At 38.9% G+C, this 57,671-nt stretch carries 51 protein-coding genes and 1 tRNA gene (2 of these 52 cut by a window edge); 30 read left to right on the top strand and 22 right to left on the bottom strand.

The window, feature by feature from the left end:
• Window positions 1–475, top strand: partial view of a DeoR/GlpR family DNA-binding transcription regulator gene (locus ACX0HA_RS01645; RefSeq protein WP_458843525.1) — the 3' portion only. The gene continues 275 nt to the left of window position 1, outside the view; only the last 475 of its 750 coding nucleotides appear in the window; its start codon lies off the left edge, out of view; it ends in the stop codon at window positions 473–475.
• A 62-nt stretch (window positions 476–537) separates the two neighbouring features.
• A complete protein-coding gene (locus ACX0HA_RS01640) occupies window positions 538–1,008 on the top strand; it encodes a hypothetical protein (protein WP_458843524.1) in 471 nt (156 codons plus the stop codon).
• A gap of 79 nt (window positions 1,009–1,087) precedes the next feature.
• Here the strand turns inward: ACX0HA_RS01640 and ACX0HA_RS01635 are convergent, their stop codons facing one another.
• Window positions 1,088–1,960, bottom strand: a complete 873-nt coding sequence (locus ACX0HA_RS01635; RefSeq protein ID WP_458843523.1) for an AraC family transcriptional regulator — start codon at window positions 1,958–1,960, stop codon at window positions 1,088–1,090.
• Between the two features lie 184 nt (window positions 1,961–2,144).
• Here ACX0HA_RS01635 and ACX0HA_RS01630 point away from each other — a divergent pair, with 184 nt between their 5' ends.
• Window positions 2,145–2,738, top strand: coding sequence for a hypothetical protein (locus ACX0HA_RS01630; RefSeq protein WP_458843522.1), 594 nt, complete (start codon window positions 2,145–2,147; stop codon window positions 2,736–2,738).
• A gap of 17 nt (window positions 2,739–2,755) precedes the next feature.
• Here ACX0HA_RS01630 and ACX0HA_RS01625 read toward each other — a convergent pair whose 3' ends face one another.
• On the bottom strand, window positions 2,756–3,745 hold the full coding sequence (locus tag ACX0HA_RS01625) for a helix-turn-helix domain-containing protein (RefSeq protein WP_458843521.1): 990 nt from the start codon (window positions 3,743–3,745) through the stop codon (window positions 2,756–2,758).
• Window positions 3,746–3,944: 199 nt separating this feature from the next.
• Here ACX0HA_RS01625 and ACX0HA_RS01620 point away from each other — a divergent pair, with 199 nt between their 5' ends.
• Window positions 3,945–6,533, top strand: a complete 2,589-nt coding sequence (locus ACX0HA_RS01620) for an Ig-like domain-containing protein (RefSeq protein WP_458843520.1) — start codon at window positions 3,945–3,947, stop codon at window positions 6,531–6,533.
• Window positions 6,534–6,585: 52 nt separating this feature from the next.
• On the opposite strand, the gene ACX0HA_RS01615 is transcribed toward ACX0HA_RS01620, so the two are convergent.
• The 3 genes from ACX0HA_RS01615 to ACX0HA_RS01605 form a co-directional block, all read right to left on the bottom strand.
• Window positions 6,586–7,566, bottom strand: coding sequence for a Gfo/Idh/MocA family protein (locus tag ACX0HA_RS01615; protein ID WP_458843519.1), 981 nt, complete (start codon window positions 7,564–7,566; stop codon window positions 6,586–6,588).
• 459 nt (window positions 7,567–8,025) lie between these two features.
• A complete protein-coding gene (locus ACX0HA_RS01610; protein WP_458843518.1) occupies window positions 8,026–9,723 on the bottom strand; it encodes a DUF6029 family protein in 1,698 nt (565 codons plus the stop codon).
• A gap of 3 nt (window positions 9,724–9,726) precedes the next feature.
• Window positions 9,727–10,203, bottom strand: a complete 477-nt coding sequence (locus tag ACX0HA_RS01605; protein WP_458843517.1) for a TlpA family protein disulfide reductase — start codon at window positions 10,201–10,203, stop codon at window positions 9,727–9,729.
• A gap of 335 nt (window positions 10,204–10,538) precedes the next feature.
• Between ACX0HA_RS01605 and ACX0HA_RS01600 the strand changes: the two genes are divergently transcribed.
• The 4 genes from ACX0HA_RS01600 to ACX0HA_RS01585 all read left to right on the top strand — a co-directional run bounded on the left by ACX0HA_RS01600 (window position 10,539) and on the right by ACX0HA_RS01585 (window position 15,147).
• Window positions 10,539–12,128 carry a T9SS type A sorting domain-containing protein gene (locus ACX0HA_RS01600; protein ID WP_458843516.1) on the top strand — a complete coding sequence of 530 codons (1,590 nt, stop codon included), beginning with the start codon at window positions 10,539–10,541 and terminating at the stop codon, window positions 12,126–12,128.
• Between the two features lie 108 nt (window positions 12,129–12,236).
• Window positions 12,237–12,971 carry a T9SS type A sorting domain-containing protein gene (locus tag ACX0HA_RS01595; protein WP_458843515.1) on the top strand — a complete coding sequence of 245 codons (735 nt, stop codon included), beginning with the start codon at window positions 12,237–12,239 and terminating at the stop codon, window positions 12,969–12,971.
• A gap of 41 nt (window positions 12,972–13,012) precedes the next feature.
• Window positions 13,013–14,068, top strand: coding sequence for an Omp28-related outer membrane protein (locus tag ACX0HA_RS01590; RefSeq protein WP_458843514.1), 1,056 nt, complete (start codon window positions 13,013–13,015; stop codon window positions 14,066–14,068).
• 116 nt (window positions 14,069–14,184) lie between these two features.
• Window positions 14,185–15,147: a sugar phosphate isomerase/epimerase family protein gene (locus tag ACX0HA_RS01585; protein WP_458843513.1), complete on the top strand. Its 963-nt coding sequence runs from the start codon at window positions 14,185–14,187 to the stop codon at window positions 15,145–15,147.
• Here the strand turns inward: ACX0HA_RS01585 and ACX0HA_RS01580 are convergent, their stop codons facing one another.
• The gene (locus ACX0HA_RS01580) at window positions 15,148–16,008 is read right to left on the bottom strand and encodes a 3-keto-disaccharide hydrolase (RefSeq protein WP_458843512.1); all 861 of its coding nucleotides are present in this window, start codon (window positions 16,006–16,008) and stop codon (window positions 15,148–15,150) included.
• A 171-nt stretch (window positions 16,009–16,179) separates the two neighbouring features.
• Here ACX0HA_RS01580 and ACX0HA_RS01575 point away from each other — a divergent pair, with 171 nt between their 5' ends.
• On the top strand, window positions 16,180–16,770 hold the full coding sequence (locus ACX0HA_RS01575; RefSeq protein WP_458843511.1) for a hypothetical protein: 591 nt from the start codon (window positions 16,180–16,182) through the stop codon (window positions 16,768–16,770).
• A 55-nt stretch (window positions 16,771–16,825) separates the two neighbouring features.
• Here ACX0HA_RS01575 and ACX0HA_RS01570 read toward each other — a convergent pair whose 3' ends face one another.
• The gene (locus ACX0HA_RS01570) at window positions 16,826–18,517 is read right to left on the bottom strand and encodes an arylsulfatase (protein WP_458843510.1); all 1,692 of its coding nucleotides are present in this window, start codon (window positions 18,515–18,517) and stop codon (window positions 16,826–16,828) included.
• Window positions 18,518–18,999: 482 nt separating this feature from the next.
• Between ACX0HA_RS01570 and ACX0HA_RS01565 the strand changes: the two genes are divergently transcribed.
• The 10 genes from ACX0HA_RS01565 to ACX0HA_RS01520 all read left to right on the top strand — a co-directional run bounded on the left by ACX0HA_RS01565 (window position 19,000) and on the right by ACX0HA_RS01520 (window position 27,333).
• Entirely contained in the window at window positions 19,000–19,614 is a 615-nt protein-coding gene (locus ACX0HA_RS01565) for a DUF4136 domain-containing protein (protein WP_458843509.1), read from the top strand.
• An 11-nt stretch (window positions 19,615–19,625) separates the two neighbouring features.
• The gene (locus tag ACX0HA_RS01560; protein ID WP_458843508.1) at window positions 19,626–20,258 is read left to right on the top strand and encodes a hypothetical protein; all 633 of its coding nucleotides are present in this window, start codon (window positions 19,626–19,628) and stop codon (window positions 20,256–20,258) included.
• 136 nt (window positions 20,259–20,394) lie between these two features.
• On the top strand, window positions 20,395–21,045 hold the full coding sequence (locus tag ACX0HA_RS01555) for a hypothetical protein (RefSeq protein WP_458843507.1): 651 nt from the start codon (window positions 20,395–20,397) through the stop codon (window positions 21,043–21,045).
• Between the two features lie 148 nt (window positions 21,046–21,193).
• The gene (locus tag ACX0HA_RS01550) at window positions 21,194–21,604 is read left to right on the top strand and encodes a YidH family protein (RefSeq protein ID WP_458843506.1); all 411 of its coding nucleotides are present in this window, start codon (window positions 21,194–21,196) and stop codon (window positions 21,602–21,604) included.
• A gap of 243 nt (window positions 21,605–21,847) precedes the next feature.
• Entirely contained in the window at window positions 21,848–23,017 is a 1,170-nt protein-coding gene (locus ACX0HA_RS01545) for a helix-turn-helix domain-containing protein (RefSeq protein WP_458843505.1), read from the top strand.
• A 97-nt stretch (window positions 23,018–23,114) separates the two neighbouring features.
• Window positions 23,115–24,068: a SphA family protein gene (locus ACX0HA_RS01540; RefSeq protein WP_458843504.1), complete on the top strand. Its 954-nt coding sequence runs from the start codon at window positions 23,115–23,117 to the stop codon at window positions 24,066–24,068.
• Window positions 24,069–24,194: 126 nt separating this feature from the next.
• A complete protein-coding gene (locus ACX0HA_RS01535) occupies window positions 24,195–24,638 on the top strand; it encodes a phosphate-starvation-inducible PsiE family protein (RefSeq protein ID WP_458843503.1) in 444 nt (147 codons plus the stop codon).
• A 36-nt stretch (window positions 24,639–24,674) separates the two neighbouring features.
• On the top strand, window positions 24,675–25,136 hold the full coding sequence (locus ACX0HA_RS01530; RefSeq protein WP_458843502.1) for a hypothetical protein: 462 nt from the start codon (window positions 24,675–24,677) through the stop codon (window positions 25,134–25,136).
• Window positions 25,137–25,160: 24 nt separating this feature from the next.
• Window positions 25,161–26,312: a BamA/TamA family outer membrane protein gene (locus tag ACX0HA_RS01525; RefSeq protein ID WP_458843501.1), complete on the top strand. Its 1,152-nt coding sequence runs from the start codon at window positions 25,161–25,163 to the stop codon at window positions 26,310–26,312.
• A 157-nt stretch (window positions 26,313–26,469) separates the two neighbouring features.
• Window positions 26,470–27,333 carry a tyrosine-protein phosphatase gene (locus tag ACX0HA_RS01520; protein WP_458843500.1) on the top strand — a complete coding sequence of 288 codons (864 nt, stop codon included), beginning with the start codon at window positions 26,470–26,472 and terminating at the stop codon, window positions 27,331–27,333.
• Window positions 27,334–27,396: 63 nt separating this feature from the next.
• Here the strand turns inward: ACX0HA_RS01520 and ACX0HA_RS01515 are convergent, their stop codons facing one another.
• Together ACX0HA_RS01515 and ACX0HA_RS01510 are read right to left on the bottom strand one after the other, a co-directional pair.
• Entirely contained in the window at window positions 27,397–27,891 is a 495-nt protein-coding gene (locus ACX0HA_RS01515) for a cupin domain-containing protein (RefSeq protein WP_458843499.1), read from the bottom strand.
• Window positions 27,892–27,904: 13 nt separating this feature from the next.
• Window positions 27,905–28,777, bottom strand: a complete 873-nt coding sequence (locus ACX0HA_RS01510; protein WP_458843498.1) for a DUF808 family protein — start codon at window positions 28,775–28,777, stop codon at window positions 27,905–27,907.
• 299 nt (window positions 28,778–29,076) lie between these two features.
• Here ACX0HA_RS01510 and ACX0HA_RS01505 point away from each other — a divergent pair, with 299 nt between their 5' ends.
• The 7 genes from ACX0HA_RS01505 to ACX0HA_RS01475 all read left to right on the top strand — a co-directional run bounded on the left by ACX0HA_RS01505 (window position 29,077) and on the right by ACX0HA_RS01475 (window position 35,633).
• Window positions 29,077–29,658: a hypothetical protein gene (locus tag ACX0HA_RS01505; protein WP_458843497.1), complete on the top strand. Its 582-nt coding sequence runs from the start codon at window positions 29,077–29,079 to the stop codon at window positions 29,656–29,658.
• 1 nt (window position 29,659) lies between these two features.
• Window positions 29,660–30,703: a hypothetical protein gene (locus ACX0HA_RS01500; RefSeq protein WP_458843496.1), complete on the top strand. Its 1,044-nt coding sequence runs from the start codon at window positions 29,660–29,662 to the stop codon at window positions 30,701–30,703.
• Window positions 30,704–30,708: 5 nt separating this feature from the next.
• Entirely contained in the window at window positions 30,709–31,086 is a 378-nt protein-coding gene (locus ACX0HA_RS01495; RefSeq protein WP_458843495.1) for a hypothetical protein, read from the top strand.
• A 419-nt stretch (window positions 31,087–31,505) separates the two neighbouring features.
• Window positions 31,506–32,789: a phage integrase SAM-like domain-containing protein gene (locus ACX0HA_RS01490; RefSeq protein WP_458843494.1), complete on the top strand. Its 1,284-nt coding sequence runs from the start codon at window positions 31,506–31,508 to the stop codon at window positions 32,787–32,789.
• Window position 32,790: 1 nt separating this feature from the next.
• Complete coding sequence (locus tag ACX0HA_RS01485; RefSeq protein WP_458843493.1) at window positions 32,791–33,810, top strand: hypothetical protein; 1,020 nt, start codon at window positions 32,791–32,793, stop codon at window positions 33,808–33,810.
• Between the two features lie 163 nt (window positions 33,811–33,973).
• The gene (locus ACX0HA_RS01480) at window positions 33,974–34,282 is read left to right on the top strand and encodes a helix-turn-helix domain-containing protein (protein WP_458843492.1); all 309 of its coding nucleotides are present in this window, start codon (window positions 33,974–33,976) and stop codon (window positions 34,280–34,282) included.
• Window positions 34,283–34,406: 124 nt separating this feature from the next.
• Window positions 34,407–35,633, top strand: coding sequence for a BT4734/BF3469 family protein (locus ACX0HA_RS01475; RefSeq protein ID WP_458843491.1), 1,227 nt, complete (start codon window positions 34,407–34,409; stop codon window positions 35,631–35,633).
• Between the two features lie 76 nt (window positions 35,634–35,709).
• Here ACX0HA_RS01475 and ACX0HA_RS01470 read toward each other — a convergent pair whose 3' ends face one another.
• The 4 genes from ACX0HA_RS01470 to ACX0HA_RS01455 form a co-directional block, all read right to left on the bottom strand.
• Window positions 35,710–37,332, bottom strand: coding sequence for a hypothetical protein (locus ACX0HA_RS01470; protein WP_458843490.1), 1,623 nt, complete (start codon window positions 37,330–37,332; stop codon window positions 35,710–35,712).
• An 11-nt stretch (window positions 37,333–37,343) separates the two neighbouring features.
• Entirely contained in the window at window positions 37,344–38,195 is an 852-nt protein-coding gene (locus ACX0HA_RS01465; RefSeq protein ID WP_458843489.1) for a DUF4238 domain-containing protein, read from the bottom strand.
• A gap of 89 nt (window positions 38,196–38,284) precedes the next feature.
• Window positions 38,285–39,211: a hypothetical protein gene (locus tag ACX0HA_RS01460; protein ID WP_458843488.1), complete on the bottom strand. Its 927-nt coding sequence runs from the start codon at window positions 39,209–39,211 to the stop codon at window positions 38,285–38,287.
• A gap of 11 nt (window positions 39,212–39,222) precedes the next feature.
• On the bottom strand, window positions 39,223–39,771 hold the full coding sequence (locus ACX0HA_RS01455; protein WP_458843487.1) for a hypothetical protein: 549 nt from the start codon (window positions 39,769–39,771) through the stop codon (window positions 39,223–39,225).
• 99 nt (window positions 39,772–39,870) lie between these two features.
• Between ACX0HA_RS01455 and ACX0HA_RS01450 the strand changes: the two genes are divergently transcribed.
• Entirely contained in the window at window positions 39,871–40,083 is a 213-nt protein-coding gene (locus ACX0HA_RS01450; RefSeq protein WP_458843486.1) for a helix-turn-helix domain-containing protein, read from the top strand.
• Between the two features lie 53 nt (window positions 40,084–40,136).
• Here ACX0HA_RS01450 and ACX0HA_RS01445 read toward each other — a convergent pair whose 3' ends face one another.
• The 4 genes from ACX0HA_RS01445 to dinB all read right to left on the bottom strand — a co-directional run bounded on the left by ACX0HA_RS01445 (window position 40,137) and on the right by dinB (window position 48,116).
• The gene (locus ACX0HA_RS01445; protein ID WP_458843485.1) at window positions 40,137–42,131 is read right to left on the bottom strand and encodes a DUF262 domain-containing protein; all 1,995 of its coding nucleotides are present in this window, start codon (window positions 42,129–42,131) and stop codon (window positions 40,137–40,139) included.
• A 6-nt stretch (window positions 42,132–42,137) separates the two neighbouring features.
• Window positions 42,138–43,811, bottom strand: a complete 1,674-nt coding sequence (locus ACX0HA_RS01440; protein ID WP_458843484.1) for a DUF262 domain-containing protein — start codon at window positions 43,809–43,811, stop codon at window positions 42,138–42,140.
• Between the two features lie 93 nt (window positions 43,812–43,904).
• Complete coding sequence (locus tag ACX0HA_RS01435; protein ID WP_458843483.1) at window positions 43,905–46,958, bottom strand: DNA polymerase III subunit alpha; 3,054 nt, start codon at window positions 46,956–46,958, stop codon at window positions 43,905–43,907.
• Window positions 46,959–48,116, bottom strand: coding sequence for a DNA polymerase IV (gene dinB / locus ACX0HA_RS01430; RefSeq protein WP_458843482.1), 1,158 nt, complete (start codon window positions 48,114–48,116; stop codon window positions 46,959–46,961). It abuts the gene before it with no gap.
• Between the two features lie 87 nt (window positions 48,117–48,203).
• Here dinB and ACX0HA_RS01425 point away from each other — a divergent pair, with 87 nt between their 5' ends.
• A complete protein-coding gene (locus ACX0HA_RS01425; RefSeq protein WP_458843650.1) occupies window positions 48,204–48,974 on the top strand; it encodes an XRE family transcriptional regulator in 771 nt (256 codons plus the stop codon).
• Between the two features lie 7 nt (window positions 48,975–48,981).
• Here the strand turns inward: ACX0HA_RS01425 and ACX0HA_RS01420 are convergent, their stop codons facing one another.
• From ACX0HA_RS01420 to ACX0HA_RS01400, 5 genes are all read right to left on the bottom strand, one after another.
• A complete protein-coding gene (locus tag ACX0HA_RS01420; protein ID WP_458843481.1) occupies window positions 48,982–49,407 on the bottom strand; it encodes a response regulator in 426 nt (141 codons plus the stop codon).
• A 450-nt stretch (window positions 49,408–49,857) separates the two neighbouring features.
• Window positions 49,858–49,945: transfer RNA gene (locus ACX0HA_RS01415), tRNA-Ser, on the bottom strand.
• A 51-nt stretch (window positions 49,946–49,996) separates the two neighbouring features.
• On the bottom strand, window positions 49,997–51,025 hold the full coding sequence (locus ACX0HA_RS01410; protein WP_458843480.1) for an asparaginase: 1,029 nt from the start codon (window positions 51,023–51,025) through the stop codon (window positions 49,997–49,999).
• Window positions 51,015–52,151: a 1-acyl-sn-glycerol-3-phosphate acyltransferase gene (locus ACX0HA_RS01405; RefSeq protein ID WP_458843479.1), complete on the bottom strand. Its 1,137-nt coding sequence runs from the start codon at window positions 52,149–52,151 to the stop codon at window positions 51,015–51,017. Before ACX0HA_RS01405 ends, ACX0HA_RS01410 begins: the two co-directional genes overlap by 11 nt.
• Window positions 52,152–52,219: 68 nt before the next feature.
• Window positions 52,220–52,987, bottom strand: a complete 768-nt coding sequence (locus ACX0HA_RS01400) for a TatD family hydrolase (protein WP_458843478.1) — start codon at window positions 52,985–52,987, stop codon at window positions 52,220–52,222.
• A 99-nt stretch (window positions 52,988–53,086) separates the two neighbouring features.
• Between ACX0HA_RS01400 and ACX0HA_RS01395 the strand changes: the two genes are divergently transcribed.
• Window positions 53,087–53,524: a retropepsin-like aspartic protease gene (locus ACX0HA_RS01395; protein WP_458843477.1), complete on the top strand. Its 438-nt coding sequence runs from the start codon at window positions 53,087–53,089 to the stop codon at window positions 53,522–53,524.
• A gap of 67 nt (window positions 53,525–53,591) precedes the next feature.
• Window positions 53,592–57,671, top strand: partial view of a T9SS type A sorting domain-containing protein gene (locus tag ACX0HA_RS01390; protein WP_458843476.1) — the 5' portion only. The gene runs 1,584 nt beyond the window's last position; 4,080 of the gene's 5,664 nt are visible here — the first part of the coding sequence; it begins with the start codon at window positions 53,592–53,594; its stop codon lies beyond the right edge, outside the window.

The following is a 57,671-nucleotide window of genomic DNA, read 5'->3' as shown; positions in this document are numbered from 1 at the left end:
GGTAGTGTTTTTTGACGGAGGAACATCGGTAGTGGCGCTGGCGGCAAGCCTTCCTAAAAACCTGAAGATAACAGTGGTTACCAATAGCTTTCCTGTAGTAAACGTACTGGAAGACCATCCCAATGCAGAGGTTATCTTTGCAGGCGGCAGATTGTACAAAACCTCTTTTACCACCATGGGGTTGGAAACGCTGGACACCTTCAGCCGCGTGCGTGCCGACATCTGTTTTTTGGGGATATGCAGTATCCATGAGAGCATGGGCGTAACCGCAATGGACTATGAGGATGCACAGGTAAAAAAAATGATGGTAGAAAAAGCAGCCAAAACCATTGCCATGTCATCATTGGAAAAAACCAACACGGTAGAGTCCTTTTACATCTGCCCGGTAACCGACCTGGATGTCATTATCACCGAAGCTGAACCTGAGAACAAAATGCTGAAAGCCTTTGTGGATATGGGGATTAGTGTGGTCTAAAACTTGGGCACGAGCGAGACGTGTGTACCAACAGGGGTATTTATCTAACAAATATCATAATTATGATAATAGAATATTTAAGAGAATTGGAAAATTTAAATTCTCAGAATTTACAAGATATTTTTCCTAACAAACCTTTACCAGTAACTGACATATTTCAGTTAGAACAATTATATAATAATGGGAAACCTTTTCCAAAAGTTTTAAGAGAATTGCTACATATAGCGGGTAATAAATGCTCTGTAATTTCATTAAGTAGAAAGGGACCTTTCCTGTACCAACTTGCAATACGAGAAGCGATAAGTAATAGTGATCATACTATTTCACGTCCTTTTTTTGCTTTTGACCAATTTGATATAGATTTATTTTCGTTGGTTTTTCTGGATGAAGAAACGGAAGATCCGGAGATAGTTCATTTTAATTTAAATGAAGAGGAATCAAGCTATGAGTATATGATGAGATCGGGTGTAACATTATCCAATTTGATTAAAGGGAGGATAGTCGATGTTAAAAAAGGATATAATTATTATTAATATTTTGGATATAATTTAAATTGATCAACTAGTGCCAACACCAACCCGATAGCGCGGATTTGTAATTCGTGCTTTACTACTACTGCACTACCGCCCTCAGCTCATTCCGATACCCCGAAGCGCTCTTACCCGTAAAATCTTTAAACGACTTATTAAAGTGGCTAAAATTATTGAAGCCGCTTTCGTAACACACATCAGCGATGCTCATTTGCTTTTCCGCCAATAGCTTGCAGGCGTGTACTATGCGGTATTCGTTTACAAAACGTGTAAAGGTCTTATTGGTCACCTTTTTAAAGTAACGGCAAAACGAAGGCACTGTCATGCTCGCCATATCAGCCATAGCATCAAGGGGAATCTCATCCCTGAAATTATCCTTCACATAATTGAATACCATATTAATGCGGTCGTTGTCCTGAAGTTGGGTTTCGAGCGAAAAGCCTTCTGCATTGAGTATCTTATAATCTTTAGCGTGTTCCAGTTCGGCGAGTATGCTTATCATTGTAAGCAGCTTTTCAAGCGGAGGCTGGGCTTCCATGGCTTCTATCTTTTCGCCTAATGCTATTTTGGTTTCTTCACCAAAAGCAATACCTCCCTTAGCCCTTTCAAACAGTTGGTGAATGTTCTTTGTTTCGGGCAAGGCCATAAACGCATCACCCAAAAAATCAGGCTTCATCTGGATAACGGTCTCATTCTTATTACCTGTATGATCATCGGTAAAACCGCAATGCGGCAGGTTGCTGCCTATAAGTATCAGGTCGCCATCAGTATAATAGGAGATGTGACTGCCTATCTGGCGCTTGCCGGTACCGCCATTTACAAACACCAGCTCCACCTCAGGATGGTAGTGCCACAGGTGTGCTTTTATATTCGCATTCTGCACATATTTCGAATAGTAGAACGAACTACCGAAAGCAGGTTCGATAACCTCGTATGTAGCCTTGATATTTTTCATTTAGGATGTCTTTTGGAATACCAAATTTATTAAAATTTTGCCAATATTTACATTAAAATAACCTATAACGTTTTCGCAAAGGTAATATAGCATATAAATTAGAAAATATAGACAATCATAGTAGTATAGAACAGGAGTACTTTAGCACCATAGAATTTTTGTTAAACCAATAAAAAATAATAGTATGAAAAATGTAGTGAAATTCGGTTTAGCCCTTGCAGTATTTTTAACTGCGTTTGGAGTAAGAGCAAATGATGCAGATTTTTCTGTAAGCGTAAGAAGTGGTCTTGGAAAATTAATCAATTTTTCAATCAACAATACTAAAGCACACGTATCTATCACGGGTAAAGACGGTGAAGTTCTTTTTGAAGAGAACATTAAAGGAAAAGACGGAAAGATCAACAGGACATACGACCTGAATGCATTTCCGGCAGGAAGCTATTTCCTTGAAGCTGAAAACGGTGCGAAAATTGCCCGTTATGAGATCAAAATCGATGCAAAGACAGCTTTGGTTTCAGAAAAAGCCATTGCAGAGGTGATTAAGCCTGTAGTAACGACTAAAAACGGTATCGTTACCGTAACCATCAAAGAAGTTAACAATACCCCGGTAGAAATTATACTTTATGATGAGAACAACACAGAGTTATTCAATGAGACGTTTAAAGGCGAAGCTGCCTACGCTAAACGCTTTGACACCAATAAGATAAATGCTGCGAAATTTACCGTAGTAACAAAATATAACGATAAAATGTTTGTTGAAACTGTTGCTGTAAAGTAACAGTTTGTTAGGTTTGGTTATAGAAACAGGCTTCCGCTATGCGGAGGCCTTTCTTTTTTCCTGAACTTCTCGGGCGTAGTCCCGTATCGCTGCTTAAAAGCCGTAGAAAATGACTGCCCATAAACATACCCACAGCACTCTGCAATTTCAGCAATAGGCATTGCTTCTTCTGCCAGCAACTGTGCCGCTTTTACCATTCTTAGCTCGTGCAGGTAACCAAAAACAGTCGTGCCATACAATGCCTTAAACCCTTTCTTAAGCTTAAAGTCGTTCAGTCCGCTCAGGCGCGAGAGCTCTGCCAGCGAATGACTGTAGGCTATATTTTTTTCAAGCAGCTTTTTTACCATTTCAAACTTTTCGACATCATGCTGTTTAACGTGATTACCTTCTTTTTTTACAGCCGAACCACATTGTTCGATCTGAAGCGACAAGAGCTTCAGCATATTTGTTTCGGTATACAGCTGCCTCATAACCCCTTCTTTTTCACAATGCAATATCTCGTTAAGAAGAGTATACATTTCTGCCGTAATGCGTAAATGGACTGAACTTAATACCGAAAGCTTATCCTCATTCATGTTTTTTATGAATGCATACAGTAAAGGATGGCTTTCAGGCAGGAAACGTTTAAAATATTCTTTGGTAAATTGTATCTGAATATAGATACTCTCGTTTACTTCGGCCGTTGGTTCGATATAAAATTCACTATCAGGTATGTAATACAGATTGTGGTATCCCGCATCTATCGAATCCCTTACATTACTTTGCGAAAAATGGCTGTCCCTGCACCCGGAAAGCAAAAAGAACATTTCCACATACGGACTGTCATTCATTACCTGGACCGGCACTGGTTTTATAAACTTCAGCCTGCCATATAGCAACCGTATACCGCTAAAATCGACTTTTTTTATAACTACTTCTCCAAAGCCGTCAGAAGCATTTTCCACAGGCTTCTTTTTCCCGTGGCTTACAATTCTGCAGCTATCGTCCAGATGTTCATAATTTTCCATCCTTGATAAAATATCCGTTTGGCTTAGTTTAAAATCCGTTTGGCAAACAACACTGTCTGAGGGGTTCCTGAAATTTGCCGCAAATCTAGTTATTAATATTTAGTCTAAATAGTGATAGTGTATGTTCAAAAACAAATATCACAATATGACCACGTATTGTTAATTAATCGCAGATATGTAATATAAACTACCTAAAATAATGTCGAATTTTTCAACTTTTAAAAAAACAATAGCAGCATTATTTCTGCTCATTGTATCAAACCTCACTGCCCAGGAGTGTGCAGCACCCTATGGCCTTGCGGCCGTAAATACAGGTATGGCCCACGCTAAAATATACTGGGCAGCACCACAATCTGTACCTTCACCGGGCTATGAGTGGCAACTTACACTAAACGGCAACACAGTTGTATTACAATCAGGTGCCGCAACACAGCCGGCAGGCCTGCTTGTTACCAGCCTTCAGACGGCTACAGCCTATACACTTAAGCTACGCAGTCATTGCTCAGAAACATCTAACAGCAGCTGGACTGAATTAAATTTTAGCACTAAAACAGCTTTTTCGATCAGTGAAGGTCAAATTGGTGAAGGTGAAAATGCCAATCCTTTTTTTGGAGCTATTTATGCCCCTATGATGTATGCAGGAATTGCCCAGCGTAATGGTTCTGTATCTAATATGCTCTTTACGCAGGCCGAGATGCAGTCGATTAATATTCCTATAGGAGCCAATATCACGGGAGTTGCCTTCAACAAAATCAATGCGGCTTATGGCGGCGATGCTTATCCTGACCTTAGGTTCAGGATGTTTGCCAAAAACTCGGTTGCTCAGGCACCGCTTGACATTACCACTACCTATGCCAGTATCATGACATCGCACACCGAAGTAATTGATAATCCGGCCTATGACCTTCCGGCAACCGTTGGATGGATCGATTTTAACTTCGAAACCCCGATTGCTTATACCGGTAACGGTTTAGAACTGGCAACGGCAATGTACCAAAACGGACAGACGGCACAGTTCAGCGCTTTCATATCATGGCAATTTACTTCCGGATTTAGTGATTATGTTATTGGCGCATGGCCGATCAATACCGTGCCTATGAGCGGCAACCTTACCCTAAACCATAACAATGGCACCGGATCATATAAAGAACGCCCTAACATTAAGATCTTTTACGAGATAAGCAACACTGTTACCGGAATAGATGTTCTTCCCTATAACAGCCCGGCAACAATAACGCAAAACCACGGAACACTACAGCTGGTTGCCCCAATAACGCCGCAGCATGTAAGCCAGGAAAAAACATGGCAAATAATTTCCGGTTCACAATATGCAACCCTTAATGCTAACGGAATAGTAACTGCTGTTGCTAACGGCACAATAGTAGTTCAGGCCACAGCTGCCGATAACGCAACAATTACAGATACTTTAGAGATAACGATCAGTGGGCAGCTTCCTCAGGCTACAGGCCTGGAAATAACCGTTGCCGGTAATGCTCCTGCAACGATCACTACAGATGACGGAACGCTACAACTGATAGCCACTGTGCTGCCTTCAGGCGCTAATCAAAATGTGGTATGGAGCACCATATCAGGCAATGCTTTTGCTTACACGACACAGGATGGTGTGGTACACGCCATCAATAACGGAACAGCTACAATTCAAGCCGTTAGCACTGAAGACAATATGATCCTTGACACCATAGAAGTGACCATTTTAGGGCAGGTAGTACCTGCTGTAAGCCTTGAAATAACTGTTGCCGGCAATGCTGCTGCAACGATCACCACAGATGACGGAACGCTACAGTTGGTAGCCACCATACTGCCTTCTAACGCTAATCAAAATGTGGTATGGAGCACGATATCAGGCAATGCTTTTGCTTACATGACGCAGGATGGTGTAGTACACGCCATCAATAACGGAACAGCTACAATTCAGGCTGTAAGTACCGAAAACAATACAATCCTTGACACCATAGAAGTGACCATTTCCGGGCAGGTAGTACCTGCTGCAAGCCTTGAAATAACTGTTGCCGGCAATGCTGCTGCAACGATTACCACAGATGACGGAACGCTACAGCTGGTAGCCACTATACTGCCTTCTAACGCTAACCAAAATGTGGTATGGAGCACCATATCAGGCAATGCTTTTGCTTACATGACGCAGGATGGTGTGGTACATGCTATCAACAACGGAACAGCTACAATACAAGCAATTAGCACTGAAAACAATACGATCCTTGACACCATAGAAGTAACCATTTCCGGGCAGGTAGTAGCGGTATCGGGCATTGTCATTACGGTTGAGAATAATGCAGACCCGATTATCACAACCAATGGAGGAACACTACAGTTAATTGCTACGGCAACTCCTTCTAACGCTAACCAAAATGTAGTATGGAGCACCATATCAGGCAATGCTTTTGCTTACATAACACAGGATGGTGTGGTACACGCCATCAATAACGGAACGGCTACAATTCAGGCTGTAAGTACCGAAAACGCAACCATTTTAGATACTATCGAAGTTACTGTAACAGGTCAGGTATTAGGACTGGATGAATTCAATAAAGATGAAGTTATCATTTATCCTAACCCGGCTCAAACGGTTATTACAATACAGTCGCAATATGATATCAGCGATGTTGAAATTTACACCCTTGAAGGTAAAAAGGTACTGGAAAGCACAGGCAATAGCATTGATATAGCAATGTTACCGCAAAGCAATTATATACTGATCGCCAAATCAACAGATGGTAAGATCACATCAAAAAAGATCGTGAAAAATTAATCAGTCTGATTTTTTACGTCAAAAGGCCTCCGCAATGCGGAGGCCTTTCTTTTTATAGTCCGGTCATGCGGTCCATCACCTGGCTTGCCCGGGCAGCGGTTCGCCCGGTAGACGGATGCTGTGTATTGCCACGCAAGTGTTCCCTCATGTTCATCACGTGATATAGTTGTATATTTTCAGGATGTGCTATCTCAAGTTCTACCCGGCCTTCGGCAGTAGTGAGTACGATTGGGGCATCGTCAAAAACAACAAACCCGATCTTGCCTTTACTGCCAATGATCGTAACGCTGTCATCCTTTTCAAAGCTACCGAAATTCCAGGTACCGGTACCGGTAACACCGGTCTCATGCAGCCAGGAACCCACAACAGCATCATTCGCACTGTATAAGTCCTGCTGGTTTACACTCACCCCCGATACTTCTTTAATATCGCCCAAGAGGTAGGCAAAAAGATCAAGCCCATGACTGGCAAGATCCTCATAATAACCCGATTTAGCTATGGCAGCATCTGTCCTCCAGTTAAAATCACCCGAGACATCGACCGGAGAAGGTGTCCTGCTAAGGTGCCAGTTCACGTGGCGCACCTCGCCTATTTTACCTTCATCAATCCATGATTTCACCTGTAAGAACCTTGGCAGCGAACGGCGGTAGTAAGCTACAAATAGTGGCAGGCCCTTTGCCTCAAAAGCTTCACAGATAGCAACACAGTCATCATAAGAAGGTGCCATGGGCTTTTCTATACAGCACGGCTTACCTGCTTCGGCTACTTTGAGGGCATAGTGTTTATGGGTATCGGGAGGTGTCGCTATATAGACCGCATCAACTTCAGGGTCGTTTATAAGCAGGTCAGCATCAGCGTAATACTTAGGCACACCATGCCTTTTAGCATAGTCAGCGGCTTTAGCAGCGTCACGGCGCATTACGGCGTGTAGTTCGAAGCCATCCGTCTTTTGGTAGGCCGGCCCACTTTTGCGTTCGGTAACATCGCCGCATCCAATGATACCCCAGCGAATAATCTCAGGATAATTTCCCATTTTTTACTTGTTTTTTGGAAAGCTAAAAATAGTATTTTTTACCAAAACACTTATAGTCGAATAGACATTATTGAAAGATAAATATTGCAGAATATTGCAGGTTTAGGGGGCTTTTAATTCTTCCCATGCCATATACTGCAACATATCTTTATAACTAAATGACATTCTGAATATTAGCTTTAAAAAACAGTGCTTACTATTACACTTTGCGTATTTCAGACGTCACTAAAGGGCAAAAAACACATTTATCAACTTACTGACTATCAATGTATAATTTTTAATGTTGCGCTTTGGGTTATTGGAGTGAAAAATGCTATTTTTGGAGTATAAAAAATGAAAAAAAGAAGTTCATTTTTTTATATTTTTCAAATTTTGGTTTATCCTCAAAAAAAAATCTCCGAAACAATGCTCCGGAGATCTTCACGTATATAAAACTTTGGTAATTAATGTAATTCTTTCTTAGAATGCAGTACTGATGTTTAAGGTAAAACCTGTACTCTCAGGAACGAAACGGCATACACCGCCTACACATACAAGACCGCCACGCTGCCTTCCGTAGTTGGCTGCGATACGGGTTGCCCCAATACGGTAAGCACCTCCCATGTTATAGTAATGCGTTTGTTTGCTTGAGTCATCATTCCCGTAATTATAAATATCCCAGAAATAGAACGAATAGGTATCGTTAAGATTAAGCTCAACAGTACCTCCGGCCCAGTTCTTCTTATCGGCATCAGCCCACATGTGCTCACCCTCAACGCGAATTGAATTTTTCTCGGTAAAGTTATAAGTAGCTTCTCCAGTCACGATATTGGTCTTAACCTTATCGCCTCCTTCGAGCCAGTCTTTATTATAGAATTGATTGATATAATAAAAACCTGTCAGCCATGTATCAGAAAGCCTCTTTTTGATCTCGATGTTGTAATCTGAGAAATACTTTTCGCCAACCCCAAAGAAGTTAGTGTTATAGTCCGGTGGTACAGCCCTGTAGCTACCCGGCAGGTTATACCAGCTCGAAGCATTCAGTGCCACTTTAGTACCATATTTACCGCCTATAGCCGTTTCTTTCTCAAAGTCATAGTAGATATCAATTTGCCCACCGGTCTCACCGGCTTTCATTTTTGTGGGATCTATAAAATCTACCTTGCTTTGCGCCTGGAACACATAGATATTAGCCAGGTTCGAGTGATGCTGCTTAGTAAGCGCCGGCGTAAAGTTAAGCACCTTATCATTAAAGTTAAGGCTGGTTGTCTGAAGGTCGCCTGTAGCAGTCGGAACCCTTTCAGATAGTATCTTCATGTTTTCCATCCTGCGCAGGGTAGCATCGATACCAAGCCCTGATTTAGAGTAACCAAAGTTTAGCAAAACCGTATTACCGGGTTTAACAAAATCGTTAGACAACTTGTTTTGGGCATCAAGCACTCCGTCTTCAGCTTTGTAATCATATTCACCCGACACATAAAATGCATCGTGGATGAAATTGAACCTGAAAGCCGACATGCTTGTAAGGCTGTTGAAAGTAGGGTCCGGCAGATCGATCTTCTCATAACGGCCTACGTAGGTAACACCAAATGAAAGGTCGCTTTCCTTGAAGTTCAACAACTTGCTGATGTTAAAATCAGAGTCAAATCCGTAGACATCTCCATCTGCAACACCAAAACCACTACGCTGCCTTCCATACAATGCAGTTAGCCTCACATTATCGCTTGGCCTGTAGATCACCCTGCCACCTCTGATGGCAGTATTGATACCCAGCGCGCGGTCTTCCCATGCACGAAGCAGCATTCCGCTGCCAAACTGCTCATAGAAATATCCCGCAGTAAATTCAAATTTTTCGGTTTTATAGCTCGCGAAATAAATACCAAGGTCGGTACCTTTAAAACCCGGATTATAGTTTAGCAGAGCATTAGGCTCATAAGCCTCCACCTGAACTCCGGCAGTAAAGCCTTTCAGCTGGTAGTTTACAAGCAGGTAATTGTTAGAACGCACAGGGTCTTCAGGATGCGCAAGCCCCCTGCCTTTATCGTTAAGGTACCATTGGGCATTCGACTCGAAACTACCGTAAATTTTTCCGTAATCCTTCTTTTGGATCGTATCATTCTCCTGCGCATACAATGACCCCGCAGCAAAAGGCAGCAATAATAAAAATAGTTTTTTCATCAATTACAGCTGCTTCAGTTTATTGTAAAGTTCTTTTTCTCCACCCTGGCTGTAACCATTATGAATATAAACTATCTTTTTATTTTTTACCACTACAGTATAAGGCGGGTTTGCCACGCCAAGGGCACGTTTCAGATCCTGGTTAGTGTCAAGCAGAACTGTATAAGGCCATTTTTTTCCGTTAAGCAATGGCTTAACACGTTTTTGTGTACGTGTATCGTCAATAGAAACAGCAACAACTTCCATATTAAGCTCTTTAGACCATTTTGCATAATTTTCATTTATGGCATCAAGCTCATTAATACATGGCACGCACCACGTTGCCCAAAAGCAAATTACATAAAGCTTGTCTTTCTCAGCAAAATCAGTCTTAACATTATAAGCTTTGTTATCTACAGATTTAAGGGTTACTGAAGGTACTTCTTTTTGTGCATAAGCAGAAACGGTAAGAAATAAGAACAGCAGGGCTAATTTTTTCATAATCTTAAAATTTTATTAAAAACTGCATTGGCAGTTAGCGGTGGCAATATTAAAAAAAAATTAAAAGCCAAAGATATGCCATGCCGTTAAAAATTAAAAAGAATAACATAAAAGCCTAAAAAAGTTGCGTTTTTAGTGGTTAAAAGTCTATAGGTTTGATAGAATATCACTTTTTTTTACTATTTAACACACTTTTTTCGCATGATTTATCAAAAAAATTTTGAGGTGTCATTTTTTTCTATAATTTCGTCAAAATTTACATTAGGTTTATATATGCTTAACCCATAACATCCTAATTTAGATTGAGATAAAATAACAACTATACTTATTTAACTATGAAAAAAAGATTACTATTAGGTATGATGCTTATGGGAGCCGTTGCTGCAAATGCGCAGATAACGGATGGCACTACTGCTCCAGACATCACGGGACAAAGAATACTATCTATGACCTATAGCCCGGATGTGGTAAATTATGGTGAAACCATTTCACTTCAGGAATACCTGAATCAGGGGAAAACTGTTATTGTTGATATGTCAGCGGCATGGTGTGCACCTTGCTGGTCATTCCACAACTCTAAGACCCTTGAAACTCTTTATGAGACTTATGGTCCTGAAGGAAGCGATGAGCTTAGGGTAATATTTATTGAAGCTGACGACAACACAAATATATTTGAATTAGGAGCACAGGGAAAAAATTACCCTCCTACAGCCGGCACACAAGAGCGTGGTCCATCACAAGGTGACTGGATTACCGGCGTACCTTACCCGATCATTAATAATGATACGGCTGCTCAGGCGTATGGCCTTGAGGGCTTCCCTTCAGTTTATACAATTGTACCAAATGCTGAACAAGATGTACAGGGTAAAGTTTACAATTTAGAAAGAGACTCTATGGGGGCAATGGTTGCTTCTATTAACGCAGCAAGAGCTGAAGAGGGTTTAGCACCATTGACAGGTATTGACTACTACGGCAGAATAAATGCAGAAGACATAAGATACTGCGATGCTGACGGTGCTATCAGAGGTTACCTTTCAAGTACTTACGGCCATGCAATTACAAGTGCACAGGTACAGCTTAAAAAAGACGGTGAAATAGTAGCCACTCAGGATTTCACATTAAACATTGGCGGTTATGATACAGGAGAAGTTGACTTTACAGGTTTAACTATTGACCCTACAGCAGATTACCAAATGGTACTTCTTAAAGTAAACGGCCAGGATCCTTTAACACAGGAGACTGCTGCAGACTTTACTTCAGAAGAATTCTCAATTGCTCTTAATGCTTCGATAGAAGCATCAGCTAACATTAAGGTTGTTCTGAATACAGATGAATACCCTTCAGAAATGGCACTATTCCTTACTAAATATGACGATAACGGACAGCTTGTAGGCGTGTGGAGCAAATCATTCCCGAATAATAGTGCTACTTATAAAGAAAAGACCTTTACTTATGATGTAAACCTTAATACTATCGCAGGTGTAACTACAGATACTTGTATCGGTGTATATCTAAGAGACGCTGTTGGCGACGGATGGGACTACAACACTGCAGGTACTGCTGTTGTACCGCATGGTGTAACTATTACATCTCACGATGGTACTGTATTGTACACTCACAATGGTACTTTCGGAAGCTTTGTAAAACAGGATGCTACATTAACAAACAGTGGCGTACTTGCAAACGGATCATTTGAAACTTCTTCTTTTGCAGTATATCCAAACCCGTCAAATGGTATCTTCAACTTCACTACTGAAGAAGCAGTTGACGTAACAGTTGTAGACCTTACAGGTAAAACAGTTCACACGGCTAAAGGTATTGAGAACGGTGGTTCTATCAACCTGAGCGGACTTCAGAAAGGTATGTACATTGCTAAAATCAATGGTGCATCTGGCGAGAGGAACGAAAAACTGATCATTAAATAGTAAACCTATTTAAAGCAGTTATTTAATATAACGCTATCGGGAACGGGCTTACCGTTTCCGATAGCTTTTTTAATAAAAACGCATACATTAAATTAAATTCGAAGAAAAATGAAAAAGATTATTTTAGCAGCTGTACTTTTTGTTTCAGGACTTGCTCAGGCACAAATCGCAGTTTTTGACGGCGACACACAGCTTGTAAACGGCGAAACCTATCCCTATAGCGTTTTGGGTGAACCGGCAAAAATGCACTTTTTAGTACAAAACGACACCGATGCTACTATTTATGTAAAGCTTAAAATGCTTGAGTCGAATAATCCGGACGGTGAAAGCGTACAGTTTTGTTACGGGGGCGTTTGTTTCGACTCAGCTCCTGTCGGAAGGATGGCACCTAACGGTGGCCACACATCAGCAACTACAATAGTTGCAGGAGGAAATAATCTTGGCTTTGACGGCTATTTTTACAACCAGTATGCAGGTACCGGACAAGCTGTAAACTACACCATGGGACTTGTTCATATTGATACAGCAGGTAATCAGGTAGGCGACCCAATCATTACTTTTACCTATAAGTATGATCCTACGGCTGCAACTACAGATTTTAATGCGCTTGAGCGTATGGGTATCGTGGTTAACAACACTATCGTAAAAAGCACGCTTGACCTTACTGCAAACCAAAATGCAAAACTACAGATCGTGAACATCAACGGACAGATAATAAAAACTATCGCTGTTGCTAATGGTTCTCAGTCAATAGACCTTTCATCTGCTGCTACAGGCGTTTACTTTGCAAGGTTCACTACAGAGGATAACAAAACGGCTCAGGTAAAGATCGTTAAAAACTAACACGCATACACTCTAAAAAGTTAATGCAAGCTTACACTACAATGAAAAAGAATTTAATCCTGATAGTTGCAACCCTGTTGGTTATTATTGGCTGCTCTACTGACTATGAGATACTCCAATCCCAGGACAAGATCAGCCTTACCGCCGATGCCTCTGTTAAGAAAATAGGCGAAACTGTTACTTTTACGGTTAAGAACAGTAAAGGCGAGATCCTGACCGAGAATGCTGAATTTTTTGTAGATGGTACCAAAATAGAAGGCAACACATTTACATCTGACGTTGTTGGAAATTTTGAAGTAACAGCCATATACAACACTGTAACTTCTGCACCGCTTATGGTAAATTATCACGACGGTACAGGTATCAACTTCAGGAAAAGAATGCTGATAGAAGACTACACCGGCACATGGTGCGGATGGTGTCCGAGGGTAGCCCATGCTATAGACCTGGTACATAACCAGACCGAAGATGCTATTGCCGTAGCCATCCATGGCCCCGGCGCAACACCAAGCGAAACCGGTTATGACCCTTACACATACAACACCAAAGCTTTTGAAAAAGAAGCCGGGCTGGCACCGGGTTATCCTAAAGGTTACCTGAACAGGAACATTCAGTGGGAATTCCCTGAGCCTGATAATGTAAACCAGGCCATTGCACTTACGCAGGGAGAAAACCCTAAACTGGGTGTTGCCATGACATCGGCTATTGCCAATGGTACCATTACCATGGATGTAAACGTGATGTTTGGTAAAGATTTCGGGAACAAGCTAAAGCTTGTGGTATATGTGCTTGAAAATGGACTTATCTATGAGCAGCATAACTACACATCTTATTATGATGGAGTTGATTTGCTTGAAGATTATGAGCACAACCACGTATTACGTGAAGTGTTAACCCCAATGACAGGTGAAGCCATAAGTGCAGACCAGACAAAAATAGGAAACACCTTCACCAGGACATTCAGCGTAGCTGTACCGGCAAACATTGCCAATGCTGCCAATGTTGAATTTGTCGCTTTTGTTCTTGACGAAACCGGCAGGGTGATCAATGTAAGGAAAACTGCTCCGGGCGAAACCCAGGAGATAGAGCTTCTGTAACACATTCTTATCTAAGATATCTCTAAAACCACCCGCCAAAACGGGTGGTTTTTTTTATGGCCGCTGTTACGACTATGGAATTAATTTATATTTTTAGTCCTCCAAAAAACCAAAAAATGAACCGACGCTCCTTTATAAAAAACAGCGGCCTTGCCGGATTGGGGTTAAGCCTCACTGCACCGTCACTAACCGGGTGGCTTGCAGAAGGCACATCCAAGCCATTCTTTAAGCTATCACTGGCACAGTGGTCGCTCCATAAGGCCATACTCGAAAGCAAGACCCTATCTCCTTTTGATTTTAGCCAAAAGGCACGCACACTGGGCTTTGACGCGGTAGAATATGTAACCCAGCTTTATACCGCCGAACTTGAAAAGCAGGGCCTCGACAAACTTATAACCGAACTGAAAAAGAGAAGCAAAGACCAGGGCGTAAAAAACGTACTTATTATGGTCGATAACGAAGGTGAACTGGCAGCACTCGATAAAGCTTCCCGCGACGAAGCCATCAGCAAGCACGCGAAATGGGTAGATGCAGCTCACGAAATGGGATGCCATGCCATAAGGGTGAACCTTTTTGGCACCGGTGCCGAACATGATTTTGACATTTGGAAAGAAACCTCAACTGATGGTTTGGGCCGACTGGCACAATATGCCGCAAAGAGCAATATCAATGTGATCGTAGAGAATCACGGAGGACTGTCATCTGATGCTGCTAAACTGACGGAAGTTATAAAAGCCATAAACCTCAAGAACTGCGGTACCCTCCCCGATTTTGGCAACTTTTGTGTAAAGCGCGAAGGCGGCGAACGCTGGGGCGCACCCTGTATTGATGAATATGACAAATACAAAGGCGTTCTGGAGCTTATGCCCTTTGCCCACGGGGTAAGTGCAAAGACTTTTGATTTTGATACTGATGGCAACGAAACCACTATAGATTACGCCCGAATGCTTACAATTGTAAAAGAAACAGGTTACAGCGGTTACATAGGCGTAGAATATGAAGGCAGCCGCCTTAGCGAAGAAGCAGGCATCAAAGCTACCCGCGACCTGCTCCTGAAAATTGCCCTGAAGTTAGGCTAGCTATTTAAAATAGGCCGCATAATGGGACGGTAATGCTTTAAGCTCTTTGATCTGTACACCTTTATAAAATGTTTCGGCGGCTTCACTCTGCAGTTGTATTTTGCCTCTTGTCAGCGGAATGGACTTACCGTTCTCTACATAGCGGGAGTTTTGCAGCACCATTACCACGTGGCCATTTACAATATGCAGGCTTTTGCCTTCAAAGCAAATAAGCTCAACCGTTGTCCACTCGCCCTTTGGGCTTTCGTGATTCTCGCTCCTAAGGCAAAAACCGTCTATACCCGTTCCCGCAGCTATAGGCAGAAAAGGCTGCTCGCTGTTAGCAACAGGATTCATTATACCCTCGGGAATAAAAGCGCGTACATCTATGGCTGCATTGGCAATATTCCAGTAATCGCCCATGTGGCCTTCCATCAGCTGAAATTCCTGAGACAGCATCCATGCCCTCCAGTAATCTTTGCCGCATTCGCCTACCGAATGATATAATATCCCCGAGTCGCGCAGCTTATCAGTGCGCGGATCCCATTTCTTTTCGCCCCATTTTACTTTTGCCTTCAGGTGATAGTTCTCATACTCGGCCTTTGTATAGATGCATCCGTATATCTCTCCGCTAACCCTTAGTATGGGTTCGCCGTTCTCCTGCGCTACAGTAAACACATTAGCTTCATTTTTATTATAGCCAATTGGTTTTTCTGCAGGCAACTGGCCGCTATAGCCAGGCTTATGGCGGTAACTGAGATACATTTCCCATTGCGAGAGGTTATTGTCAAGCAGCGGTTTCCATTCAGGCTCACTTGTGAACCCCATGAGTGTAAGCCCAATTGTTAGCAGTGCCGCAAAGGCCGGAAATATTTTTTTCATTGTCAGTTGTTTTTTGGATGCTATAAATGTATAGGTTTTCAGCAATGGATACTTATGGCAGCAATGACTTTTTTCTTCCTACCCGTTTTTCCATCCGAAAACAGGTATTTATACGCTGTTTCGGTAATAAGCAGCTACATATATTTGGTGTAAACCAAATATCACCCACCTATGGACAGGCACGTAAAGATCTACTCTAAAAAAGGATACATAGTAGCAGAAATATCCTTTTATTACGAAAAAGCAAATCAGGTTACCTATAAGATAACGGAATACAGCATGTATGAATCTGAAGATTATGAGACCAAAGAGACAATTTACAACACCTATGTAATTAGTGGCTACAGGGACGATTTTGCCAGACATGTAAATTTCAGGCAGTTCAAAACCATGGACGAAATGATGGCCCATGACAGGGATTTTGCCAAAAAAGAACTAAGCTATAACAGGATAACCAATATTGACGACTACAACCTTGTTTACGGACCCGAAAATCAGCAGAGGCGGTATTTTGCAGGCAGGCAGCACCGCAACGAACAGCTTGGCGTATTTGACTTCACCTACAACTTTGACACCAATACCAAAGAAATGAGGTTTCTCTCGGCAAAAGAATTCCGCCTGGACCATTCCATCACTTCAGACTGCCTGGTTACCAACATGGCAATGATTGCCCAGTTGATGTACCTCGGCGAAAACTGGGAAGAAGACTGGATGCGTTACTATGCCGGTTATGATGTTACAACAATGGACACCGTGTACTAATAAAAAAAGTTCCACGCCATGGCGTGGAACTTTATCAACTATTCAAAACTAAAAATTAAGATTTTTTAGGCGGTGCTATTTTCTTAGCCGAAGTTTCCTGAGCAGCTGCCCTGGCCCTGGCAGCTTTTATCTGGCTCAACTCTTCTTCAAGAATGTTTGTAGGCACAAAACTTGGAGGGAAAGATCGTGGCGGATATTCTTTGAATGTTTCAGCAAATTTGAACACTTCATCCATTGAACCATACACTGCCCCTACGCCGTTTAGGACCCAGTCCCAGTACGTATTGGATGTAATATCAGCCTTTTCATAAGGATCCATGAAAAGATTGTATTGTTTCTGAAGCCTTAGTCTGGTAAATGGCTCTGCCCATAAGGCAAGTGTGCCCTGGCTACGCTGCTCAGCATATACATATTTCATTTGGTCAAAGCGGAAAGCTACCAGGAGACCGTCATCATCAGCATAAAAGAACTTATTACGGGCGCTTTTAACTGTAGTCTTATTGCTTACGCCGCCACTTACTGTTTTAAGGAACGTAGACTGGTCGTAACCGTCAAGGTGTACTTTATAGTTTTTTCCATTGGCAGTATAGCCTTTAAGCAGTTTATTTACAACATCAGGCTCACCGGCAATAGCGCAAAGTGTAGGCATCCAGTCATTATGGCTCATCATCTCATTAGTTACTGTACCTGGCTTTATATTACCCGGCCAGCGTACAAGGCACGGCACCCTGAAAGCACCTTCCCAGTTGGTATTTTTCTCAGAACGAAATGCAGTTGTTCCTCCATCAGGCCATGAGTTGGAGTGAGGGCCGTTATCTGATGTATATACTACAATTGTATTATCAGCTATACCCATATCTTCAAGTGCTTTAAGCAATGTTCCTACGGTTATATCGTGTTCGATCATACCATCAATGTACTCACTATCGCCATGTTCAAAATTACCTCTGTGTTCTGCCCTTACGTGGGTACGGAGGTGCATACGGGTAGAATTAAAATAACAGAAGAAAGGTTTCCCTGCATTATGCTGCCTTTTCATAAAATCAATTGCAGCGCCGGATGTTTCATCATCCACCGTTTCCATACGTTTTTTGGTAAGGGCTCCGGTATCAACAATTTTTTGTTTTCCAATCTTGCCAAATCTTTTATCAGGCTCACTGGTATCATCAGTATTGGTAGCGGTACACTTTAAAACACCGCGTGGTCCAAATTTAGCCAGATATGCAGGGTCTTTAGGATAATCAGGCAATTCAGGCTCTTCCTCAGCATTAAGGTGATAAAGGTTACCATAAAATTCGTCAAAACCATTTACAGTCGGCAACGATTCATTCCTGTCCCCCAGGTGATTCTTACCAAACTGCCCTGTGGCATAACCCAAATTTTTAAGCAGTCCGCCTATTGATGGGTCAAGCTGGCTCATTCCCATTGGTGCACCCGGAAAACCCACTTTGGTAAGCCCGGTACGTATGCCATGCTGCCCTGTAATGAAAGCGGCACGCCCCGCAGTACACGACTGCTCTGAATAATAGTGAAGAAAACGGATACCCTCGTTACCGATACGATCAATGTTAGGGGTTACATATCCCATAAGCCCATCGGTATAAGCACTTACATTGCTGACACCTATATCATCTCCCATAATAAAAAGAATGTTAGGTTTGGACTTGGATTGGGCGTTCATTTGTAGTGCAGTCAGCGCCACGAGGACGAAAAACAACACCTTGGCTTTAGTAATCAGCTGTTTCATAATAATAAAGATTTAATTAGATCGGGATTTATTGTATAGAATTAGTTCTTATGTCAAAAACCTGTATACTTCTGCGATGCGTCGAATGCGTTTGGGGGCATGGCAACACACTCTTAACAAAGTAACTTATAATCAGCTACATATATACCTTTTCAAGGTCGTTATTAGGTTGCAGATTATAATCTGCAACCTATTTATCGATAACCTGCACTTTAGTAAAACTACCAAAACACCAGTGTTTACAAGGAAAATCACTGAATTTTCACGATCCGGGCTTTTTTTGAAGAAAAAAATAAAACTCCTATATAGTATGCCATTTTTAAAATGAGCCATAAAAACAAAAGGGTTTCATTTTGTAAAATGCAACATCTTAAGGCTTTAAAAAATATGCAGCAGGCTTATAATGAGGTTACTTTGTGTAAGCAATTTAAAGAATAGTACTAACCCACCTGTCTAAAACAATTCAATTAAACTATATCACTATGAAAAAAATTATTCTCCTGCTATTGTGCATGCCCTTGTATGTTGCATGCATAACCCCACCAGATTATGATGATCTTTCATCTGAGTTTATCGTCTCGACAAATCTGGATAAAACTGCCGATTTTACAACCTATGGCACATTCTATGTTTCTGACACTATTGTAAACATTGGCGGAGAAGGCCAGGACACGCTTTGGCATGATGATGATGCCGAACAGATTGTGGCAAGAATTAAAACCAATATGCAGGCAAGAGGCTATACGTATGTTCAAAGGCATCAAAGCCCTGATCTTGCAATGGCGGTAGGTGCCGTAAAAATATTAAATGTAGAATACTACCCTGGATGGTGGTGGGGCTATCCGGGATGGTTTCCATTCTATGGCGACTGGTATCCTTATTATTACCCATGGTCTACCGTATATGCCTATAATACCGGGACACTTATTGTGGACACCTATGATGCAAAAAATGCACCAGCCGTGGGACAATACAGGGCGATATGGAATTCTACTTCATTTGGTGCCCTGGGCAATTCGACAAGCGGAAATGTAACCCGTGCCGAAAATGCCATCAACCAAAGCTTTGAACAGTCACCTTATTTTAAAGCCAACTAAATCTACTCATCATGAAAAAAGCAATCTATATATTTATTTTTTCGGTAGGTCTTTCAGGCCTCATGAAAGCACAGGACATGGAGTCCTCCTCTACATCAGGTTCACTTCCTACAGATATGATATTCCTGGGCTACGAAGTGGCATTCCCTACAACAACTGATTACCTGAGCGAAATGAGCTGGTCTGGCTTCAGGATAGATTACCGCCACATGGTAACGCCTAATGTTTCTATAGGGCTTGCCATGAGCTTTAACACCTTTGAAGAATATTTTGACAAAAGAACCTATCAGAGGCCTGACGGCAGCGGTGCTGTGAGCAGCGATATGATTCGCCAGGTATATACTACCCCTATTACGGCAACCGTGCATTATTATTTTAACGGAGACAAGATAAGGCCGTATGTAGGTCTGGGGATGGGTACGCAATACAGCGAACAAAATGCTTACTTTAATATTTATGCCGTAGGCGTAAACAACTGGGGATTTACGGCGAGACCGGAGGCCGGCATTTTAGGACGCTTCAATTCGAATCTCAGCGGCTATCTGAGCGTAGCCTATAACTACGGCACCAATCAGAACGATGCATTTAACGTAGACAACATAAGCTATGTACCTATTACCATAGGACTTGTTTTTAACCCATAATATACAAACTTAATATATTCATTTGTGTTAGTTAGTCCCCTGACAGGACAGTATTTCAAAAAAGTGTGGAATCATACGCATAGGTTCCGCACTTTAAGAAATACACAGCACATACAAATACCTAAAACACACTATCATGAAAAAAATAAGACCCATTCTTTTACTATCCCTACTGATTTTAACCGCCTGCGGAACGAGTACTTCTATAACGGGCTCCTATAAAGATTCGGCCGCTCCAAAGGAAGGCTACAAGAAAATTTTTATTGTCGCGATAACGGATCGTGCTTCTGTGAGGCAAACGGTAGAAAATAATATCGCTACCCTTGTTGCGTCAAGAGGTGCCGCATCTGTAAAAAGTTCAGATGCCCTACCTCCTAACTTCAGGTCGGGCGATGCCACAAAAGATAAAGAGCTTTTAATGAGCAAGATCAAAGAAACAAACTGCGACGGTATTATTACCATTGCCCTTATCAATCAGGAACATGAAACACGCTATGTACCCGGAACAGCCAGCTATTACCCTATGGGTGTAGGCTATTATGGCGGTTTTGGTGCCTATTATGCCTATGGGTATAACAATTTCTATTCGCCGGGATATTATACCGATGACAAGATCTATTACCTGGAGGCCAACCTGTATGATACAAAATCAGAAAAAATGGTATGGTCGGCACAATCTAAAACCTATAACCCTACATCCATAGATGATTTTCTTCAGGGCTATTCGAAAGCGCTTTCAGACCAGATGACTAAAGACGGCATCATGCCAATCCCTCCAAAAAAATAATACAATGATTTTTTTCAGATACACTTTTGGTTATTTATGCAAGCGGGAAGGTAGTACCTTCCCACTTGTATAATAAATGTCTATTAAAAAAGAAGCTGTTTTCATACAGATTTTATAAACATCGCCTTACGTTTGAAAAATCATGACCATGAAGAAAATCCACTCAAATTTTCATCAGATACTCCCGGTTAGGAAATTCAGGGATTATTTAGCCGCAGAGCGCACTGACCTCGCACTGGAAACGACACAGCTAGCCTGGATACGCACCACTCTTGCCATGATAGCCATAGGCACTGTTATAAACAAAGGGTCGGATGCACTGTACAAAGCAAAAGTAATAGAGGAAGAAATTACCGTACAAAGCGATATTCTGGGTATTATCCTCGCTATGGCCGGAACGGTGCTTCTCACAGTGATCACTTTCTACTTCCTTATTCGAAGACGGCAGCTGTCGCAATTAAGAGAAGGTAATCCGTATGCTATCATCCCGGTGCTGCTTATTTCGGTATTTACCATACTCGCAGGAGTAGGCTTAAGTTATTTACTTATAATATCCTAAATATCAAAAAGATAAGAATCCCATAATATAGATCGACTTTTTTACAGTAAAAATCGACAAACAACATTTAAAATAATATTAAGAATAATTCTACAAGTGCTAATAAAAAGTTAATGATTCTGCTTAAACACTTATAAATCAGACGAAAAGTGTTAAATTTTTACTTAATTTTATGATTATTTAACCATTGTTAACAAAAATAAAGGTTAAATTAGTAAGACCAACAACCAACCGCGTCTTATCATGATAAACAATCTACTCTTCTCTGTATTTTTTTTGGCAGGAATGATTGGCTTAATTGTCTCAGTGATTATTGTCTGCAAAAAAGAAAACTTTAATCAAAATGTTTTCCTGAGCCTCTGCCTTTTTGTACTCTCTTCATCGTGCATTTATGCATTGTTTACAAATTCAGGTAACCTGTTTTACTATCCTAAAACAGTACTTGCCTTAAAATCCTCGGCTTTTTTGGTCGCTCCCTGTGCTTACCTGTATTGCAAAAAAATGATTGACCCCGGTTTAAAGTTCAGATGGTATCATTACCTCAACTTTGTACCCGCTGCAATAAGCCTTGGGTATAGCTTTACTAACATAACAAAGTTTATAGACTCTAATTTTTGGGTATCGAACAATCTCTTTTTCAATACCGATTTTTACACCTTTAACATGACGGTAAACCTGATCTGGCTATTCTATGCCTATACACAAATACTGATGATCTTTACCAATCCGTCAAAAATAGCTTTTCTGTCAGAAGAAAAGATCAAATGGCTTAAAGCCTTCAGCTTTTTCTCCATGCTGCTGTTTGTCTCTTTGTTTTTACAAAAAATTACCGGTTTCACATTCAGGATAAACCTTAATGCTGTAAACAGCACTATCATATCATTTGTATTGTTAAGTGCAGGTTACATCATCTTTTTTAAGCCTGCGATCTTTTTTGAGGTTAATGAGCCTGAGAAAAGTCAGTTCATCCCTGTAGATGAACCAGCAATCGAAGAAGAAGACAGCTGCTGCAAGATACCTGCCGGCTACCTTACCAAAGAAAAAATAGGAGAATATTCTTTATGCATCGAACTGGCATTAGCAGATAAACCTTTTCTGCAAAAAGGTTTTGTAATAAGAGACCTTTCCGACCTCACTAAAATTCCGGTGCACCATTTATCTCATTTTATCAATTCGCAATACAATTTGCATTTCCAGGATTTCATAAACAAAAAACGCATTGAATACCTGATGCAGCAAATGGAGGATAAAGAATGGAAAAGCCTTTCGCTTGAAGGGCAGGCATGGGCAGCCGGCTTTAAATCAAGGACCACTTTTTTCAGGGCCTTTACAAAGCTTATGGGTAAATCTCCGTCAGAGTATGTCAATTCAATGAATAAACCGGGTACAAAAGGCTATTCTGCAACAGCATAAATTTGTTTCAGTTTATAAACTGCTACCATTCAATCGTTTTGTTATAGTCCCAAACTCAAAATAGCTATCTAATTTTGAGTCACTAAAACATAATCGGATGAAAAAATCATTTCCTTTCCTAACCGGTTTCAGGTTCATTATGATGTGTTGCCTGATGCCAATAGCAGCTACTGCCCAGCTTAAAGGAGGACATCTTTTAGGCGCATTAGGCCTTAAATCGGGAAGCCAGGCTCCCGAAAATACACTTACAGTATTGACCCCTGTATATTTTTATAATGCAAAGTCATTGCGTAACAGCGACGGAGACGAGATCGCTAAACCGGATATAAGTATGTTCATTGCCGCCCCGGGGGTAAACTGGGTAAGCGACATAAAAATACTTGGGGCTAACTATGGGGCTGCCATACTACTCCCATTTGCATCAAACCGACTTGACTCAAACATCATTGAATCCCATAGCGACTTTGCTTATTCTGATACTTACATCCAGCCCATACAATTAGGATGGCACAAAAAGAGAGCCGACTTCTTTGCCGGATATCAGTTATATATCCCCACCGGAAAATACGAAGTTGGAGGCAGTAACAACAGTGGACTCGGAATGTGGATAAATGAGTTTTCGGGAGGCACAACAGTATACCTTACGCCCGATAAGAAATGGCATTTTGCAACATTACTGTCTTATGAGATACACGGCAAGAAAAAAGATACCGATATAAAAACAGGAGACATCCTTAACATCGAAGGTGGCCTGGGCAAAACTTTTTATGTAATGGGAAGCGATACTGCTGCTCCAAAATCAATCATCAATGCAGGATTAATCTACTATATGCAACTTAAAACTACCGGTGACGAAATACCCGTAGGGCCAATAATCATTAATCCGGAAAAAGACAGGGTATATGCATTAGGTGCCGAAGCTAATTTGCTGCATGTCTCTTCGTCCACCACTTTTGGCTTCCGTTGGTTTGGAGAACTATCGGCAATAAACAGGTTTAAGGGCAATACATTTTTTATCTCCCTTGCATACACCTTTGCTACTAACAAATGATAGAGGCCGAAAAAACATTAACCCTGCAAAAAAAATTGTTTCAAGTTCTAAAATGAAACATCATAGAGCCCTAAAAATCTAAATAGCAGGTTTTCATTAACGTACTTTGTTTAAAATCACGAACTCATGGAAAAACTAAGTGCAAAATTCGAAAAGTACATTTCAATCACTTTACTCTTATTATCGGGCTTTTTTGTAATCTTTCAAACCGTAGAGCTGCTTTGGATAACAGGCGAGCACATGCACATGAGGTTTAGTTCAGGATTGAATTTTACCCCCGCCCCCGAATACAGCAGAGGTATCATGATCGTATTCTTTAACATTATGCTGATGCTGGAGATCATGCAAACCATCAAGGTCTTCTATAAATCATATACGCTCAAACTCAGGATCATACTCCTTGTATGCCTTATCGCAGTGAGTAGGAAGGTGTTCCTGCTTGACATAGAACATAATGCCATGCTTGAATTCTCTACAGCGGCACTAATACTTGCCATATCTGCAGGATATTACCTGATAAGCAGGACAGAGACCTTCAACAAGCTGGATCATGAGGAAGAGGAAGCCTAAACATAAAATTTTAACCAATTAAATCAATATCATATCATGAAAGCATTTTTAATTACACTCGCACTACTTAGCTTTTCATTTGGTTTTTCTCAAACCGATAAAGAAGACCTTGCCATTGTAAGGGCAGTATTTAACAAAGAGAAAAAAATACTGGTTCAGGAATACATGAACTTTGATGCACCTAACGATGCATTCTGGTCGCTATATGATGAATACGAGACAAAACGCGGCAACCTGAGCATGACAAGGGTACAGATCATTTCTGATTATGCCGACCAATACAATAACCTTACCGATGTACAAGCAGAAGCTATCGTAAAAAGAATATTCAGTAATGATGAAGGATACCATAGCCTTCAGAAGAGCTACTATAAAAAGATGTCAAAAGTGATAGGTGCTAAAAACGCAGCCAAATTTTTCCAGCTTGAGGCCTATCTGCAAAACATCGTGCGTAATAAAACAATGCAAAGCATTCCATTCATAGACGAGTTAGATTAACCATAACCATTAAGGGGGCTTCACATGAAATACATAAAGAAGATATATCTGGCAATAGCCTATTGCTTATGCTATGTAACAGTTGCCTCTGCACAGGACAAACCCCATGTTTCACTCAAAGACTCCCTCGACGGAGCCTTTGATGTGAGCGATTATCTTATTTATGCCAATGGCTTTATAGTAGTACCCGTACCCATCACCGAGCCTGCCGTCGGAGGTATAGGAGGCGCTTTGGTACCGGTATTCATTAAAAAAAGAGCACCCGTAAAAGACGAAAAGACAGGTAAAACACGTCGTATAAATCCGGATATGACCGGGGCTATCGGCATGTATACTGCTAATAACAGCTGGATGGCTGCAGGATTCAGGTCAGGAACGTGGGCCGAAAAACGCATTCTCTACAGGGCCTTTGCCGGCTATGCCAGCATGAACATATCCTTATATGAAACCCTCCCGGCCGTTGGCGAAAAGGAATATGAATTCCATTTTAACCTGATCCCTGTCTATCTACAGGCACTCAAACAATTCCGAAATGACAAATGGAGCCTTGGGCCGCAATATCTTTTCCTGAAAAACGAAGTATCGTTGCCTAACGCCACCCTACCCGACTTTGTAAAGAAAGACGAGGTGCAAAGCATTACCAGCCAGTTGGGGCTTGCGCTGCAGTATGACAACCGGGACAACATCTTTACACCCGATAAAGGTATCCGGATACAGGCCGATTTCTTTTGCTCCGACAATATTTTCGGGAGTGATTATGATGCCTGGCGGGTAAACTATTCGGCCATAGGTTTCATCCCAATTACCAAAAAATTAACCGGCGGGTTACGTATAGAAGGCTCCAACACCTTTGGGGACACTCCTTTTTTCCTCAAACCGTCTGTTAACCTTAGGGGTATTGCCGGAGGAAGGTACCAGGCCAATAGTACCTGGGAAGGAGAAACCGAATTCCGGTGGGATGCCTTTCGCAGGTGGAGTGCCGTTTTCTTTGGGGGTGTGGGGGTTGCCTACGATAATCTTGATGACATCCCTGACCTGTCCTTCAAGCCAACATACGGTACCGGTTTTCGTTACCTGATCGCACGAAAATTCAAGTTAAGGATGGGAGTCGACGTTGCCAAAGGGCCGGAAGACTGGAATTACTACATTGTTTTTGGCAGCAACTGGATGCGATAACACTTTTTTAAAGATTACGTAATCTTATGCCCTTTATAGGGCATTTTTCATGCCTGTATGTCTCTTAATTTAATGTTTTAGTGATTTTGACATAAAATGTTCATGTAGAACAAAACCTACATTTGCCAAACATTTTAAACATTAAACCTGCAAAACGATGAAAAAACACCTAACAAACCTAATGTATGTTGCCTTTTTAGGCCTTGCTACACTAACTACCTCATGTAGCGATGACGATTCTAAAAATGCTGCTCCTTATGAAATCGACGAAAACCATGTTGTACTTACAGGCGAAGACAATATGCGTGACTTAGGCGGTTATGTTGGCCAGGATGGCAAACGCGTGCTTTACCACAAATTATTCCGTTCAGGAGAGCTGTCAGCGCTTACCGCTACCGATCTTGAGCATATCGCTACCAAAGAGATCACCCAGGTAATAGACCTTCGTACTACCGAAGAGCGCACTGAAAAAACAGACAAGGCAATTGCCGGTACAACGCGTTACGAGCTTTCGCTTATTGACGAACTTACAGGAGCTAATGGTGGTGTAAACCAAAACGATATTTTCGGGATGATACTTTCAGGACAAATGAGCGCTGAAGAGATCATGATTCCTGCATACGCATTAGATGAGACCAAAATAACACAGTGGACAAAGATATTTGACCTTTTAGAATCAGGACAGACAACGCTTTGGCATTGTACGGCGGGTAAAGACAGGGCGGGTATGACTACGGCACTTGTACTTTCTTCTTTAGGTGTAGACAGGCAGGTTATCGTTAACGACTTCATGCTTTCTAATACCTATCTTTCTGCTTATAACCTACAGACAGTATCATACATCAATTCACAATATGGTGCGGGTGTTGGCGAGCAGCTTATGCCACTATTAGGTGTAGAAGAAGAATATATCACTACTTTTTTTAAAAATATTGAGACTACGTATGGCAGCGTTGACAGCTTCCTTAAAGTACTTAAGGTAGATACTGCCAAAATGAAGAAAAACTTCCTTGAGAAATAAGAGGTAATTCTTTAAACATAAAATCCGCAGGAATAGGGCCCTGCGGATTTTTTTTATGTATAGCTATTCTTGTTTTTCGAAGTAATCCGGCGGATACAGCTTTTGCCCGTATCGCCCTGCCGTTTCGAGCAGTTTTGCCTTCTCCGCATCAGTTGGGGACTGTGGTTTGCCCTCCTTACCCAGGGTGTTGCTTACTTCCTTAAAGAAAGCATCAAGTCCCGCAGGTGCAACAATGCATAACAGGCGTGCCATCTCTCCTGACACATTCCTGAAATTATGTACCGGCCCACCTTCAGGTATGGTGACCATAGCGCCTTTTCGGCCTGTGTAAGTTCCCGATTGGGTCCTGAACTCCACCTCGCCTTCCAGCACATAAAAACTCTCCTGAAATGAGGGGTGCTCATGTGGCACGGGGCCACTACCCGGCGGAATATTCATTTCTATTACTGCCAGCTTATCGCCGGTTTGCTCTCCTGTAAGCACAATACGATAATCGGACCCTGCAATGGCAAGCTTTTCGCCCTCTTCGGGACCGGTTGTTATGAGTGATTTTTCCATGAGTTAAGTAAAATTATTTACCTTTTACCACCGATACAATTTTTTTACCAACTGTCATTAAGGCAACCGCAGCAAGCCCTGCCGCTACACCTATTGCCACTTCCTTGACAATTGAAGGCACCTCCGGCATCACGTGGTGCAGGTATTCGATATTATGTACAAAGATACCCCCCGACACCATGATAAGCGCAAGCGTACCCACTACAGCCAGGAATTTGATCACTATCGGAAGCCCTTTAACCAATACATTACCAAGGGCTGCCAAAAATCCTTTATTATTCGATTTTTTGATAAGCTTAAATCCGGCGTCGTCCATCCTTACGATAAGCGCAACAATACCATAAACACCAACGGTGGCTAACAGACCAACGATAAAAACAGTAATGATCTGTATTGTGAGAGACTTATCTAAAGCAGACCCAAGTGCTATGATCACGATCTCAACAGAAAGAATAAAGTCTGTCGTGACCGCCGACTTCACTTTGGCTTTTTCGGCAACAGAAGCATCCTCTTCCTTGTATTCTTCTATAACCTCATGCCCGGTTTTATTACGGTGGAATAAGTACTCTATGATCTTTTCGACTCCTTCATAAGCCAGATAGATACCTCCCAGAACCAGCGCAACTTTAATGGCTACCGGAAGAAAGTAATTCAGCAGGAGCGCAATAGGGATAATAATAAGCTTATTGATAAACGAGCCTTTGGTAATTGCCCACAGCACCGGCAATTCCCGTGAAGACAGGAAACCTGTAGCCTTCTCGGCATTAACCGCAAGGTCATCACCAAGTATGCCCGCTGTTTTTTGGGTTGCTATTTTACTCGTTACTGCCACATCATCCATCAAAGCTGCGATATCATCAAGAACCGCAAAAATTCCTCCTGCCATAATATTGTTTGGTTAGGCTGTAAAAATAGGGAATTTAAAAGGAGTTTGGGAGTGGGTTAGATAAGTTTTAACGGGTGGTTTTTTTATTATAAGTCGCGTTTGTAAATGCTTTCGATGAGGGGTTTTTACAATCCGTGCGACTCAAAATCAAAAAGACAACTATTTAAGGTTTTTAATCCAATTATAGGCATTACACTAAATAATAAATAGGGTTAAAAACCATCAACAAACAGGTGTTTTTACGTATAACAAACTGGAAATCAAATATTAAATTTGAACAACCAATTAATATTCCGATGATGAAAAATCATACTCTTTTTAAATTACTTATCGTCATGGGGCTTCTAAGCTCGTGTTCAACAATTCACGAAGTCCATTATTTTAAGGATAAGATTACATCGACTAAGGTATCCACTAAAGTTATCCCAAATTATTATAAAGTCGAGATCAATGGCTGCTCATTTTTTTCTAGTTCACGTTATATATCAGGATATTTTGACCAAAGCGCAATTAACCTGTATTTTAATGAATTTACACAACCTGAAAACGGTAAGCTTTTTGGAACCGAAGCTTCGTCATCGGCTTTTACAGATGAGCAGGGTAATGAATTAGTCCTTATCTTTTCTACCAACGCTAAAGCAGTCACCGATCAGATAGGGGCAGTTGCAAAAAACCAGGTAGTATTAAATTCTGCTGCTTCAATACTACAAAAAGATAAAGTTGAAGAAGCCGAAAAAATAAAGCTTAATCTCGATGCAATAATATCTGACAAAGATATTTTTATCCTCGAAAATGATTTATATCTGAAAGATATTGCAGAAAAATCAGAGAGTGAAAAAAAACTCGCTATTAAACAGCTACTAGAAATAATAAATAAGTAACATGAAAAAAGCAATTATACTATTAATAGGAATGTTTATTTTATCAGGGTGTTACAGCAAATTAAAAGTAGTCGTAAAAGTTGCTGACCGGCCTATAGTAATGGCTAATGCATCTGAAATAATAAAACATGACCTCGTTACATCGCAAGTCGCTCTTGAAAACTTTATAGTTAAAGCCGATGAACAGAAAAAAACAGTAATTGGAAGCATTAAAACTTATCTCGGCAAAAATAATGAAGGCTATGAAATTCCTGAAGAAACCATGAAAACATATTCAGAAAAATATGATTTACATGTGAATGCGATAAAGACCGATATGGACAGAGCAAAAAATTATGCTAATCTTAGTAAAAATGAAGAGGCCTCTATCTGCGTTAACCAGGCAAATCTAAAAGTTCTTCAATTCATAAATGATCTGAAGACCTGGGAGACCAGCATTAGTTCCGGCACGGGTAATATATATGACATCACAACGTTAATTGACGCCGGAAATGTAATTGTAGATCGCCAGAGATTCCCTATACTCGGTGACCCCATGACTTCATTCATAGCAAAACACGACAATAAAGAGATATGGAAAAGTGTATTTAATGAAACAGTATCGTCGAGTCTTTTCGGAAATTCAGACATAGCAATGATACTAAGGTCAAATCCTCCTGAAAACGAAGTAAAGAGTGGTGACTATAACAATAATTTTACAATTAAAGGTGTACGAATGGATGCAGCAGATGCTACAAATGCTTTTTTTACAGGTATTACACAAACTATGAATTTCATTGCCAGTACACAAGGTATAAGCCTACCTTCATCAAGAACAGGAACAGTTGAAAACCCTCTCCCTTCTGAAAATCCAATTATTACGGGAATGCAAACGGACAAAAAAAATTATGAAGCAAAAAAGAAAAAGCTTGAAGATATTCGCAAAATGTTAATTACTAAGATTGTCATTGAAGATATTCAGAATAAAAACGGGGATGATTTGAACGCAGCAATTTTAAGGATTGAGGCCTATTGGAATACTCTAAAAACAGAACTTAATAAATAATCATTATGGAAACATTTTATAAACTAAATAAAAATTTTGACCTTCCTGAAGAAAATTTTATCATTAAAAAAGGAACTTTTGTAAGTATTACAGATATATATAATGAAAATGATGCTTCTATCCCAACTGTCTTAAGTGTAAACTTTAAAGGCATTAATGGAAGCTATAACATAAAACAGGAATATTTCAACCAATTAAAGCTAGACGGGCACCTGAAAGCATTAGTCCCTAAGTTTAATAAAGGGGACTGCGTAACATATAGTACTGAGAAGGGGATCGTAATGACCCGAAAACCTGACCAGTGGAATAATTTTATGTATGGAGTTAAGTTTAGCTCGACATCTTTATTATTACCTGAAGACCTTCTTAAGTCTTGTGAATAAGCTTTAGGCATTACCTACGGTAATCTCGGGATAGTATACCGTTCAAAGAAACCAATGCTTCGGCACTAATGTGCCTTACCGCATTTTTTGTTTCTGCGCTTAGGCTAAAGCTTCGGTTGCAACGTCAAGGAAAGGGATTGCCTGCGGCCATCCCGGGAGGTAAACGGTTCAAAGAAATCAATGCTCCCGCTACGCGGAAGCATTGATTTCTTTGGCAGAGAGGAAGGGACTGCATACGTCCAAAATTGGTATCTTACAGTATCGCTGTAAATCAGCTCAAATATATCAGTAAAACAAAGGATTACAAATAAAAAAGCTTACTTTTTGTTTGGAACTATTTGGATATATTTGGTTATATTTTGACATTACCGTACAAATATCGTACATTATTTTTATATTTGTATGGTAAAATTTATATTATGGCTTCAGTTAATTTTTTATATCGCTCAAAGAAAGATTCTGCCAAATTAAATATCCGTCTACTGTACAGATTAAATGGTAAAGACAAAAATATTGCCAGTAATTCGAAACTTACAGTAACGAAACATTACTGGAATAATATACACAACCATAAAAGGGTAAGAGATATTGACGATGCTAATTTAAAGGCAGATGTTTTAGCAGAAATGAATAAGATAAGCACGTTTATTCTTACTGCTTTCGATGCAACCAAGCCGGAGTTAGTAGATAAAGAATGGCTAAGTAATACTCTGGAGCTATATTACAACCCTCATAAAGATGAGGAGACTCCCAATACCTTAGTAGAATACATAGATTTTTACATTAATTACAGAAGGCATGAGTTAAAAAATTCTTCCATCCAAAAATTTACTGTTATAAGGAAAAAAATGGAAAAGCTACAAAAGCAGAGAAAAAAGCCAATCTATATTAAAGATATAAATGACAGGTTCAAAAATGAATTTGTTGATTTCTACCATAAAGAAAATTATGCTCAGAATACTATTCAAAGAGAACTTTCATTTGTTAAAACCTTTTGTAGACATGCTCGTTATATGGGAGTAGAAACGAGTCCACAGCTCGACAGTATTAAAGTCGATAAGGAAAAATCGGAAAAAATATATCTGACCGTTCCAGAATTAGCCTTGATTAAAAATATTGATGAGAGTAAACTCAGTGATAGTTTACAAAATGCCAGAGACTGGCTTATAATCTCTTGTTATACAGGTCAACGTGTATCTGATTTTATGCGATTTACCAAAGATATGATAAGAACGGAAGATAAGATTGACCCAAAAACCAAAGAAACTAAGGAATTGCGCCTTATAGAGTTTACACAGAAAAAAACTGAAAAACTAATGACCATACTTCTACATAGGGAAGTATTAGAAATCTTGGACAAAAGGGATGGAAACTTCCCATACAGCATATCAGCCCAACGTTATAATGAATTTATAAAGAAAGTTTGTAAGATAGCCGGGATAAATAAAAAAATAAAAGGGAGCATACATTCTGAAACCGAGCCTAAGAGCACGGTATTTAGAAGCAAGCCTGGCATGTATGAAAAGTGGGAGCTTGTGACATCCCACATTGGGAGGAGGTCATTCGCTACAAATTTTTATGGCACGGTACCTACCTCATATTTAAAATATGTTACAGGTCACAGTACCGAAACAATGTTTTTAAATTACATTGGAAAAAGCAACAAAGATATGGCGATAGAAATGGATACTTATTTTAGTTAAGATGGATATAAGTGCAGTAGAAACTACAGAACAATATATTTTCGGAGGTATTGATAGTATAGCGACTTTTATCGCCAGATATTATTCATATAACGATATACAATCTATAAAGAAACAATTCATTAAGCAAGATTTAATCATACTTAAAAAATTTAAGGAGTTTAAAAGTTCAGCAATTGGTCATATTTTATCTGAGATAGCAAAGAGCCACAATATTCCACCCCTTGATTATTGGGTAACATTTGAATACATCCCATTTACTACATATTATAATTCTGACCTCAAAACTTGCTGCGTGAATTTTATAGAGCAGGCAGATATCGAAGATGAGGAGAAGATAAAAATGATTAATTCTATTGAGAGCTTTGCAATAGATTTGTATGCTACTGAATTATTGAGAGATGTGTTTGAATATAACCTCGAAGCAGAGACTGCGCTCTTTACATATGTCCCTGATATAACTGTAGCACTCGAGCTACGCTTAGAAATGTTAAACAAACACATAAATTTAACAAACAAAGCAATTATAAAAAATAAGGAAATTCTACGAAACAGCAGAAAACCCCATATTAAGCTCTGTGCGACAATCCTCAATCAATTTTTAGAAGCATACCTTAAAAGAATATATATTGATTTAGAATATTACATTAAACAGTTGCAAACGAGCTTCAATGATATTTTAGATACCAAAACTGCTAAGGTGGAGATGTTAAATTCATTATTTGAAAATCAGCAAAAACTTGATATTTATCTTTCATACGAAAAAATACTTATGCAAAAAGGATATATTGACCCAGAAAATAACTCATGGTTACAATCTCCCATATTATTCATCAAGTTTTATCAATATTGCGAGATTAAAGGTTTGTTCAAGATGATTTTCAAAGGTAAAACGAAAGGTATTTCGAGACTCAGGGAACTATATTCATTTCAAGAAGGAAAAAGTCTTGACAAGCCATCTAAAAGACATTCTATACCTGTGAAAACAATTACTACCGATTATTTTTTCCTAAATATTTAGTCCCTTTTTAGTCTCCTTTTATCATTTGCATTTAAAAATAAAACTTATACATATCTGACATTAAACGACTTACATCAATCTCGTTTACGGTATTTAAGTCCCCAAACTTTAGCACCCTTAAAAAACCTCGTACCTTCGCTGTAGAAATTTAAAATCTATAAAAATGAGTACAGAAATCAAGATTGTCCAAATGCAGCCATATGAGCTACAGGGATTAATTACACAAAGTGTAAAGGAAGCAGTTACTGCTATAATGCAAAATCTACAACCATGCAGTGATGTAGAATTACTAACCAGAAAACAGGCATACGAGTTCCTGCAAATTGACAGTTCTACCCTATGGGAATGGACAAACAAGGGGAAAATACAAGCCTATGGCACTTCTGGTAAAAGATATTACAAAAAGTCTGAGCTACTTGAAGCACTAACGGTATTGCACCCTCGAAAATTACCCTCTAAGCAAGTTGCTTAAACAACCCCTTACCTTTTAAGGTATATCTATCGGCTGCGCAGCCCAAATCAAAAAATTTATCATAAACTATGACACGGATTTAAATACCGTGCAGGTATTCCCATGTCTATTAACAAAAACGGAAATGAAACATATTAAGGTAGTCAGTAATCCATCTTGTAGAGATGCGAATGACAAAAGTCCACTATTTACAAGCGTTACAACATATATGGCAGCAAACAAGCCTAAGATAGATAACATACTATCAATAAAAGAAGTTCTAACACTAATTAAAGGAGGGGATAAGAATCGTGGTTTAATAACTAAAGCCCGGACAATGGATAAAAAAAGCGAGCAGTATCGTATAATTAAAACAGAAAACTTACCAACTATAAGATTTAACTTCATGTTTGCCGGTTATGCTAACAATACTAATATAACTGAGCCTACCGGCTTATTGTATCTCGATGTTGACGATGTGGACACTATTCCAGATAGTGAGTACATTTTTGCAAAGTGGAAATCGTTATCGGGCACTGGTTATGGAATCCTTGTAAAGGTGAAAAATCTAAACCTCTTAAACTTTAAGCAGACATACCTGCAAGTAGCAGATGAGATAGGCATTAGCGTAGATATACATGCCGCAAAAGCCACACAGCAAACTATTTTAAGCTATGACCCTGACATGTACTTCAATGAATGCTCTAAGGAATTTAATTGTTTAGAAGCTAAGGTATCAAACCATCTAAAAAAAGAGAAAGAATGTATAGATACGTGTGATACCTTTTCTAACAGTTCAGATATCAGGTATAATAATATAGATAGCTATTTTATTGACGATACACCTTACATTGTTTTTAAGGAAAAGGAATTTATATGTAATCCGTATATACCCCAAAAAATTTTTCAGGGTGCAAGGAACGCAACTCTATATCAGATTTTATCGCAATTCGCTTTGCTAAATTTAAATAAGGGCTCAGGATTTCTACGCTCTCTGGGACAATTGATTAATAGAAATATGTTTCCGAAGCTTAGTAATGAAGAAATAAATAATACAGTCAACAGTGTTATAAATGGTCGTAGAAGTAATACTTTAAAAATGCACTACAATGAGGAAAGGAGAATCTTGTTTAACCCGTCAATGAAGCTTACAAGAAAAGAGAAGATGGATATTGTAAATAGAGAGTTAGGACAGATACAGCGTTCAAAAACCAGACAAAAAATATATAAAGCCTTAGAAGCTTGGAACTTTATAATTGATGGCGAAATAACTCAGAAAAGTATAGCAGAAAAAACTGGAATGAGCTTGTCTACAATAAAGAGATATTGGAGCGAATTCCGAAGCTATATTGATTTCTTAGAGCGAGAATAAAGAACTGGAAGCAGGGTTGCCATTATTTGGTTAGCCCTGCTTTTCATTATATGTCTTTATAAACCAATCAAGTTTTTTACCACTTTTTCCAAGTTCCTCCTCTAACAAATTCAAGATATGACTTGTATCGTTTGTAATCTTCTTTTCTATCATCATAACTGTCGAGTAATCCCCTAATTCCAAGTATTGCCTTAATTCTTTGGGACAGTTCGGTGTTTCCTGAAGTATCTCTTGAGCTAATTTTTTTAACTGTTGTATCTCTAACAGTCTCAAATTCTGATTCCAGTCCTCCTCCCAGTCCTTCTTCACCTTCTGCGAAGCTTCTAATTTTTGATTCAATATCAATTCGAGCTTGTCCAACGATGCTTTTTCTTTGTTCAAAGCTTGTTGATTCTCTCCTTTTATCCCATTCAAATCTTTCGTATTCTGCTCTTTTAAGTTGCTCAATGTTTCTTCTGAAGCTTCCTTCCTCTTCAATGACTCTTGCGATACTGTTTCGAATTCTTTCAATGTCTCTCTGAAGGCTTTCTTGACGGGCTGCATAGACTGCTCCCATTGATACTCCAACTGCTCTCTTGTCATGTTTTCCTCCGATAATCCCTCCAAGTAATTCTTCTTCTCCTTCAAGCTCTTCTCTTTTTCTAAGATATCTTTCTTCCAGATTTGAACTGTATTCTTCAAATTCGATTTCTTGAAACTTAATGCGTGCGAATTGCTCAGCAAACTCATTTTCTTCGTACTCAAATTCTGAATATACTTCCCTCTCATACTCTCTTTCCAACTCGTCCAGTCTTGTTCTATGTTTTTCTGAAGCTTTCTCAATTCTTGATATTTCTCGTTCAAACTTTCCTGTAACTTGTCTGTATGATTGTGATTCCAGGATTCGGTTAATTGAGCGTATAAGATTTCCAAGCTGCGCTGCACGGCAGGAGGCTGATTCTTCAAAAAGCTTTCTTTGCTCTTCATCAATTGGTGATATTCCCTCTGAATCTCTTTTGGGAACTGGAAGGTATTCGGTGTTTGATTCGACTTCATTGTATATCCATTTAACTCTGGTAACTGATTTTAAACTTTCCTCTATTTCATTTTCTGGCAGCTTTGGAATAATAATTTGGACTGTATTTATTCCTAACCTAAACAGCTTAATCTTCTTTTCTTCCGGGACTTTGTGTGTTACTACAAACTCTATGAAGAGTATAGGCTTGTTGTGTTCATCAAAAAATGTTACATCTGGTTGTAACAATAGATATCTCTCTTCGATATTAGGATTTTTACCCCATTTTATATTCCCTCCTTCGTCTTCATAAAAAGTAAGTTGAGATTTAACCTTTTTAGCATGTATGGTAGATGCTTCCAATAAGAGTATAGGGCTACCTTCGATATCTTTAGGAGGATATTTATATACAGCAGGTAATTTCAACTGTTTCAATCTATGTAATGCTTGTTCTGCTAAGCGTTCACGGTACTCTCTACTACTATAAACACATTCTGCAGAACTTTTACTAATATTAATAGCGTGATGTCGGAAATAACTTTGATGCTTTAAGTCTTTGAATTTCACTGCCTGCATTTCTTTGTTACATCCCATACAGTAATAACCTTGCAAACCACTTGCTGCATGGTTAATATGAATTGGATTGCCATTTATTTTAAATGCCCAATCGTTCTGTAGTTCTAAATTACCCTCTTCTTTCAGCATAAAATGTGCGTTTATATTTTCTGCGGTTCAGTTTCGGTATAGAAAATTAAGAACTGCTCAAAGCCCCTTGCAATCATGTTATTTATCTTGTCAAATTCTAAAAAGTCAAGGTCGCAAACTTTATTTACCGGCAAAGCCCTTAATGGATTACTATTTATTTTTGAATCTTTATGATACATAAAAAGACAATAGTCCCTTGATAGTGGTAAGTAGATTTCACTTTCTACAGGAATTGTATGATATAGTTCGCCTTGCGTATCTAAATAGACGGGGGAGTCAGTGGTTAACCATCCATAACCTTCATTAGCTTTTAAAACAGTTGCACTAAAATTTCTAAAAATCTTAACCAAAGTATCCATTAGGAAACCAATAATGAAGTTAAGCTTATTTTTTCCAGTCAGGTGGCTCATAACGAAATCTAAATCGAAGTCAACCTTACCAAACATCTCAAGCTCTTCTATAATAACATCTTTTGTTAGCTCATCATTAATCATCTTATCAATATATGACCTAAACCTACTATTCCGGCAGAGAAGATTAGCTACAAAATGGTTAAGTAAATCCTTATGTAAGGGAATTAATTTGCCCTGACCTTTCAGAGTATTGATAATTGTCCTGTATTTATCTTCCAGCAAACCACTGAGGTTCTCAAATTGCCGTCTTTCGTGAGGTTCAATATCAGGAAGCTCGAAATCAAAAATGTTTATCTCTGTTGAAAATTGAGAGATGAGAATATTTTCAGTTTCGCCTTTGCCGATTTTAAGAACTGAAACCCAATCCTTGCCCTCTTTTTTAAAGCCAAACTGCTTTAAGTAAACTTGCGATATTTTGTGTTGCTTCTGAAATTCTGGCTCTAACTTCATCTTAAAAAGTGTTATATCAGAGGTAAATATAAGAAACGTTGGTAAATAATAAACCCGCCTTGTAAGCGGGAATTATTGATTTGTTTATCTCAGTATTTTGGCATAACTGTTTTATCCTTCTTTAAATTTCGATATATATATCTTTTCGTATACACATCACCAACTTTTTGTTCTGAAAATATTATCCAGTCAAACAATTTGCCGATTTCTATTTGAGTTCCCGTATTAACATCTGTAATGATGTGATAGTTATCGGCAGCGTGTGTATATTTCCATTGATATAATCTCCAACCATTGTACGCCTGTCTAAAATAGTGGATGTAGCCTATGTCAAAATAGACTTTGGTAAGCGAAGTATCTTTGTTTACAATTTCATAGGTCTTTGTATATGGGTTATATTTTTCTTCAGTCACATCATTTGTAATAAACCCACCCACATTATAGTTCATTTCATTTTTTATCTGACTGGTTAGTTCCCTTCTTTTCTGCTCTTCAATCAATGCAGTCTGCTTCTCCTGCTGTAAATAGTAGTTTATAAAGCTATCCATACTATTAGATAGCCAGTTTATTATCTCTGTTGTCTTACTGTTTGTGTAGTCATAAGTGTTTGCGTTTAACACAGCTACACACTTCTCGTTGAATGCCGAGATACAATTGTTTTTTACTGTCTGGCTGTAAGATGAATTGTTTACATTGTTCCGTAAGGTGTTTATTGCGTCCTGTACACTTTTGGTGTTGTTGTCATAACGGGCTTGTTTGGATGCCAGGGCTTGATTGACCAACTTTAGATTAACAGGCTCAACATATTGGTAGGTTGACTGTGCTTGTGTTGGTTGTGTAACCTCATAATAGTTCCATGTCTGCATTAGGCTATCGTAGGTTTTGTAGCCTATCATAGCTCCTGAAGAATTGTAGTACTCGTATCGACTCATTAGCGAGTTATACTTCTCTGTGGTAGTTTGTGCAAAGCTTGACACTCCATAGATACAAAACAATAGTAAGAACACCTTTTTCATATTTCTAATGCTTAGTAGTTCTTAGTTACTAACCCTGTGTATTGACCCTGTATGATACCTAATGAGGTTGTCAGGTTAAAATTGAAGTTATAGGTATCTCCCGTCTTTGTTATTATTATACGTGCATCTTGATTAATGAGGTCGCTTTCATTAGACACTACATTTCTGGACATGATTTTACCATCTTCAACCACGATGTAATCCTGAATAGAATAGGCATCAAAGCCGTAGTTACCTTTAAAGTTGAATGTTCCTGTTGGTAGTTGATTCGCACCTTCATGTATATAAAGTGTGAAGCTTGCCAAATGTGTCAAGTCATTGGAAATTACAGCTTGTGTTCCATCTGCATTGGTAGATACTTCTGCGTTAGTTAGAGTGATGTAATATACAGTTCCGTCCCCTAAAGGCTGCTTATTGATATTAGCATTTGTCAAGCTATAGGTATTGTTGTTTACCTTAAAGAAGTTGTTGCTATTCTCTTCGTTGACGTTTAAGTTGTCATCAGAGCCTGAACAACCAAGAGTTAAAATTATAGTAATTAGTACTGCTAACTTTTTCATATTCATCATCTATTTAATTCCAACAAATATTGCATTTTTTTTAAAAGAACACAAATATGTGTTCAATAAATTTTTAGAACAGGTGCAATTTTACCTGTGATGCAAAATGATATTCTAAAATCTGTAGGCAATAAACTAAAAGAGATAAGGAACTCCAAAGGCTTATCTCAATCAATGCTTGCGAATGACGCAAATGTCCCTAAAAACCAAATAGGTAGAATTGAAAGAGGCGAAATAAGTGCTGGAATAACAACCTTATACAAAATCTGTCAGGCATTGGGAATAAAAGTTAGAGAGCTTATAGATTTTTAATAAAAAATCGCAATAAGTATGACCTACTGCGATTAGTGAATTATTAAAAATTATTACTTAATTTTTTCGCAACCTTCCAAGTCTCTCGGTCTTTTGCTTTTTAATAGATAACATGATGAATTGTTATTTGAAATTGCTATATAATTTGATTTACTCTTCTTATCTAATAAATCTTTCTCCTTTATTAATCGAAGTTTCCAATTTGGGAATCCCACCGGAGCAACAAAATCTGTGATGATGTCTTGTAATGTACTTATTTGAAGTTTGTTGATTAGTTTTTTTAAATAGATTTTTTGGTCTGTATAGTATATATAATATTCAAGTTCTCTGTAATTTTCTAACAAACATCTTTTTGCAGCATCTCCCACATACCAATATGACGACCAGTAATCATAAAAATCGTATTTATCATTATGATTTATGGTTAACAACGCTCTCCGAATATCATTCGAAATATTATCACTACTATCATCTCCGAAATTCTCATAAAGGACATTATAAATCTCTTTAAATCCTACTAAATCAAAACTTTCTGGATTGTAGTCGTAACCAAGACAGTAGAAAGCAAAATCAATTCTACCCTTAAAAAGAGGTAGATTTTCCATTTGTAATATTGCGTCTCTATTTGAAGTATTTGACACAATCAGTTTAGACTTACTTTTTTCTTCATCCAACTGCTCTTTTGCAAACGCAGACGTTAATTTTTCAACTTTTGATAAATACTCATATATATCTCCACTGCCTACCGCAATTTCTGATATTAAATATATAACTCCATCAAATGCTTCTGGACTTCTGATGATATCAGGTCTTTTACCTCCCTTGATAACAGACCCCCTTGATACGATATTTCTCACAACTCTCATCCAGTCCAGATATTTTTCTTGATTGTATTCATTGCGAATTAAATACTCTGTTTGAGCATAAAAAAGAACCTTTTGAGTATATGAGGAGCTATTAATCTGAGAAGAAAAGAGATTGTCTTCAAACGAAATCTCTCGCAAAAAATCAGATTTTGGCTTATGTCGCCATAAATCGAAATCTATTACCAGATTTAATTTATTGTAGTTTTTAGAGTATACTTCGAAACATTTTGTCAAATATTCAAATCCTGATTTAGTCATGTAAATTGGTCTTACTTTATCAGGGTTATCATGTAGAGATAAAATTATAGTTATCCGATTACTAATTCTTTCAACTGATTGTCTAATCATGACAATTGTCGAAATAAATCTCATAAGTGCAATATCTATTTTATTATTCTTTTTAAAATTAAGCCAAAAGAAATCTGTCCATTCAGTATCAATTTTGAAAGCAAAAGTGTCCTGAAATGCCATATTATTGGCTTCCCAGTCATTTTCATTTATATGCTTCTCTAAGCTTGCCTTAAAATTTTCGAAAGGGGATAGAAGTTTCCCCCTCGCATTCATCTTGATATACAAATCATCTGATAAGCCAATATTGTCTAATTCTACGTAATAAAAATTGATAAGATTAGTTTCAAGCTTTGCCCAAAGATTATCTACAGTAAAAAATTTTGCATGTATACTATCAATAGTTCTTAACATAGATTCAATCGTAGGGTCATTTACCCAATACATAAAAAACCATTTGGAGTCTTTAATTTGGTCACTTATTATTAAATTCTCTTCTACGGTAATGTCCGATAAAACTAATGCTTCGCAAAATTCCCTTGATGTAATTCTCGTTTCATAACCAAACTTTCTCAGTATTTCTTTTTTTTGTGTCTCAGTATTATCTTTAATTGAAGCATACCAATGCAATAAGAAAAGCGTCGTAAGCCTTTGTTGACCATCCAACGGAAGGAAAACGTTATCTACTTTACTGCCATATATAAAATCCAGCTTAATAGCTTTGTTTGCGACAAGACTTTCATATAAGGCATTTAAAAAATTTTCTCTAATTTCTTTTTTATCTTTTCGACCTTGAGCATAGTCTCGCTGTATTATTGGTATCTCAATTTTAGATTGCTGACTCAATAGCTTTAAAAAACTTATAGTTTCGCTGTTTTGTTTAGTCTCATTCATAAGGTCTTAATTTAAGTACTGTTCTAAGACAGAAAGTAAATCTTTTTCGTAGTGTTCTTTATCTTCTGGAGTCCAAAACGAAATTTTTGGAGGATACTCACTGAAATATTTTAGGAAAACATTTTTTGTGCAGATTGGTACAAATATTCCCTGCTTATCCCTATTTATAATTGTTTTTCTTTTAAGTGGAAATACTGCATTTTTATACCCTCGGTTTGTAGAAGCATCTAATAGCGTTAGATTTGAAATATCATTGATATCATCTTCTTTAAAATTATGATTAAAATGGTTAATTATGTCTTCATAGAGAAGCTTGAATTTTTCATTATCTTTAAAATCCACAAATTCAGAAGCTCGTTTCTTTAAAACCCCTTTTTTATCAATATCCGGGTCAATGAAAATAATTGCATCTTTTAGCCACTCATCCTTTTTATCGGGCATTTCATTTTTAATGGATGTTATGTGTTCTATATCCCAATTTTCAATTTTGAATAGGTCAAAAGGAAAATAGGCACTCTCCCTATCACTTTTTAATATTGTTAAGAGATTGTAGAGAAGTAATATTCGTTTTACATCTTCTTTATCATCATATTGTAGAACTTCAAAATTTATATTTTTCACACTCTCTTTAATTAATTCATCTAAAGAATTTTTAAATTCCTTTTTTGTCTTTTCAGAAGAAAGATGATACAACTCTTTTATAGTAATGTGTTTTTCAGTAATCAAAAAACCTATCTTATGATACAGTTCTCTATCATCAAACCATTCACTAAATCTCTGATATCTGTTTTTGATTTCTTGCCAGTTTTTATCAATTGTGTCTTTAGTATTAAGAGTAAACTTTTTACTAAAGTATCTAAATGTTGAATATTTATCAGTAGGGTCAAGACTGTCATTCATCATATCAAATATAAGTTCTATTCTATTTGTTGATTTTTTATCCCCAGTTAAGAAAAACCAGAATTTATTTCGCTGTAATGACTGCTCTATTAAATCCCATTCTGTTGCAATCTCTAATTGACGGAGTTTAAGTTTCTCCCTATTTCTGTCCTCAAAATTCGAGCTATTTAAAAATAATGCCTTTATTAGTTCGGAGTTAGTTAATGGAATTTTACCAATGTTAATTCTTGTAAATATTGAAATAGCATCATCTTCACTACTCTCATACCAAATTACTTTTGTAGAAAACTTAAATTTTGATTCAAAATCGTTTCGATTGAACGACCTGTCTGACGACTTGAGCTTAAACCAATCTTTTATAGTTTTATATGCTTCGCTTATATAATGGAAATCAATATTATCATATCCTGTCGACAACTCTAATTCATTTAAAAACTTATTTGAATCTGTGCGTGTTTCATAATTTAGAGAAAATAACGGTTCACGATAATCTTCCGCTAAATATTGATTGAGATGGAACAATATTAAATATATTGTTGTAAGTCTTTGTTGACCATCAATGACTTCGTAATAAGATTTTTGACCATCGTATTTAACCACAATAGGTTGTAAACAATACCAAGTTTTATCATCTGAATTCTCAACTTCCTTTGGCTTAAATTCGCATATGTCATTTAGTAAATCTCGAATTTCAGTAGATGCCCATCTGTAACCTCTTTGATAGGAGGGGATAAAAAAGGAATAATCTCGTAATTCATTAATTGTTTTTAATAATAGCATATATGTTTATTGTAGTTGGTGTTTGACCTAATACTTAAAATATTACAATTAAGTTTTAATTTTTTAGTAAGAGTAAATATACAAAATTTTAATTCAAATCATCTTATTTCTTGGCAAACCTATTTCATCTTCTTGTGGATAAGGTGCTCGATGAGTCATACTTACATCTTCTCTAATCTGCTTATGTGCTTCATATTGCCTATCAGTGCTATTACTATAGCGAGGGTCTGGAATGAAAGGCATCTTTGCCATTTTAGAAATGGTTACTGTAGGAAAATGATAATCCACTTCAACAGTACCTAAAAGCAAATAACAGCCACCACCCTGAAAGGGATATTGTTGTAGACAGTCAGTAAAATGTGCTGTGTCGAAATATTCACCTTCAACATCAATCCATGTTCCAAAATACATATCTCCTTTTTTAGTTGGCACATGCTTACGTGATATTAAATAAGCAAGCATCTTTACAGTTTGCTTATGATGCTTTGTTAAATCCTTTGCCATCACACTACCCCTATAGTTGGTCTGTAGCAGGTCAAATGGTGTACAGGAAACCGGAAAACTTAATAATTCTATCTCATCAAAAGCATCTTCATATTTTGACCTCTCCAATTCTGGCAGTTTATATTCTTTTACAGGTTCTTTCAATAGTAATAAATCCCTGTTCTCCGGCTTAAAATTTACCATCAATAGCCTTGCAATTACAAGGAGCTGATTCTTTGTCTTGCTGGTGAATCTAAAAGCCCCTATAAAAATCAAGGTTTGTATACTTTCAATCCCAATCGGGATTCTATTAATAAAATCTTCTAAGGAATTATAATTGCCATTTTTATTTCTCTCTTCTACGATTAAGCTTGATATTCTTGATTCTAAGCCCTGTAAATGCAGAAAACCAATATATATGTCATTATCATATAAGGTTGTCTCAAATAGGCTTAAATTAACGCATGGAGGATGTATAATGCCTCCTGACATTTTAGCTTCGTGTACATATACCTCTGTTCTGTAAAATCCTCCCTGATTATTGATAACTGCCACCATAAATTCAACAGGATAATAAACCTTTAAATAAAGGCTTTGGTAACTTTCAACGGCATAAGATGCAGAGTGAGCTTTACAGAACGAATAACCTGCAAATGATTCTATTTGCCTGTAAACCTCTTCACTTAATTGTCGTGAATGCCCTTTGTTGTCACAGGATGCAAAATAGTTGTCTTTTACTTTTTGGAGGGCTGCTTTAGACCTTCCTTTGCCACTCATAGCCCTGCGTAAGATATCCCCATCAGCAGGGGCAAGACCCCCGAAGTGCAAGGCTATTTTTATTACATCCTCCTGATACACCATTATTCCATAAGTGTCTCCTAATTGCTCTTTAAATACCTCATGGAAGTATTCAAACTGGTCAGGGTGGTTGTGCCTGAAGATATATTCTTTCATCATGCCACTTTGTGCAACTCCAGGGCGAATGATTGACGATGCAGCAACAAGGGTTTTATAATTGTCACACTTCAATCTCCTTAGTAATCCCCTCATAGCAGGGCTTTCAATGTAGAAACAGCCTATAGTCTTTCCTCTACTTAAATATTCGTTTGCTTTAATCTCATCTTTTGAAAGAGAAGTATTCCTGATATCTACCTTAATTCCTTTATTCTTTTCTATAAGCTTTACCGAGTCATTTATATGACCTATACCTCTTTGGCTAAGTATATCAAACTTTTCAAAGCCAATATCTTCAGCTACATGCATGTCAAACTGAACTATAGGAAATCCTTTGGGAGGCATTTCTAATGCTGTGTAATTTGTTATTGGCTCTTCAGAGATTATAATTCCACATGAATGCATGCTCCTTTGATTAGGGTATTTCTCAAGCATGACTCCATATTCCTGTACATACTTAACAATGCTATTCTGGTCGTGGGTTTTCATTGGGTTTTTAGCCAGTATGTCTAACTCTTCTTTTGGTAGTCCAAAAACTTTACCGACCTCCCTAAATATAGAACGATATTTAAACTCCACAATTGTTCCTGTAAATGCCACATGCTCTTTGCCAAACCTATTAAAAATGTATTCCAGAATCTCATCCCGGTCAGTCCACGCCCAATCTATATCGAAGTCAGGAGGGCTTTTCCTGTTTAGATTTAAGAAACGCTCAAAATAAAGGTCAAGCTCTATTGGACATATATCTGTTATGCCGAGACAGTAGGCAATAATGCTATTTGCTCCACTTCCTCTGCCTATATGCATGAATCCCCTGCTATTGCTATAGCGAATAATATCCCATGTGATTAGGAAGTAACCACTGAAGTTTAGCTCATTAATCACCTTTAATTCCTTTTCTACCCTTGCTTTTGCTTGTTTATGGTCGTTACCATATCGACTTATTAAGCCTGCCTGTGCAAGATTAGTTAACAGTTCTATATCGCCTTGCTTATTTCCTGTGTAGTGCTTTTTGTTTTTAGGAGTAGTGAAATCATATTCAAAATTACATTGACTAATAACTCGCTCTGTATTCTGTAGTATAATGGGATAATCCTTGTATTTGTTTGTTAATTCTTCTAATGGCATAAATACTTCTGAAGTTTTGCAATAGTCATCTTCAGTTAGTTTTGAAAGAAGAGTATTTGTATCAATAGCCCTCAAAATCTTGTGCAGGTTAAATTCCTTTTTAGTCCTGAAAGTAACAGGCTGAAGTATCACCATTTTATCTGCAACCTTTTTTATTTCGGGCTTGTAAAGCATCAAGAGCTGTTCAGGTCTAATACCTATGTACTCATCATCTTGTAGAGTAGTTGGAATATTTTCAACAGGATATATCACAATGACATCCTTAAAATCAGGAGCTATTAAGGATTTAGGCTTACCACTAAAATTATGCTCTGTCAGGAATCGGTTCATCTCACCTAATCCTCCTCTGTTTTCTGCCAGCCCGATATATAACAGCTTATTATCTTGCCTGAATTCAATACCGACCAGTGGCTTTATGTTTACAGCCTGGCAGCCTTTTATAAAGTCATAAATACCAGTCACAGTATTAACATCAGTTAATGCCATAGCTGTAGCATTGCATGCCTGTCCTTGCAGTATGAGGTCAGATAATGGTATTGTACCATATCGTAGACTGTGAAATGAATGACAATTTAAATACATCTATTGCTTATTTGCATTAAGGATAAGTCCACCACCTCTTGACACTGCACCAATACCAAATCGGTTCTTTATCTTGTCCATTGCCTGATATAGTGACATTAGCTCTACAGTATCTTCAAAGACATTTATTTGATAGCACCCTCTTACCAGTCCACTGAACTTAATGCCTACCAGTCTTAAACGCATCCTACGTTGATAAAGCTTGTCAAAAAGACCTTCAACAGCTTTGCTTAAACTATGGTCGGCAGATGTGTATGATACCCTGCATTGCTTTGTTTCTGTATCAAAATTTGCATATCTGATTTTTACTGTTACAGTGGAGGCAAGCCATCCCTCAGACCTTAGTTCATAGGCTTTCTCTTCTACCATTGAGCTAAGAAGTACTTTCACCATTTTTATGTCTATGGTGTCCTGACTGAATGTATGTTCTGAACCTATGGACTTTCTCTCGGTGTATGGCTCAACTGGATTATTGTCTATGCCATTGGCTTTTTTCCAGAGTTCAATCCCATTTTTTCCTATCATTTGCTGTAGAACCTCGGCAGGCATTTCCGAAAGTGTCTGAATTGTCCTGATGCCTATTCTTGAAAGCAACTGGAAAGTCACTTCACCGACCATCGGGATTTTTTGTATTGACAAAGGATTAAGGAATGACTTTACGAGGGCTTCAGGTATTTCCAGATTACCTTTAGGTTTACCCTCACCAGTTCCAATTTTTGAAACAGTTTTATTTACAGATAAGGCAAAGCTGATAGGTAGACCTGTTTCTTTCGTAACCAATGTTGAAAGCTCATTAGTCCATTGATAGCACCCATAAAACTTATCCATACCTGTAATATCAAGATAGAATTCATCAATGCTTGCTTTCTCCATCACTGGTGCTTTCTCTTCTATAACTTGAGTCACATCCTGAGATAACTTAGAATATAAATCCATGTCACCTTTAATAACCTTTGCATCTGGGCATAATCTTAGTGCCAATTTTATGGGCATTGCCGAACGAACACCAAATTTTCTGGCTTCATAAGAACATGATGCAACGACCCCCCTGTCACCACCACCAATAATAAGAGGGATGTTATTTAGTTGGGAATTGGTTAGCCTCTCACAGGATACAAAGAATGTATCCAAGTCCATATGGACGATAGCACGTGTCATAATCTTGTCTTTTTGGGTGTAACAAAGTTAGATGGGATTACAACAATTTTACATATATTTGTTGTTGTAAATTACAACAAACTGCTTATGTCTCTATTCTCTGACAACATCCGTTACCTTAGACTTCAGAAAAATCTTTCTCAGGAAAAACTTGCTGAAAACCTACTTATAAGCCGTGGGAGGTATGTTCCCTATGAAAATGGAGTCTCAGAACCTCCATACGATATACTGCTTAGAATTTCTACTCAGTTCCATATTAGCATAGACCTTCTCCTGACTGTGGACTTAAGAAAAATCCCTATTGATAACCTACTTCAACTCGGTGACAATCGCATCCTTCTTCCGATTGTGGTTGATAAAGCAGGTAATGATATGATAGAAATTGTTCCTCATAAAGCTAAAGCAGGATATTTAGCAGGTTATAGAGACCCTGAGTATATCGAAAATTTACAACAAATGTCACTACCATTTTTCGGTGTTGGAAAATTTAGAGCTTTTGAAATAGACGGTGATTCGATGCCACCACATAAAGAGAAAACTTGGATAGTGGGTAAGTATGTAGAGAATTATAAAGATATAAAAGATGGTGTAACACACTTAGTTGTGACTAAGAATGATGGAGACACTTACAAACGTGTCTTCAAAGAAAGTGATGCACTTGTACTTCACTCTGACAACTTAGCCTATCAACCTTACAAGGTTCACAGGTCGGAAGTGTTAGAGATTTGGGCGTTTGCAGGCTATGTTGGTACAAAAGAGTTTAAGCCTGGCGACTTAGATGCATTAACTATAAAGGATATTCTTCAGGAATTAAGGAAGGATATAAAAGAAGTTAAGGAGGTAGTAGTTAAAAGTTAATACCCATTTAAAAAGAACTGTTAGGTGTTAAGGCTTCTTTCCAGTAGTCAACAATTAATTTTATTTTACCAAAAAACTTTTCATAATCATAAGGCTTTGTAAAAAGTCCCTGAGCAGAATTACGATAAGCACTCACTACCGTTTCTTTCGAACCTGCGGTAGTAAAAAATATGTAAGGAACACATTTTTCTTTAAGGAGAGGATGATGATAAATTTCATCTCTTAGTTGAAATCCATTCATCATTGGCATATTTACATCTGATATAATCATAAATGGTGTTATATCAGGTCTTAATAAATAATCAATCACTCCCACGTAATCTTTGAAGTAAACTATTTCATTACCGTAGTTAAGAGAGTCAAATACTTCTGTAAAAATTTCTCTATCATCTTCATCATCCTCTATAACTATAATCTGACCATCTCTTTTCATATCCTCATGTGTTTAGTCTTACAAAGATGTAAATAAAAGTCTTTTTAGAAAAAATAATTAACTACTCTATAACTCCAACTATCCTGTAGAGGGGTAAGATAAAATTTTTATATAGCCAAAGGAGTACCTACCTCTATACGTAGAAATTTTCGACTGAATCGCCATCCTCCAAAAGTGCGAGTAAGAGTATATATATATTATATCGTTTTTTATATATTTACTGTAGTAAAATATGAGTACCCACCCATGAAAAACCTATGGGGCATTAGCGAGAATTTCGACCACCCCCCCTGTTTTTAAATAGGAAAGATTATTTGGTTAAATAGAAAAATTAAGCAGGAAATTGAAACCGAAATTAATTTTCAAGGACTTACCGTACATAAATCGTACAAATACGAAAACATAAAATCCCTACATATCTGATTAACAGCTGTGTAGGGATTTATCTTGCAGAGAGGAAGGGATTCGAACCCTCGATGCCCTTGTGGAGCATACACACTTTCCAGGCGTGCGCCTTCGACCACTCGGCCACCTCTCTAAGTTTATTCGCGGGCAAAAATAGGGTTTCTAACCGGATATAAAAATTTAATTACGACAATTCGCCGCGCTGCGATGTTTCAAAAAGTGTTTTGAAATCCTTATGCGGAGCGTCCTGTCCTAACAGGTACATCATTTTGGTTATGGCTGCCTCGGTAGTAATATCAGCTCCTGAGATTACGCCTATTTCCTTTAGCATCGTGCTCGTTTCATAATGACCCATGTTCACGCTGCCTCCTGAGCATTGCGTTACATTTACCACATGAAGTCCGTTAGCAATAGATTTCTGAAGTATGTTGATGAACCAGTCTTCAGACGGTGCGTTACCGCTGCCGTAGGTCTCAAGCACCATTCCCTTAAGTCCCGGTATGCCAACAATAGCCGACAATACCGCTTCGCTGATACCCGGAAACATTTTTACGATAACCACGTTAGAATCCATATTGTGGCTTACTCTCAGGTCTTCGTCCCCCGATTGTGGCAGTAACAGGTCGTTGCTTACCTTCAGGTGTACTCCCGATTCTGCCAGTGCAGGATAGTTGGGCGACGTAAAAGCATTAAAATGTTCGGCACTAATCTTTGTGGTACGGTTACCACGGTACAGCTTGTACTCAAAGTACAGGCATACTTCCTGTATTACAGGCAGGTGTTTGTGGTGCAGTGACGCTATTTGTATGGCTGTGATAAGGTTTTCTTTAGCATCGGTGCGCAGGTCGCCTATAGGCAGCTGCGAACCTGTAAAGACTACCGGTTTTTTGAGGTTATCAAGCATAAAGCTCAACGCAGATGCCGAATAAGACATCGTATCTGACCCGTGAAGGATTACAAAACCGTCAAATTTATCGTAGTTCTCTTCTATGATCGAGGCGATCATAACCCATTTAGACGCATCCATGTTAGACGAGTCGATGGGTTCATCAAAAGACAGGGTTTCAATAGTGCAATCAAGGAGTTTCAGCTCGGGTATGCGCTGCAGCAGCTTCTTGAAATCGAAAACCTTAAGGGCTCCCGTTTCGTGGTTCTTTACCATCCCGATAGTTCCCCCCGTATATACAAGTAAGATTGTAGGCCTAGACTGCATTCTCGTATTTCATTTTATTAACTACCGGATTGGCATACATCGCAAGGAAACCTTCTCTCATCACCTTGTTCTCAATATCGATGCGCATTTCGAGCCTTCTTTCAAAAAGCCCCTTTTCTTTCTCGGTGTAGTGGCTTGCAAAACGATCGGTTTCATTAAGAAGATCGTAAGCAATATAGTTGGTAGGCCAAAGCTTGTAGCTTGCAAGTATCGAATCGTCTATTACCTGCGCCAGGGCCTGTATCTGTTTGTTCTGGTTGTCGTTCTCTTCCTTGATAACATCAAGCTCTTTTTCAAGGATGTCGCCTACCTGAATGTGTATGCGTTTCTTCTGACCCATGATACCACTGATAAGCGTCATGAAATCTTCGTTCTTTTCCTTGATGTACACCTCATCGTTAGCTTCGGCCATAAGCCTTGGCATCTTGAGCATATCGGTAGGGTCATATTCATACGATATCGAAACCGGGACGATCTTGATCTTCTTGAAATAATCCATCAGGTTCTCTTCGTCAGATCCCATGGCAAGCATTTTAAGCACGCCCTGCTGGGTAGTATCGTTACCGTCTTTAGTACGGCCTTCGCGCTGCGCGATCCAAACCGAACGGTTCTCACGCGAAAGCAGCTGGCAAATGTACTCCGACATCAGCTTAGAGCTTTGCAGCAGTTCTCTCGGACTAAGACTGCGCTGTACCAAAAAGTTCCTGTTAAGGCGTGAAAGCGTATGAAGGAATGCTTTTTGCACCAGGTTATCGCCAATAGCCGAAGCCGTCATGATAAGCCCGTGGTCATATAACGACACATTGATAAGTGATGTATCTAATATAATATCCCTGTGATTCGATATAAAAAGATAAGGGGTATGCTTATCCAGCTTTTCAAAACCCGAGGTCGTAAGACCGTCAGAACTTTTTTGCAGTACCTGCTGGATGGCATTATATATAAAATTGATCTGGAAATCGCGTTTAGAATGGGTCTTTAGCAGCTGGTTAGCCCATACCTCCTCTTCCACATCCGGAAAGGTGAAGCTCATGAGCGCCTTCATCATAGGGTGGTGTACAACACTACTTATAGCCTCGTTTACCTCACTATCATAAAAAGGCCTTATATGATCAAATTTCGACATGTACTTCTTTATGGTTAAAACAATTCACAAAAGAACAAAAAAAATATGAATTTACTCTAAATTCTTTTTTAAATCCCGTAGACTTCTTTAGAATTTTGGGTTGTAATTTCAGCTATTTCGGCAACGGTGACACCATAAATTGATGCCAGTTTTTCGGCGACCAGCAAAGTGTAGCTGCTCTCGTTTCTTTTCCCTCTGTGCGGCACCGGAGCGAGATAAGGCGAATCGGTTTCCAACACTATATCTTTCAGGTCGATATCTGCCAAAAATTGGTCGATCTTACCATTCTTGAATGTCGCTACTCCGCCTATCCCCAGCTTCATGTTGTAGGATATGGCTTTTTGCGCCTGCTCAAAATCGCCTGTAAAGCAATGGAAGATACCGTATAAATCATCTCCTTTTTCGCTTTCCAACACCTCAAAAACCTCATCAAAGGCATCACGGCAATGGATATTAATCGCCAGTCCATATTTTTTAGCCAGCTGAATCTGGTGTTTAAAAGCGTGCTGCTGCTCGGCAAGGCGTGTTTTGTCCCAATACAGGTCGATACCTATTTCGCCCACCGCGGTAAACTTTCGCGAAGCAAGCTCACGTTCTACATGCGCCAGCTCTTCGAGGTAATTTTCTTTAACGTAGGTGGGATGCAGCCCCATCATGAGGAATACATTATCAGGGTACTGCTTTTCGAGCTCATACATCTGCGGTGTATATGACGAATCGATGGATGGCACAAAAAGGCGCGTCACTCCGGCATCAAAAGCACGTTGCATCATGGCATCGCGCCCGTCGGCAAATTCTTCGCTGTATAAATGGGTATGGGTATCAGTAAGGGTCATAATCGCAATTTTGGACTGCAAAATTACAAAGTTGGCCAGTCTTTTAGCATAAGTATATCATAATTTAAAGTATTTTTGACCTAAAGCAACCTTTACAAAATGGAAAACCTGTATGCCACGCTGAAAGATAAAGGCTATACCCGCATAAAATTCAAAATATCAAAAACCCAGCATTTGCTCATCAAAGGAAAAATAAACGGTGTTGCCGGAAATTTTATCCTTGACACCGGAGCTTCTAACAGCTGCGTAGGTTTTGACGAAATTGCCCTGTTTGAACTTTCAGCCAATGACTCTGACACAAAGGCTGCAGGTGCCGGAGGAACAGGCATGCTTACGCAGACATCCCTTAAAAACACCCTTAAACTTGGACGATGGACCAACAAGAACTTCGGTCTGGTGATATTTGACATGTCACACGTAAACGAAGCTTTATTGCAATACAAAGCAAAGCCGGTTCATGGCATCATTGGAGCCGATATACTGATGAAAGGCAAAGCCATTATTGACTACTACAATCACTGCGTTTATTTGAAGTAATAATCACAAAAACAAGCGTTTTTTAGTAAGGTTTTTTTCATATTTTTGAAGCCACCAATCCAACTATATGAAAAAATATCTTTTCGTACTGTTATTAATGACAGTACCTTTCATTACTACTGCACAGCTAGCTAATGACAATTGCAGCAATGCTACAGTATTGCAAATTAACCCTAACCTTACCCTTACCTTTACTACACCCGGAACAATTGCAGGAGCAACCGCATCTGCCGAAGCTAACACTTGTGCCGGTGCAGATGATGACGATGTATGGTATCAGTTTACAGCAACACATACCTCACACCACATTAACATTACTGATACTGAAGGCAGTACCCTGGATTTAAACCACGTTGTTTATGAGGGAAACAATTGCGGTACATTAATACAAAAGTATTGCAGTGATCCTAATAGCAGCACTGCCAGAGGACTGACCATTGGCCAGACCTATAAGATAAGGATATATTCTGCCACGCTTGTTTCCGGACAAACCACCACATTTAATATAAACATTACTACTCCCCCCGCCCCACCTGTAAATGACGATTGTTCTAATGCAATTACCCTTACGGCTAACCCGTACTACGCTCAAAATAGTGCCACAACCACATCAACACTTTATCAGGCAACCGCAAGTGTGCAAAACGATAACTGTAATACAGGAAACCTGGAAGATGTCTGGTTTAAGTTCGTAGCCACAAGTTCAAGACATAAAATAGTAACAAGCAATATAACCGGTAGCATTAACTACCTGAAATATTCCCTTTACACAGGAACATGTCAGTCATTAACCGTTGTGACTTGCTTTCCTGTTAATGGTATATTCTCCAGCCTTACTCCTGGCCAAACGTATATGATCAGAGCTTCGGCATGGTCAGGCGCATCAGCTGCTCCATCATCATTTACGGTAACCTTAAGCAATGATATTCCCGAAAATGACAGCTGTCCTACACCTACTATCATAATACCGTCAGCATCGCCAAACTGTACCGGAGGCGTACCGGGCGACCTTAGAAATGCATCCCCTTTTACAACCCCGACCTGCTCAGGTGGTGCCAAAGATTTATGGTATGAATTTACCGCAACAAGCACTACACATTACATTTGGTTTAGCAATGTAGTTGGTCCAAGCGAGGGCTACCTTAAATTTTCACTATTTAGCGGCAACTGCTCAGCACCTACTGTTGTAAGATGTAGCAGTTATAGTAATAACTTCGACTATTATTACAGCTCTTTCGTACCGGGCCAGAACTATAAAATTTGTGTAACAGGGGTAAACAGCAGTAATATTTCATTTAACATATGTGTAGGTTCAATACCATCTATACCCCCTGTTAATGACACCTGTGCTAATGCCACAAGTGTAGTTGCAGGTACCACACCCGAATGCACAGAATCTGTAGAAGTAACAATTGGCGGGGCAACAAACACGCCGGTGTCATCAGCCTGCGGAATTTACAACAAGGACGTTTGGTATACATTTGTCGCCACCAGCACAAGACATGTCATTAACCTATCAAATATAACAGGAGGCACAACTACTTTGAGCCATAGCGTTTTCAGTAATTATGACTGTACCGGAAGTGCTACATCCGTATCACCGTGTTATGGCAGTAAAAGCACTCTTGATTACGTTATTGGACAAACCTATAAGATAAGAGTCAGTCTCTCAGAGCCTCTTTCTGAATTCTCAACATTTAAACTTTGCATTACAACCCCAGTAACACCTGTTAATGACAATTGTCCTAATGCAATACAAATTTCTGCAAGCTCTTCTTTGGAATGTACCCAACAAATTAACGGCACAACTGTAGCAGCAACAAAGTCACCAAATACAACAGGATGCATGTCGAGTAACCAGGATGTATGGTATAAATTCACAGCTATCAGTCAGGCACATGTTGTAACATGTCTGCTTTCAAATGGCTATCAGGCTTCAATTTCATTGTTCACAGGCGATTATAACAACCCTACGCTGGTTACCTGCGCCTATCCCAGATTCTCCGGACTGACAATTGGACAAGAATATATGATAAGAGTAGGAGCTGATTCTGATTATGATTTTACTCTTTGCGTTTCAAGCGTTTTGGATGTAACCAACGATACTTGTGCCAGCGCGCAACCAATTGCTCTTAATCAGAATATGGAGCCAACCAACACTACCAGCGTGAATCTTACCGTTGCAAGCGATTCTACCGAAGGATTAAGCTGCGCATCAACTTTTGTCTTTAGAGATGTCTGGTATACTTTTACCGCGACAAATACCACACATTATTTGGTTAGACAATCCGGAAACACAACTAATTCAACAGACCCACAAATAGCATTATATACAGGAAGCTGCGGCACATTATCTCAGGTATACTGCAATAAGGCTTTTACAAACTCTAAGATCACTCTTGACAATCTGACAATAGGACAGTCTTATAAACTAAGGGTTTATGTTTATTATGATAACACTCCTGTAATTTTAAATAATGTTACAATTGCATTGCTAACACCTCCTGCTGCACCTGTTAACGACAATTGCTCAAACCCAACATTGCTTATTGTAAATCCTCTTTCAGGATGCATACAGCCGGTAACAGGCACACTATCTTCAGCCACAGCATCAACAGATGTACCAGATTCAATATGGTCAGTTTATGAGGATGTATGGTATCAGTTTACAGCAACACATACAACACAAAAAGTGTTCATTACGGATATTGAAGGCGTTGATATTGGAGGTTTTCAAATATATGATGGAGTCTGCGGAGCTTTAACCTTTAAAGGCAATTACCATCCTGCTGGAGAGCCTGTTATTTCCGGGCTCACACCGGGAACCGTTTACAATTTAAGGCTAATGAAAGAGTATTATTCAACAGCTTCTGAAGTACTAAATTCTTTCAAAATCTGCATCACTGAACCTGATCCGGCACCTGCAAATGATGAATGCTCTGCTGCTCTAATACTACCTGTTAATGCGGGACTTATATGCACTTCCTCTGTAAACGGAACTTTATTTGGCGCTACAAAATCTACAGATCCTGCTTTATTATTTCAAAGCATAAAAGAAGATGTATGGTACAAGTTTACAGCAACCGCAACAAGGCATCATATCAACATTGCCGGTAGCCACGATATTACTCACATACTATACTCCGGCGCAGACTGCGGCGCACTTACCTACATGTATAGCGTGACAGACGGAAACAGCATCGCCTCTAATCTGACTATTGGCAATACTTACACTATCAGAATAACAAAAGGTTATGGCTCCCTGTATAATCCAAACGAATTCACTATTTGTATCGGCACACCTGTATTGGCAGCAAATGACGAATGCAGCAACGCCATAGTACTTGCAGTAAGCCCTGGAGAAGAACCTCTAAACTACGAACACGGTTCACTACAGCTTGCGTCATTTACACCTATCAACCCATCAACCGGATGTGGCACATACAAAGATTTGTGGTATAAGTTTACTGCTACATCTACATTACATTATATTGATATGTATGGGTCTGCATTGTTAGGCATTTACCCTGCAGCTGATTGCTCATCGATACTATGTTCAAATGCTATTACTCTTAATAACAATTATGCTCCGGGACTTACCATTGGACAGACATACTATATAAGAGTGCAGGCTTATTCTGATCAGCCCGGAGAGTTAAAAACCTTCGAAATAGCCGTTACTACCCCTCAACCAATTGCAAATGACAACTGTGCTAACGCTATTGTTGTACCTGTTAATTCCGGCTCAGAATGTGAGCTGGCCTATACAGCAAACCTGGCAAACACACAACCTTCTGACATACCTGTTTGTAATGCAGGCCTTAGAGATCTATGGGTAAAATTTACAGCTACCAATTCCCGCCATACAATATCTATAACCGATCCATACCAAAAAAGTTATAGCATTTTTACAGGAGACAATTGCATCTCGCTTGATTATGATTGTAATACCTACCCACAATATACTTCATCCACGCACAATTTCACGGTAGGTCAAACTTATATGATCAGAATACAGACATCTTCAACTAACCCATATACCAATCTTCCTGTAGAACTTTGCATTACCACACCGGCAACATGCAGTAATCCTGAAAATCTTTTAAGCGGTTACAATGAATATGTATTTGCGCCTAATGACATCGTG

This window comes from Flavobacterium hauense (genome assembly GCF_054457175.1).
Note: the sequence above shows the minus strand (reverse complement) of the source record. Positions and strands in the feature narration are given on the sequence as shown.

Coding starts and splice junctions, on each gene's coding strand:
- ACX0HA_RS01535 (WP_458843503.1), top strand. CDS start 24,195: ATGGAAAAACTAAGTGCAAAATTCGAAAAGTACATTTCAATCACTTTA.
- ACX0HA_RS01590 (WP_458843514.1), top strand. CDS start 13,013: ATGAAAAAGAATTTAATCCTGATAGTTGCAACCCTGTTGGTTATTATT.
- ACX0HA_RS01460 (WP_458843488.1), bottom strand. CDS start 39,211: ATGAAAAAGGTGTTCTTACTATTGTTTTGTATCTATGGAGTGTCAAGC.
- ACX0HA_RS01585 (WP_458843513.1), top strand. CDS start 14,185: ATGAACCGACGCTCCTTTATAAAAAACAGCGGCCTTGCCGGATTGGGG.
- ACX0HA_RS01500 (WP_458843496.1), top strand. CDS start 29,660: ATGAAAAAAGCAATTATACTATTAATAGGAATGTTTATTTTATCAGGG.
- ACX0HA_RS01495 (WP_458843495.1), top strand. CDS start 30,709: ATGGAAACATTTTATAAACTAAATAAAAATTTTGACCTTCCTGAAGAA.
- dinB (WP_458843482.1), bottom strand. CDS start 48,116: ATGACACGTGCTATCGTCCATATGGACTTGGATACATTCTTTGTATCC.
- ACX0HA_RS01565 (WP_458843509.1), top strand. CDS start 19,000: ATGAAAAAAATTATTCTCCTGCTATTGTGCATGCCCTTGTATGTTGCA.
- ACX0HA_RS01440 (WP_458843484.1), bottom strand. CDS start 43,811: ATGCTATTATTAAAAACAATTAATGAATTACGAGATTATTCCTTTTTT.
- ACX0HA_RS01560 (WP_458843508.1), top strand. CDS start 19,626: ATGAAAAAAGCAATCTATATATTTATTTTTTCGGTAGGTCTTTCAGGC.
- ACX0HA_RS01445 (WP_458843485.1), bottom strand. CDS start 42,131: ATGAATGAGACTAAACAAAACAGCGAAACTATAAGTTTTTTAAAGCTA.
- ACX0HA_RS01605 (WP_458843517.1), bottom strand. CDS start 10,203: ATGAAAAAATTAGCCCTGCTGTTCTTATTTCTTACCGTTTCTGCTTAT.
- ACX0HA_RS01515 (WP_458843499.1), bottom strand. CDS start 27,891: ATGGAAAAATCACTCATAACAACCGGTCCCGAAGAGGGCGAAAAGCTT.
- ACX0HA_RS01475 (WP_458843491.1), top strand. CDS start 34,407: ATGAAACATATTAAGGTAGTCAGTAATCCATCTTGTAGAGATGCGAAT.
- ACX0HA_RS01490 (WP_458843494.1), top strand. CDS start 31,506: ATGGCTTCAGTTAATTTTTTATATCGCTCAAAGAAAGATTCTGCCAAA.
- ACX0HA_RS01485 (WP_458843493.1), top strand. CDS start 32,791: ATGGATATAAGTGCAGTAGAAACTACAGAACAATATATTTTCGGAGGT.
- ACX0HA_RS01635 (WP_458843523.1), bottom strand. CDS start 1,960: ATGAAAAATATCAAGGCTACATACGAGGTTATCGAACCTGCTTTCGGT.
- ACX0HA_RS01470 (WP_458843490.1), bottom strand. CDS start 37,332: ATGCTGAAAGAAGAGGGTAATTTAGAACTACAGAACGATTGGGCATTT.
- ACX0HA_RS01525 (WP_458843501.1), top strand. CDS start 25,161: ATGAAATACATAAAGAAGATATATCTGGCAATAGCCTATTGCTTATGC.
- ACX0HA_RS01600 (WP_458843516.1), top strand. CDS start 10,539: ATGAAAAAAAGATTACTATTAGGTATGATGCTTATGGGAGCCGTTGCT.
- ACX0HA_RS01530 (WP_458843502.1), top strand. CDS start 24,675: ATGAAAGCATTTTTAATTACACTCGCACTACTTAGCTTTTCATTTGGT.
- ACX0HA_RS01455 (WP_458843487.1), bottom strand. CDS start 39,771: ATGAAAAAGTTAGCAGTACTAATTACTATAATTTTAACTCTTGGTTGT.
- ACX0HA_RS01450 (WP_458843486.1), top strand. CDS start 39,871: ATGCAAAATGATATTCTAAAATCTGTAGGCAATAAACTAAAAGAGATA.
- ACX0HA_RS01615 (WP_458843519.1), bottom strand. CDS start 7,566: ATGGGAAATTATCCTGAGATTATTCGCTGGGGTATCATTGGATGCGGC.
- ACX0HA_RS01580 (WP_458843512.1), bottom strand. CDS start 16,008: ATGAAAAAAATATTTCCGGCCTTTGCGGCACTGCTAACAATTGGGCTT.
- ACX0HA_RS01550 (WP_458843506.1), top strand. CDS start 21,194: ATGAAGAAAATCCACTCAAATTTTCATCAGATACTCCCGGTTAGGAAA.
- ACX0HA_RS01520 (WP_458843500.1), top strand. CDS start 26,470: ATGAAAAAACACCTAACAAACCTAATGTATGTTGCCTTTTTAGGCCTT.
- ACX0HA_RS01575 (WP_458843511.1), top strand. CDS start 16,180: ATGGACAGGCACGTAAAGATCTACTCTAAAAAAGGATACATAGTAGCA.
- ACX0HA_RS01630 (WP_458843522.1), top strand. CDS start 2,145: ATGAAAAATGTAGTGAAATTCGGTTTAGCCCTTGCAGTATTTTTAACT.
- ACX0HA_RS01595 (WP_458843515.1), top strand. CDS start 12,237: ATGAAAAAGATTATTTTAGCAGCTGTACTTTTTGTTTCAGGACTTGCT.
- ACX0HA_RS01465 (WP_458843489.1), bottom strand. CDS start 38,195: ATGAAGTTAGAGCCAGAATTTCAGAAGCAACACAAAATATCGCAAGTT.
- ACX0HA_RS01610 (WP_458843518.1), bottom strand. CDS start 9,723: ATGAAAAAACTATTTTTATTATTGCTGCCTTTTGCTGCGGGGTCATTG.
- ACX0HA_RS01480 (WP_458843492.1), top strand. CDS start 33,974: ATGAGTACAGAAATCAAGATTGTCCAAATGCAGCCATATGAGCTACAG.
- ACX0HA_RS01510 (WP_458843498.1), bottom strand. CDS start 28,777: ATGGCAGGAGGAATTTTTGCGGTTCTTGATGATATCGCAGCTTTGATG.
- ACX0HA_RS01435 (WP_458843483.1), bottom strand. CDS start 46,958: ATGTATTTAAATTGTCATTCATTTCACAGTCTACGATATGGTACAATA.
- ACX0HA_RS01570 (WP_458843510.1), bottom strand. CDS start 18,517: ATGAAACAGCTGATTACTAAAGCCAAGGTGTTGTTTTTCGTCCTCGTG.
- ACX0HA_RS01625 (WP_458843521.1), bottom strand. CDS start 3,745: ATGGAAAATTATGAACATCTGGACGATAGCTGCAGAATTGTAAGCCAC.
- ACX0HA_RS01410 (WP_458843480.1), bottom strand. CDS start 51,025: ATGCAGTCTAGGCCTACAATCTTACTTGTATATACGGGGGGAACTATC.
- ACX0HA_RS01545 (WP_458843505.1), top strand. CDS start 21,848: ATGATAAACAATCTACTCTTCTCTGTATTTTTTTTGGCAGGAATGATT.
- ACX0HA_RS01425 (WP_458843650.1), top strand. CDS start 48,204: ATGTCTCTATTCTCTGACAACATCCGTTACCTTAGACTTCAGAAAAAT.
- ACX0HA_RS01555 (WP_458843507.1), top strand. CDS start 20,395: ATGAAAAAAATAAGACCCATTCTTTTACTATCCCTACTGATTTTAACC.
- ACX0HA_RS01420 (WP_458843481.1), bottom strand. CDS start 49,407: ATGAAAAGAGATGGTCAGATTATAGTTATAGAGGATGATGAAGATGAT.
- ACX0HA_RS01395 (WP_458843477.1), top strand. CDS start 53,087: ATGGAAAACCTGTATGCCACGCTGAAAGATAAAGGCTATACCCGCATA.
- ACX0HA_RS01405 (WP_458843479.1), bottom strand. CDS start 52,151: ATGTCGAAATTTGATCATATAAGGCCTTTTTATGATAGTGAGGTAAAC.
- ACX0HA_RS01505 (WP_458843497.1), top strand. CDS start 29,077: ATGAAAAATCATACTCTTTTTAAATTACTTATCGTCATGGGGCTTCTA.
- ACX0HA_RS01620 (WP_458843520.1), top strand. CDS start 3,945: ATGTCGAATTTTTCAACTTTTAAAAAAACAATAGCAGCATTATTTCTG.
- ACX0HA_RS01540 (WP_458843504.1), top strand. CDS start 23,115: ATGAAAAAATCATTTCCTTTCCTAACCGGTTTCAGGTTCATTATGATG.
- ACX0HA_RS01400 (WP_458843478.1), bottom strand. CDS start 52,987: ATGACCCTTACTGATACCCATACCCATTTATACAGCGAAGAATTTGCC.
- ACX0HA_RS01640 (WP_458843524.1), top strand. CDS start 538: ATGATAATAGAATATTTAAGAGAATTGGAAAATTTAAATTCTCAGAAT.